This window comes from Clostridia bacterium, from assembly GCA_017410375.1.
In the GTDB taxonomy this organism is placed as follows: Bacteria; Bacillota; Clostridia; order RGIG6154; family RGIG6154; genus RGIG6154.
Genome location: JAFQQW010000051.1, coordinates 115344 through 171752 on the forward strand (window position 1 = coordinate 115344; position 56409 = coordinate 171752).

Here is a 56409-nt window from a genome sequence, read left to right on the forward strand (position 1 = left end):
AGCACATCGCCTTTTTTAAGCTCAACTGTTCCGCTTGCTGCATCCCACATCCAGGAAGGTGCACCCATCCATTCTTCTTTTGTATCAACTGAATATTTATCAAACTTGAAAGCAACACCATTAATATTGGCTGCCGCACCACGATTTTGGTTAGCACCAGACTTGTAAACTGTTCTTAAACCGAACGCTGTATATGTTTCTGTAGCGGGTGCTATAAAACTTCCGGCCATATAATGTCCTGTAGCTAAGTTTCCTGTAAAAGTAAGATTTGCCACTGTTCCGTTTGTAGAACCCATCGCATTTGCAGAGAAGAACAATGTTCCTTCAGGGAAAATGCCGGATTCAACTGATACGCCTTCACTGTAATCCTCTCCTGCATACGCACTAAGAGAAATATCATAGCCCTTATTGCTTACAGCTACAAAGTCATAGCCTGTCGGTTCTCCACCTGACAATCTGTCATATCCACCAACCAGTTCAGCTTCCTGTTCAGCTGTAAGGGTAACAAAATCTGCTTCGGTAAAAGTAACAGCCTCTGTTTCATCTCCTGATATTTTGCCCTCGTCAAGTTTCTTAACTGTACCTGAAACAATAGCTTCTACAAAATTTGCGGGTTTTGCTTCCAAAACTACTCTTGTATAAACACCGTTTTGTGTTACGCCACCGCGCAACGCTTCAACTTCAAGATCTTTAAATTCAAACTCCGTGATTTCACCATAATGCATAATCTTTGATGCTTCATTGGATAAAGCGGGATCATACTCAGTGTTTTTAATTTTGAATTTTCCGCTAATAACCAGACCGTCATAGGCTGAACCGTTAGTTTCTACTCTTGATTGAAGTTTTGTAACATCAAGTCCAAGCGTATTAGCGCTTGCAGCTGAAATAACAAGACTTAGACAACTGTTTCCGACACCTGTACCTTCACAAATGATATCAACCGAAGTGCCGTCAGTAGGTAATGTCAATGATGCATTTGGTTTTGTGACTGTTGCCGCAAATCCAGGCATAACTGTAAACAGCACACAAACTCCTATGAATACGGCTACAATTCTTTTACTAAATTTCATAAACATTTTCACTCCTTATAAAATATTTACATCCGATGGCTAAGCGGATGCTCAACCTATGTTTTCAACTGAAACCAAGTTAAAATTTACAGCTAAAAACATAGGAATGACCCTAAAAATAAATTGTACAGTTAGGTTCTTATTTGTTTTTACTTTCAAGAACATCTACAAATTCAACTAAGTTGTCAACCATCTCACTGCATACCTTTTCTCCGATTTCGCAGCTGGCACGTTCAGGAAATCCCATAACACCCACTTTGATTTCATCACGCTGTCCCACTTTTTCTACCACGAACGGGCTTTCGATGTTTTTTTCTCTTTTTTCAAACCAGTCCTGGTCGGTACGCATCATTTTAGATGTATATTCATCATCCATGTAAATTTCATTCCTAACCAGTTCAGGCTTCCAATACATCATAAGAGATGTTTCAATCAAGCCCGCATGAAAATCGTGTTCAGGCTCCATAGCAAACCCTCCAAGCCAGGTCGGCGATAAATTCCAACATTCAACCAATGCCAATGTTATTTTCTCTGCAAGTTTTTCATCTCTTCTCAAAAGCATCTCCAATGTACTTTTGAGAGCATTCTTGTTGTCCGTTCCTGCGTGGCCCAAAAGAACAATTATGTTTTTAAAACCCATTCTCACAAATTCAGAACATATTTCAGAAATCATCAATCCAAATGTGTTAGGGCTGACATTTACAGTTCCAAGCAATGTTCCGCCTGAAAAGCAGTACGGCAAAGCAGGTGCAACAACTGCATTTAACCTGTCCCCAGCACAGCGTGTAAGCTGAACAGAATTGTGAATATCTGTGCTTAACGGCAGATGATATCCGTGCTGTTCAACAACTCCGACAGGTATAATAACCGTGTTTGTCTTTTGCATTGCAAGTTCCATATCACGAACTGTCATTTCTTCCATATAAAACGCCATAAATTCACTTTCCTCTTTTTTCTTCGATATGTATAGAGAACATCTTCTATTAATCAGGATATACTAATGTGATTTTAAATTTATTACGCTTGTCATCTGATGTCCTGTATGATGATGCCGGCATTTCAGCAGTAGGCTCAATATACAAAGTGAAGTTTGTCGGATCATTCGGTCGTGATTCATTACCGAAAACAGATGTTTCAACAGTAATTGTCTTATTTGTTTCAATGTTTGTAAACTCAACAATTGCTTTTACATTTTGTAAAACATTATCACTGATTTCAAATTTGCCTCTAAACTGGTCAAGTGGAACAGCAAAACGCAACTTATTGTTTCCTGAACCCGCACCTGCATATTTAATTTCAAAAGGCTCAAATTCAGGTAATGCACTTGAAACACTCGGCAGATTTGCTTTATTAGGATCATAAATTGGCTTCAACTTACTTTCAAAGCCGTCTGCTTTGGACTTTTGAGCAGACATAAGTGTTCCGCCACCTAATTTCTCTTTTATTCCATCAGTCTTTTCAACCGAAATAGTGTATTCAAACTTTGCATCCACGTCATTTACAGGAATAATAAACTCATAAGGATATTCCTTATTTACAATCGTTTCAGTCTTTCCGTTCACTGTGTATTTGAGTGTTGCACTATTTGCTCTGTACTCTGATTTTGCTGTTCCGGGTTCTTTTCCGTCGGCATCAGTTACATAGATAAACGCATAATATTTATCAGGTGTGAGCTGCAATACATATCCTCTGCCACGATTGTGTTCGGAAACAGTTCCTCCTAAATCAGAACCATTCACAAAATTGCCTTTTTCAGCATAATTCGGAACTTTGATTGTCGGAATATCGAGTGCTACTGTTGTAATTCCTTTTGCAGGAATTGTAATGGTAAACTTACCGTTAACAACCTCAGTTGTTGATTTGTTTCCTTTAGCATCATAAACTGTTGCAGCTCCTGAATAAGATGCACCGCCTTCAACTTTTTCACCTAATGTGATGGTAGAGGTTACATCTCCTTTATCGGTGTTCATAAACGCAACTGCAAGCTTTCCCTCTTTTCTTGCAGGCAAGTAGTTGAGCAATACAGTGTCAGCTTCCACGATACCTCTGTCGTTCCATATCCACATATCTTCTAAATCATAAACCTTACCGGGTTCATAGCCATAGGCATTCTGACCAAAATATGCATAGCTTTCATGTCTTACGCTCGGAAAATTAATTGCCTGATCTGAACGAGCCCACGCATCTGTGATTAAGAAATCTTCAACAAAACCTAAGAATGTCGGAATGTGGTGATAATAAAGCTGTGTTGTATCAGGTCCAACATAAGGATAATCAGGTTTCATCTGATGAACGCTGTATGTCCACACATAGTAACCGGGATAGTTTGCATATCTGCCGATGATAGCATTTTTAGCTAAATCATAGAAATATTCTTCACCTGTGTACTCAGAAAGTCTTACCATATCAGCTGCCCACGCAGACATTACCTGACATCCCGAGTCTGCAATTTCGTGACCTGTACCCGACTCAATACCTATACCTACACGAGTCGGCAACCATCCGGGAACTGTTTCTTCTTCAGGAAGAAGCTCTGTTTCTTTGCCGCGAAGTGTCCATTGTTCTTCACCATGCCAGTAGTGGCTGGCAGCAGTTGCAACCGCACCCGAGTGTTCTAATACTTCTTCACGCTTGATTACAATATCTTTATCAGATTTTCCGTCCTGAAAACCCATTGTAAAGGTTGTCGCCGCAAGCATTCTGCCTGTTTTCTCAGCAGCGTCAAGATATTTTTGTTCTCCTGTAATTTCATAAAGGCCAAGCAAAGTTGAAAGGTTGGGATAAAAATCAATATTTGTAAATTTCACCCAGTCTCTTTCACTTGTCATATATTCTTCGTTTCCCAAAGTAGCTTCAATGTACGCATCACCATATTTTTTAGCTTCATCAAGATATTTTTGTTCTCCTGTTACCTGATAAAGTGTTATAGCGTTAAGTGTTGTATGGAATGGACCGATATTTGCACCACCTGCAACACCCATTTCTTCAGCAAGTCCTAACATAAACGGTGACTGACCTTGTGTAAGATTGTATGCACCTACATATGTACTTGATGGGAAGGATCGGTTATATCCACCTGTTGCAATCGGCAAGTTGGGCGTATACATTGTGTTCATATCCATTGAACGCTTAAAATGATAGTAATTTCTGCCAATCAGATTAGCGAGTGTCGGAATTGCTCGTTTTTCTAAAATATCTTCGTTACCTGTAAGTAAAAATCTCTGTGTTGCAGCTAATGGTGTAGAAAGTGTTGAAACACCTTTCGCTTCTTCGTTCCAATGTGCTTTGTGGATATCATCCCATCCGCCGTACCAATCATCCATCATAAGATCGGTTGCATTATAAATTGCATCATTAAGCGAAGCATAGTAATTGTTTCTTCCGTCATGGTAATTATAATAGTTTGTGACAATACTCTTGTAAGATTCGAACCAATCTTTCAATTCATTTACAGGTCTGTAGGTAAATGAATATGTGTCACCGGGATTGAATTTTGCATTTTCATATCCCATAATCGGTGCTGCAATTACACCAAGCAAACCTTGCGACGCACCTCTTAAGCCACCCATGAATGTTGAATTTGAATCATAAGTCCAATCAGGAATCAATGAACCTTCAACCGCAACACCTCTTGTCAAAGGTTTGTTAAATCCTGTTTTATCCGAAGCGATAGTTACAGTTGATATAGGTGTAAACATATATTTAGCAATAACCATTTTAGCACTATCAGGAGCACGTCTTTCAATTGAAATAAACGGCATTGTAACAGCGTCCATATCGCTGTCAATTACTTCTCCGCCATTTGACATAACAAAAGAATAGTTACCTTTCTGTGAGAAAGTTGCATTAAGTGTTACCTTCGGCGCATCAGCCAAACTGTCAAACTCCCATGTTTCAACTACAGATGCACCGTTTACATCGTCATAGTAAACCTTAACACTATCTCCCACCTTTTCAGCTTTAGACGGGATTAACCAAGTATTTTCTCCCATTTTATAAAGCTGATTGGTCTGAAATTCAAACTCCTTATCATTGTTGTTAAACTTAACCTGCGCCATATAATGACCCGTTAAAGAGCCAGGTGTTGATGCTTCATCACTTTTAAGCTGTAACAAACCGAATTGCTCGGTTTTCGCTTTTGCAACAAGCCAGTTACCGTTATCATTAAGCAGGATTTCGTTCTGGATAAACTGCTTTCCGTTACCATCATTTACTGTATAGAAATTAACTTTCACTTTATCAGAAGAAATTGAAACAGTTTCAGTTGCAGCAAGTTCCTCCGTTGCCCATCTGGGGAAAGTAACAACCTCAGCAGTTGCCGAAGGATCAACTTTTGTCGCAAGACCGAGTAAAGTTTCGTGGCTGTTTGAGGGAACATTCACCAAATCAGATGTAATATAGATACCCGCAAGACGAGCAAAGAAGCCTGATGTATCAAGAACTTCTACAACATTTTCACCCTTGTTTAAATGAACTATACCGCCATCTTCCCAACGATAGCCTGTTTTTCCGTGCTGACCATATCTTCTTGCTGTTTCTTTTCCATTCACATGAACATCAAAGGAACGAGTACCCTGCTGATTTGTTTCAAAGTCGCGGGCACGAACCCAGATTTTGTAGTCGCCCTCTTTTGCTACCTGAAATTTACATACTGCAGGCTTTGTGTTTCTTGCATCTGCATCCTCAATTGTAACCTCTGCACCGCCCGTATATTCAGGCTGTGTGCCGATTAAAGTTCCTGAACCGTCCGATAATTTGGTTTCAGGTTTCCATGTGCCATAAGTGTTATATGAATTGTCCATGATATAGTAAGCAGTTGCAGGAATAACAGCTTTGATTGTTACAACCTGGTTGTCGTTATCCCATTCTACATCTGCACCATATGCTTCTGAAATAAAACGAAGCGGAACAAGTGTTCTGTCATTGATTAAAACTGCAGACTGATCAATTTTAGTCGGTTTGCCGTCAACTACTGCAATATCAGAACCGATAGTTACAGAAACCTTTTTACCATTTCTGTCACCTGTTGCAGTTTCAGAATCGTTGTTCCAACTTACATCACAGCCTAATGCCTCAAAAATCGCACGCATCGGCACCATTGTTCTGTCATTAATAAGCATTGGTGGAACATCAAATGTCATCCATTCACCATTAAATTTAACTGCGATTTCAGTGTCCGGTCTGTCTGCTAATCTGTTTGTTTCTTCAATTGTAATCTTTGATGCGTCATAAGCATATTCTGTTTCTAATTTAACGAGTTCTTCTGCTGTGTTACCGGGAAAGAAATCCAAATCGTTTGTGATTACGATTAAATCAAAACGACCGAATTTTCCGTTATCTTTAATAGACAAAAGGTTTTCGCCGCTTGTTACATATTTAGGCAACATCTGTTCCCAAGTCCAACCTTCTTCACAGTGTGCTCCACCTTTACCAATATTCTGACCGTCAAAGATTACACCAAAAATTCTTTCTCCCGGGCTTGATGTTGCAAAATCTCTGGAATGAACAAATATTTTGTATGTACCGTCTTTCGGTGTTTTGAAAACAAAATTTGCAGATGCTGTACCCTCGCCTGAATCCACCATAACCTGTTTACGATATGAGTTAAAAGGTTCGCCCTGCTGTAACATCCAACCGCCCTTATCTTCAAACATTTCGGGTGTAATAACAAAATAATCACAACCGTTTTTGAAGTTCATATTAGTTGCTGCAGATTTAGGCAACAAAGCATTCGGCAATGCACCTTCTACTGGCGGTTTTTCCTCTGTTTCAACCACTTTGTTGATATCATAAGCATATTTAATTTCCATTTCAACCATTTCGTTTTGAATATTGCTTGGAAAGAATTTTTTATCATCTGTGATTACAACAAGGTCGAAACGAGCCGATTTCTGCTTGTCTGCAAAGGAAATGATGTGTCCACCTTTTGTAAGCGCTTTTGCATCCATCTTTTCCCATGCCCAGCCTTCTAACTTATGCTGTCCGGCTGTTCCGATTTTTTCGCCATCCAAAAGTACATCAAAATTTCTGGAACCGGGATTGTTTTCAGCGAAATCTCTGGAGTGAACAAATACCGTATATTCCCCATCTTTAGGAATTGCAATATTTAAACTTGCATCCTTTAAGACTTTGTCTGCATCTGAGTCCTGCATTGACTTAGCACGATGGCTCTGGTAAGCCCCTCCATTCTGAAGAAACCAACCGCCAAGACTTTCATTCTTGAACATTTCAGGAGTAATTACAATATATGTATTATCCGCATTGAATTTCATATTACTGCCACTCTGTGCAGGAAGCAAAGCATCTGCGGCAAAAGATGTTGCAGGAATCATTCCCACAAACATCGCAAGTAATACAAGTGTAGCTACTATCTTTTTCATCTACTTATCCTCCTTTTATATAAACAATCCCTATTTAAAACTCTGTTGACCAATCCTCATTCCAAGGATATGTCATTCTTATAACTTCACCATTTCTCTTTGCAGATTCTTCTGCATAAATTCCCGGCAAAGTCATTGCAAGTCCTTCTTTAAGAGTAACAGGCATTTTTTCGCCATTAATCAATGCTTTGAAAAAATGTTCTATCATGGCATAGTCTATACCGCCATGACCTGGCAAGTTCTTTGCATATTCATGATTCTCATATTCAAACGGCAAATATTTTCCGTCCATTTCTTTTGTGACATTTTCAAGTTCTCTGGTAGAATTATAACGAATAATTCCCTTTCCGTCAGGGCTTAATATATCCTCTTTTTCCATATAACCTTCAGTGCCAAAAACTCTGTATTTATGATGACCCATTTTTGCAGTGCATCTACCGTTTCTCATCAGGCGTATAATAACACCAGATTCTGTTTTGAACTGTGCACATTGCATGTCATCGATATCCATGCCATCTTCATACTCGTCAGCGTGCATCCCTGTACCAAAACAACTTACATATTTAAGCTCTTCTTCCACAATTGTAAGCAATGGTCCTAAAGAATGTGTGCAATATCTGATTGGGCTTAAATGGTTTCGCCAGTCGGCATTTTTGTATTCAAAAACAGCCTTAGGAAGAGGCCAGTGTATGTATTGACATTCCATACAATACGGCTTTCCAAGTAACCCCTTTTCATAAAACTCTTTAAGTTTCACGACAAATCTCTGGAAATTTACATTTGAACCTACCATAATATTCGCCTTAGATTCTTTTGCAACCTTCCAGATGTAATCCGCTTCTTGCAAGCTTGCAACAATTGGAATATCGGATAAAACATTGATGTTCTTTTTCAAAGCTTTGCAACAGAATTCAGTGTGTACCTCTGCTCCCGTTTCTACTATAACTGCATCAAGCTCTTCATTTTCAAGCATTTCATCATAACTATTATAAAAGTGAGTATCAGAGAACATATCTGCAAACGGAGCTGCGTGTCCTTGTTGCTGTTCATACCAAGTATTATCAAACAAGTCGCATGCTGCAACAAATTCAGATATTTCCATAAGTGCAGCCGATTTAGCTAAATTTCTTCCTCTGCCACCAAAGCCGACCACGCCAAAACGAACCCTTTTCATATAATGTATTTCCTTTCTGCAATAAATTTTTAAGTAACAAATGTTTGTTGTAAACAAATTCAAATCGCACTTGAACATCTCTTACTTCTCAAATTATAGCAGAACTCCCAATAATTGAACATAGAAAATACCCATATTTTGATGTAAATAACCCACACTAATATTGCTTTTTTATAAAAATTATGTATAATTAAAATTGGGTGATGAATATGAAAGATATATGCAATTTTATTAATTTCGAAAAATCGGATGACAAAATTAGTTATTATCATTTTGTGTATCAAAACGGCACAGGCAGACTCAAACAACCTTTTTACAATCCGTTTTACAGAGTTAATCTTGTAACAAAGGGTACCGGAATTTTAAAGCAGGCAAATATGGAAATGCAATTGAAAAAGGGCGACTTGTTTTTTACATTTCCTTACATTTCTTATACTTTAAATGAAAGTGAAGACCTTTCATTTTTATATATTTCATTCGATGGATGTATAGCGGAAAACCTGCTTCGAGATCTGAATATAGACATACATTCAGCGATATATTGCGGATACGAACATTTAATCGCTTTCTGGATGGAATCAATCAGAAGATTTACAACCTCCAATGCACAAAACTTAACCGATTGCGTTTTTAAATATACACTCAGTTACTTAAGCAAAAATTCTGAGGAAGAAACAAAAAAAGAAATAAAAATCAAGAATATTATAAATTATATTGAAGCAAATTACGCAACCCCTTCCCTTTCTTTGCAATCGGTTGCAGATATGTTTTTTTATAGTGATAAATACTTTTCAGCCGTATTCAAAAAGGAAGTCGGAGTTAATTTTACAGAGTATTTGAACGAAATGCGTATAAATCACGCAATAAAAGATATTAAATCAGGAATTACATCTGTTTATGAATTAGCATCAAGCTGCGGATTTGCTGACCAATTCTATTTCTCTAATGTATTCAAAAAATTCACAGGCGTATCACCGACAGAATATATAAAAAAGAGTCAAAAATAAATTTCAGGGAGATTTTTAAATGTCAAATGCAAAAAACATACCGGCAGACATTCTTGTAAATCAAAAGCAAGAAAAATATTCGGAAGGCATAAGAAAATTTCAAGGATGCCCCACTATTGCTGTAACAAAAGGCGGTCGTCTGTTTGCAGGTTGGTACAGTGGTGGGATTTGTGAGCCTCATATTGAAAACTACAACTTAATTGTATACAGCGACGATAAAGGAAAAACATGGTCAGAGCCTATTGTGATAATACCGAGTAATGAAGAGAAAATGTTTCAGGCACTTGATATTCAGTTGTGGATTTCTCCTGACGGAAATCTTCATGTGTTCTGGGTACAGAATGATGTTACGAAAGCTAACGAAAAGTATTGTACAGATGAATATAAAGGAAAACGAGGTTTTACAACAGATGACGGACATCTTTGTGTAGGTGGTTACTATTTTGATGATAAAGTTCATGCTTGTTGGAACATGGTATGTGAAAACCCTGACGATAATGAAATCAAATTTTCAAAGCCAAGATGTATAGGAACAGGTTTTTTAAGATGCAAACCTTTAATTACCCGAAACAAAGAATGGGTATTATTTAACTATGATCAAACTAACGAAAATTATGGTTATTCGGTATCTTTAGATAACGGCAAAACCTTTGAAAGAAGATATGGTGCGAAAAAAATTGAAACACCTTTTGATGAAACTATGGCGTATCAAAAGGATGACGGCGAAATTAGAATGTTTGCAAGAAGTACTGTAGGCGAAATCGCAGAAAGCAGCACATATGATTTAATCAACTGGACAAAAGCTAAAAAAACCGGAATAATTAGTCCTAATACAAGATTTTACATTCAAAAATTGAAATCAGGGCGAATCTTGCTTGTAAACAATGACCACAGCAAAATAAGAACCAACATGAGTATTTATTTATCCGAAGACGACGGAAAAACATTTAAATACAAATATATGCTGGATGATGTGGGTGAAACAAGCTATCCCGATGTCGATGTTTTATACGACGAAATTTTTCTTGTTTATGACAGAGGCAGATGCAAAGAAAAAGAAATTTTGTTTACTAAATTTACAGAAAACGACATAATAAATAATAATCCTATTTCTGTATCAATCATCAGCAAGCCATAATCAATAATTTCAAATACAAAAATTCTGCACAAAAGAAGGAGAATGTATATCATGACAAAAAGAGGACTAACCTTATTGTTGGCATTGCTTATGTTTATACCTTTAGTAGGAACACCGGTTTTTGCTGAAGAAGACGGAATTATAGTTACGCCAACTACTGACAATTGTATTGAATTTTCAGGTTGGACCGGTTCATCAAGTTTGAAGAGATATGACGGAAAAACCAGTTCACCTATTGGTGGAGGTACAGCAAAATTTGAAGTCCCTTCAACACTCAACGGATGGACAACACTTTATTACTGGATCCCTAAATATGCAAGCGGGTATACTGAGAACATTAATTGCACAATAGGTCTTGAAATTATCACAGCAAATGGTCAGATTCGTAAATTTGCCAAAAAAATAGTAAGTGGCAATGGCGGTGAATGGCTTGAAATTGCAACTGCTTATTTTTCATCTGTCGAAACCGAATACATAAACGTAACAGGTAATACTTCGGGTCAAAACAGACTTACAGATGTTAAGTTTGTAAATGGTGCAAAGGCCGCATATCACATTCTACCTGATCTTTTTTCAGAAACAGGCAGTTGGTCCTGCTCCTCATATCCTAAAAACGGTGCCTATCAGGACAAAGTTATGGTTTCTACCTATGCAAATGAACACCCTGCAATAATAATTGGCGAAAATCTTATTCCCGGAAATTACTATGTCTATGTTCATTCCGTCGACTGTGATTATTCCACCGGCGACAGAGCGTTTTATCTTGAAATAAACGGACAAGCAGTTTATAAGCTTAACGAAACAGCATCAAAATCAAGATATTTCGGTACCCACCTTGTTGGCACTGACATTGAAAACAGTCAACCAAATTCTGCCGAAGCTATCCCATATTTTGATTGGGAACAAATGACAGCACCTTCAAAAACAATAACTGTAGGCGAAGATGGGAAACTTGAACTTAAAGTTCATGCTCTGTCAGGATTTGCAAGATTTGACACAATTGTTATAACGCAGGACGAAAATTTTGACAAAACCCTTACGGGTGAAATGGGAATTTATTGTGCAGAACCTTTCCCCGCAATTACCCCATACAGTGACCGTATTCAATTCCCTAAAAAATATATGGGAAACTTAACTTCCGTAGATTTATGTGCAACTCTTTCAAACAGCCATACAACGATATCTTTCAGAAAAGGTATAACTGAAAGTGGCGAAACTGTTGTTCAAAGAAAAGTTGTAACAGATGATGTCGTTACCATTCCTTATGAAAACGGATTCGGTGTGATGTCACTTTTTGCAACAAAAGCAACAGGCTACAATTATAGCGGATACTACGGTCAATTTCAAACCGAATATCCCTCCGAACAATCGGGAATTTTGCGTATAAACGATCAGAATGTATTCCGTTCAGGTATACCAGAATGGATTATTCCTGAAACTCTTGAACAGATAAACGAAAACACCGTTAAAATGACAGCTGACGGAACATACGCTTCGCTTGTTATGGTGTGGACCCTTGAAGAAAATGATTTAGAGCCTAAAGTTACGGTTACTGCGACCGCAAAACAAGACGGTGAACTTTCGTTTGGTTTCTTCAACGAGGTTCAGGAAATTGCAAGAGACAAAGTGGGCTATGTTCTTAACCCTTACAGATGGCAAGAAAGCAGATTACCTGACCCCGGAGTTACAATAACAGAAACTAACTCAACCACCGACCACACTCAAATGACCTATAAAATGAATGAAAAAGGTCAGGAAATTTCACTCGGTGTTGCGGTTGACAGATCATCAATAGATTTAACAGTTCCTGTTGAAGGCTCAGAGTATGAAACAGGTAGATGGCCGCACGATACAGCTGAATACACCTTTACAAAAGAGTGGAACGAAGATAAGCTCCCTGACGGAACATATAAAAGCACTTACCTTGATTATAAAGAAGAAAATGCAGACTTTGTAATGAACACCACAGGTGAAAACGGCGGAGTTCTTCCTGCAATTTTTGCTCCTAAAATGGCAAGTATTGACTCTTCTTTCAAAACGGGAGATACATACACTTTCTCTTACAGACCCTTGTCAATCGTATCAACATTAGGTGAAAACAGAGGATGGTACGATATGTACAAACACGTAGCACAGGACTTAAGAGGTGTTTACGACTACCGTGACAATTACTATTCATCTATGACAGATGCCGCGTTCAACATTCTGAATTTCTTAAAGGACGATGAGGCAAGCGGTTGGGACTCTAATATGATTGGTCACTATAATATCGAAGACTCAAACTGGGTAACAAACTCTAATGGTCTTTCGTATCTTCAGAATTACCTTCTTACCGAAGACTATGACCTTTTAATGAGAAGAACTCTCCCGTCAATGGGTTCAATGCTCACAAGAAGCAATTCACATATTCATAGCAGATTTTCAATAAGAAGTGAGTCAGAAGGACCTATCAACAAAGAACTTGAGTACACTCCTATCGGCATGGGTAACGCTGCATTTGAGGGTGCATATCTTATGAGCAGAGGCCAGATGCCTGTTTACAGAAATATCGCAAAGAGCAGATTCATGAATACCAATGTTGAATCTGCAGGAATGAATCTTAAAAACACCACCGACTACTATTGGTACGAGCGTGCGAACGGCTCTGAAACCTTCCCTCTTGCAATTGCCAATGCAGACGAATATCTAATCAAGCGTTCATTTCTTTCAAGTGATAAAACTCCCGACCTTGAAAGTTTCATTAACATAAGCTACACTCCACAGTTTCAGGCACAGCTTGATGCGTATGAAATTACAGGTGATACAAAATATCTTGAAGGTGCAGTTGAAGGTGCAAGAAGATTTTTGCCTTCACTCAGAATCACCGATATTCCCGAAAGCAAAGATGTTTTATGGATTGAAAACACAGAGCAATTAGTGGCTGAAGACAAGCAAAGACGCAGCAGTGCCTGGTCTATAGCAGACAGAAGATACCGCAGAGGTGCTCTTATGGAAGCAACCGGAAGCACAATATCCGAAAACGGTTCTGTCTACAACGAATACATCATCAAAGGTTATGATGAAAACTACATGAATGTCCGTGATATGACACAACCATATCCTGCATGGGTAACTTCAAGAACCGGTCTTGGTGTTGAGCAATTTTCGACCTGTTTAGAAGGTGCAAACATTACAATGTCAACTTGGGCAGGCGATGTTTTAAGACTTGGTTATCTTTCTGGCGATGAGCTTATGATGGACCTTGCGCGTTCCTCGTTGGTAGGTAGATTTGCAAATTATCCAGGATATTACATCAGAAACTACACAACCATTTACGGTCTTGAAAATTATCCTACAGAGGCATTCGACAGCACATACCTTTATTTTCACCACGCACCTGTATTACTCTCAGCAATTCACGACTATCTTTTTTCAAATGCTTATGTAAAATCCGACGGAAAGGTAAACTTTCCCAATACGAGAATTCAGGGCTATGCATGGTTTAACAACAGAATGTATGGTCATGAGCCCGGCGTAATTTATGATGAAAAGGAAATGTGGCCCTGGCTTAAAGAAGGCACAATTGAAGTTTCATCAAAGCAGATTGACTGGATTGCAGGAAGAAACGAAGGCAGAGCGGCATTTGTTCTGACCAATGCAGGTGATAACACAGAAAATATAACAGTTGCATTTAACGCAGACCTCGGTATAAAAAACGGAGCAGTTGCAACCATTTACGACAAAACCGGCAACGCGGCAACTACTGTCGTAAAAGATAACAAGCTCACTGTTGCAATTCCTGAAAAGGGAATTGTGACAGTTGCAGTATCCGGTTCCGGCATCCACATGCCCGAATACGCCAAAATAGTATTCAACGAAACAGCGCAGAACGAATTGGGCACCTCTGCTCTCGGTCTTATGTACGAAGGAAGAGATTATGAACAAAGTTACTCCATACAGCCAAACAATAGCTATACATTCACTTATGACATCGATAAAGGCTACGATGTTAAAGCGTATGCACTTGCACTTGCACCCGACAACTATATGGGTTACATCTTTGTGGGCGGACGTTCAGCAGAACAATATGAATTCATAAACGAACAAGGCGAAAAGGCAGTCGGTGGCGGCGACGGGAACAAAGGCATTATAAAAACCACTCTCAAATGGCGTTTTGAGGGAGAAAGTGATATTAAAACAGAAATTGACGAAAACTTTCCCTACGAATTTTTCATTCCGGTTACTGACAGAAACAAAAAAATCGTATTTAATGTTGAAACCGAATACCAAGACGGTATTAAAACGCTTGACAAAGAATACACCATCGCTCCACAGGAAATTACAGTTTATGAACCCCAAAAATATACGTTTGAGCCGATATCTATGTCTATTGTAAGCAATCTCGGTGGTGTAAGTTCGCCACTTACAACCGGAAAAAGCAAATATTGTATTCAAAATCAAAGCATCAGCTTTTTCCCGTTCAATGCTACTGCACAAAATGCACTTAAAGACTGTTACTTAAGCGGTTACCTGAAAGTAAAAGACTTAACCAGCACTACCGATGTTATAGAAAAAGGATATGTACTTTTTGACAATGTTCCCATCGTAAACAGTGTAATAAACACCTCTGCGAGCAACAGACTTGATTTTTCCGTAAACGACATCATCTACACAGACATACCGGAAAACACCCATGAATACAAAAACGGCACATATATAGGGGCACTTCAGGGAACAGTTGTGGGTCTATCAGAACACACAGATGCCTATGAATGGGGAAATCTCTACATAACAAACGCAGATTCTAAAAAAGGCTTGCAGTTTACCAGAAACGGAAACACCTATACCCTTTCAAATGATGGTGCTTGCTGTCTGTTTGTTGCGGTCGCTACATACAGTGACCAAAACCAAATGCTTGATGCACGGATCGAACAGGTAATCGTGAGTATTAACAACAGTAAATCATACACCATTTCCAACAACCAGAAACTCTTTGTATGGGAATGCGATGTAAACAAAGGTACTTCACTATGCCCCGTTTTTTCAAGCAAATCCGCACAATAAATAGCTCCTGCCAAACCAAATCGCCACCTGTTAATTTTCGGGTGGCGTTTTTCTATGCTCAAAATTCTATCATTTAAAAGCAATTTTCCAAATGATACATCCTATGGATTCATCAGAAAAAATAACAAACCGATAGCTGATTTAGTATCAACTATCGGTTCTTTTTGTTACTCATGTATTCAGTTTATAAACATCCTCAATGGCTTTTTGAGAACGGATGGCATCCTCTGCCGGAATGGGAACGTCGCATTCACCCAAGACCGCTTTGCCGAAGGCTTCTATTTCTTTGGTGTACATATTTCCGAAAGTAACCTCTAACGGAACGGGTACAACCATGCTTCGGTTCTGGTCGGCATCATAACCGCCTGCATCCGAAACGGCAAGAACTTCAACACGTCCCTCTTCCACTTGCAATAATGTGCCCTTGGCAACCACTGAGCCTTTTGCACCGTAAAAAGAAAGACTTCTCACCATGAAAAAATATCGCGACGAGCTTCCGCTATATAATTTAGAACAAATTAAAAGCATTTCCAATATTGCGCAGCTTCTTGTCAAGCACATTCTGCTGGAAAACATGCTTACTCCCGAATATGATGAAAACATAAGCGAAGCTGTCTGTTATATCCACGAAAATCTAAAGACGCCTCTTACAATTCAGGACATTGCCCAAAGTGCCAACATTTCCAAAAGTGCACTATACCGCAATTTTCACATTTCTTTTGGTTGTACCGTAATTGAACATGTGACCAAAAAGCACATTGAAAAAGCCATAGAGCTGATGCGCGAAGAAAAACTGACTATTGAAGAGCTTGCTCTGCGGATAGGCTTTTCAAGTAGTTCCTATTTCAGTAAAATGTTCAAAAAAGTAACAGGGGTTTCTCCGTTGAAATATTATAGGGTACATTTTACATGGTTGCTCCATAAATTTAGCGATTTTCTTAAAAATTTGACGATTACCCCATAAGTTTCACGATTACTCAAAAATTTCACGATTACCCCATAAGTTTGACGATTACCCTATAAATTTCACGATTTGAATATAAAAAAATAACCGCTACCCGGAATTTTACGCTCGGATAGCGGTGTTTTTATGTTTGAAATTATAATGAGAAACCTGGAAATGGCTTAAATAAAAGCAAAAATAAAAGGACAACAATTCTATCAAAGTTGTTGTCCTTATGTGGGGCGATTATAGGGAGTCGAACCCTAGGCCTCCAGAGCCACAATCTGGCGCTCTAACCAACTGAGCTACAACCGCCATATATAAAGCCTTTTTTTAAAAAAAGGCTTTTTTGTAAAAATGGCGCGCCTGAAGAGATTCGAACTCCTGGCCCACTGCTTAGAAGGCAGTTGCTCTATCCAGCTGAGCTACAGGCGCGCATTTATGGAGCGGGTGATGGGAATCGAACCCACACGACCAGCTTGGAAGGCTGGGGTTCTACCACTGAACTACACCCGCATTCTTGCGACGTGAATTATTATACCAAATTCACGTCGTTTTGTCAAGTCTTTTTTTGCATTTTTTGAAAATAAAATATGATTTTTAGTCCAGTGCTTCGAGGATATACGGATTTTCTGCAAGTTCCTCTGCAATGGTCGTAATTTCACCATGTCCGGGGTAAACCGTAAGCTCTCCGGGCAAGGTTGCAATCTTGTCCCGGAGGGTTTTTGTCATAGCCGACAAACTACCACCCGGCAGATCTACACGTCCGATGCTTCTGCGGAACAGAGTATCCCCTGCAAACAGCGCATCCTCGCAGATAAAGCAACAGCTTCCCTTGGTGTGACCGGGTGTATGTATAACGGTGAAGGTTAAGTCACCGAAATTAAGCTTTGCACCGTCTTCAAAGTAGGCATCCGCCTCAAATTCGTCGTCTGTACCGAAATCAAAAATACCCTGTTGCTCTTCTTCTTTGAGCATTTTACGGTCATCGTAATGAATATAAACCGGCAAGGGCTCATATCTTTCCTTCAAGGCTACAACCGCACCCGTATGGTCAAAATGACCGTGGGTCAGCAAAATTGCTTTCGGTTCCAGATCGTTTTCCGCGATAAAATCTGCAATGGTTTCGCTGTCATCGCCGGGATCGACAATCACACACTCTCCCGCTTCGTCATACACAATGTAACAGTTTTCCTCCAGGACGCCTGTTACAATTATACTAAAATCCATCTCTTTTCTCCTTAATTTTTTAAAGGGGTTTTATTTATTAATACTTTCCTTATTCAAGAATCGGCTGTGTGCCGTTTTTCACCACATCCGCTGTAATCAGACACCTTCTGATTTCCGGATGTGACGGCAGGTTAAACATCGTATCCTGCAACACATTTTCCATGATGGCTCTTAAGCCTCTGGCACCGGTTTTGCGCTCAATGGCAAGATCAGCTACGGCTTCTAATGCCTCCTGCTCAAAAACCAGTTCACAGTTGTCATAAGCAAAAAGCTTTTCATACTGCTTAACCAATGCGTTTTTAGGCAATGTTAAAATCTGTACAAGTGCCTCACGGTCGAGCTTTGAAAGAGAAGCCATAACCGGAAGTCGTCCTACAAACTCAGGAATCAAGCCAAACTTTAATAAATCCTGCGGTTCAACCGCCTTGAAAAAGTCCTGACTGCGGTCTACACTTTTTCCAAGGTCTGCGCCAAAGCCCAAAACCTTGTTACCAAGACGTTTTTCTACGATTTTTTCTAAGCCGTCAAAGGCGCCGCCGCAAATGAACAGAATGTTTGACGTATCAATCTGAATAAATTCCTGATGCGGATGTTTTCTGCCGCCCTGAGGCGGAACAGAAGCCACTGTGCCCTCTAAGATTTTCAACAAAGCCTGCTGTACACCTTCACCGCTGACATCACGGGTAATAGACGGATTATCCGATTTTCTGGAAATTTTATCAATTTCATCAATATAGATAATGCCCTGCTCAGCCCGCTCAATATCAAAATCAGCCGCCTGAATGAGCTTTAACAGGATGTTTTCCACATCCTCGCCCACATAGCCTGCCTCGGTAAGGCTTGTTGCGTCAGCAATCGCAAAGGGTACATCCAAAATTTTCGCTAAGGTTGCCGCAAGAAGTGTTTTACCCGAACCCGTGGGACCGAAAAACAAAATATTACTTTTCTGAAGCTCCACTTCGTCATTTTCGTCCAGGCTATTTAAGCGTTTATAATGATTGTATACCGCAACAGCAAGTGCCTTTTTAGCAGATTGCTGCCCGATGACATACTGATCTAACTGCTCACAAATCTCTGCGGGTGTCGGGATTCGTTCATCCGAAGTTTCGGGCATGAATTCCTCCACAGCCTCGTCATCATAAATCATGTTGACACAAAGCTGAACACATTCGTCACAAATGTACAGGCCGGGCCCACCGGAAACCATCTTCGCAACCTGCTTCTGTGTTTTACCGCAGAAAGAGCAACGAATTAAGTTTCTCTCGTCTGTAGCCATGTTTTGCCCTCCTTAAAATACTAATGAATCATCTTCGTTCGAGAACCTTGTCAATCAAACCGTATTCCATCGCTTCTTTTGCGGACATAAAATTGTCACGTTCGGTATCTCTCTGGATAACCTCCAGGGGCTGACCGGTCACTTCGCTTAAAATACCGTTTAAGTTGTCACGGATTCTGATAATGCGGTCTGCATGGATTTTGATATCGGTTGCCTGACCCTGGGTACCGCCTAAGGGCTGATGAATCATGATTTCGCTGTTCGGAAGTGCAAAGCGCTTGCCCTTTGCACCTGCAGAAAGCAAAAACGCACCCATAGATGCCGCCATACCCACACAGATGGTCGATACATCGCACTTGATATAGTTCATGGTATCATAAATCGCCATACCTGCTGTAATGGAACCGCCGGGGCTGTTGATATAAAGGCTGATGTCTTTTTCTGCATCCACACCTTCCAGGAACAAAAGCTGTGCCACAACAAGGCTTGCGGTAACGTCATTAACTTCTTCACCTAAGAATATAATTCTGTCGTTTAAAAGTCTGGAATAAATGTCATACGAACGTTCGCCACGGCTGGTCTGTTCTACAACCATGGGTACTAAACTCATTAACGGATCTTTCATACCTAAAATCCCCTCTCTTCGATGTTTTTCGATAAATTTGTTATGATACAGCGAGGAAGGTAAACTTTAAAAATTTACCTTCCGCACTTCTTATTTGATTATTCAGCGTCTTTCTTAGCTGTGGTTTTCTTTGCAGTAGTAGTCTTTTTTGCTGCAGGTTTCTTTTCTGCTTCGCCTTCTGCTTTTTTGGTTGTGGTGGTCTTCTTAGCTGTGGTAGACTTGGTCGCAGTGGTTTTCTTTGCAGTTGTCTTCTTTTCTTCGCCTTCAGCAGCTGCCTTCTTGGTTGTGGTGGTCTTCTTTGCTGCGGGTTTCTTTTCTGCTTCACCTTCTGCTTTTTTGGTTGTAGTGGTCTTCTTAGCTGTGGTGGTCTTTTTTGCAGTTGTTTTCTTTGCAGCAGTCTTTTTTTCGGTTGCTTCTGCAACTTCGGTTACCTTCGCATTTTCAACCAGGAATTCAACAGTCTTGCGGGTTACGCATTCCTGCTTGAACGCATCCATCTGACCTGCCATGATTTCTTTAATCTTTTCAACTTCCATGCCGTAGCCTTTAGCCATCTTTTCGAGTTCAGCATCAACGTCTGCATCGGTTGCTTCAATTTTTTCAGCCTTTGCAATTGCATCGAGTGCCAAAGAACCCTTAACGGAAGCTTCAGCCTGGGTCTTATAATGTTCTTTCATGCTGTCTAAGGTCATGCCGGTGTACTGGGTGTACATTTCAAGGCTCATGCCCTGCTGACGGAGCTGCATATCAAATTCCTGCAGCATGTTGCCTGCACGTTCGTCAACCATTGCGGGCGGAACGTCCACGGTCATACCTTCAACAACTGCTTCTACCGCTTTGTTTTCAAGGTCAGCCTTTGCCTGTGCGTCTTTTCTTTCCTGTGCCTTTGCTTTGATGTCTGCCTTAAGTTCTGCCAAAGTATCAAATTCGCTTACATCTTTTGCGAATTCGTCATCCAGAGCAGGAATTTCCTTCTTCTGGAGTTTGTTGAGTTTTACATGGAATACGGCAGCCTTACCCTTAAGGTCTTCTGCATGGTATTCTTCGGGGAATGTAACGTCGATATCTTTTTCTTCGCCAAGTTTCATACCCACAACGCCTTCTTCAAAGCCGGGGATGAAAGAGCCGGAACCGAGTTCTAAATCATGACCTTCTGCCTTGCCACCGTCAAATGCAACGCCATCAACGGTACCGAGGTAGTCAATGTTTGCAGTATCGCCCATTTCAGCAGCTCTGTCTTCTACGGTAATCATTCTTGCATTTCTTTCCTGCATTCTGGTCAGTTCTGCATCCACTTCAGCGTCTGTCACTTCAGAAACAACTTTTTCAAGCTTTAAGCCTTTGTATTCGCCCAAGGTTACATCGGGTGTTACGTCAACCTTAACGGTCAGAACCAGATCTTTACCGTCACCAATTTCTTTGATGTCGATTTCAGGACGGGAAACAGGATCAAGTTCCAGTTCCTTAACAGCATCGGGATATGCGGTCTGCAACAGTTCGTTTACAGCATCTTCGTAGAAGATTTCGGGGCCGTAAAGCTTTTCGATGAACTTTCTGGGAGCCTTACCCTTACGGAAACCGGGAATCATAATCTGCTTGCGGTTCTTTATGTAAGACTTCTGCATACCTTCTTCAAATAATTCAGGAGATACGGTGATTTCAAAATCTACGGTATATCCTTCTTTTTTAATCAATTTTGCACTCATTTGTTTTTCCTCCTAAACATTTCTTAAAAGTAAAATCTATGTGTAAAGAACAATTTCTTCATTAAAACTGTTCCGTTTGTCTTTACAGACAACAAACTGCATAATAGTATATCATATTTTTCATCAGAATGCAAGAGCTACAGGGCAAAATTCCACCTGATCGCACGAAACCAACCTGAATCGGATGCCATCACTTTCCGCATCCACCGGAATTTTGTGCCCTCGGTTGTGGATGTGCCCATACACACAGGTGTGTACGTCATATTTTTTCAAAAGCGCGTGCATTTCTGTAATTGGCTCACCGTTTTTGTAAAAGGGCGGATAGTGCAGCATGGCAACCATTTTGCTTCCGTTTAGCTTTTTGCCCTCTATCAAAGAGTTTTCCATACGCATAAGCTCTCTTGCCTTCAACCGCTCTTCGGTTTCCTTTTCAAAACCCTTTGTAGCACACACCGCAACATTTTCAGCTAAAAATGCGCTGTTATACACAAAGCGTATGGTTTTGAACGCATGGGCATCTAAAAACTGATTCATTTTGGTAACCGTTTCCCACCAATAATCATGATTGCCCTTTGAGATGTATTTTATACCGGGTAATTGCTCGATAAAGCGAAAATCTTTTTCCGCCTGCTCTAAGTATGTGCCCCAGGACACATCACCGGGAATCAAAACCGTGTCGGTGTCGTTTACCGTTTTTTGCCACATATCTTTTATCCGTTCGGTATAATTTTCCCAGTTTGTGCCAAACACATCCATGGGTTTATCCACCTGTTCGGACAAGTGAAGGTCGGACAATGCAAAAATCGCCAAGCGCTTTCTCCTTTTTTACAAAATTACATTCTGAGGAATTCTCTGACCACTTCCTGCAAATCCTCTTTTTCGCAGGTTACGTCAAACAGCACGGGAGCTGTCTTTAAGCCTGCAAGAGATTCGGGAACCGTCAGTCCCGTACGTTTGCTCAAATCTTCCAGGACTTCAAACTCATCTCTGCCGAATACAGTGCCGTCACTGCCATCCAGCGCGTCCATAACGCTGCTGCTGAACTTAAACGGGCTTGCGGTAGAGGCAATTACTGTCTTTGTAGTATCGCCGGACTCCTTCTTATAGGCATCATACACAGCCTTTGCAACAGCGGTGTGGGTGTCCATAATGTATCCGTCCTGCTCAAACACACGTTTGATGGTTTCTTTAGTTTGAGTATCGTCTGCACAGCCTGCTTCAAAACGGTCTTTCAAGAATGCCTTGATGGATTCGGACACTTCATATGTACCTGTTTCGTTCAGCTGTTGCATATACCCTTTAACCTCCGCATCATTTTCGCCCGAAGCATGATGTAAAAGACGCTCTAAGTTGCTGGAAATCAAAATATCCATAGAGGGCGAAATGGTTAAATGGAAGTCGCGGTTTTTATTGTAAACACCGGTTTTCAGGAAATCAGTGAGTACGTTGTTTTCGTTGGATGCACAGATAAACTTGTTTACCGGCAAGCCCATGAGAGATGCATAATATGCCGCAAGAATGTTACCGAAATTACCGGTAGGCACAACAATGTTAATCTTGTCGCCCATGGTGATTTCTCCACCCTTGCACATTTCTGCATACGCAGACCAGTAATACACAATCTGCGGTACCAGTCTGCCCCAGTTGATGGAGTTTGCAGAGGACAGCATAAAGCTGTGCGCATTTGCCTGTGCAGCAAAATTGTCATTGGTAAAAATCTTCTTCACACCGGTCTGGGCATCGTCAAAGTTACCGTTTACTGCGGTAATATTTACGTTATTTCCCTTCTGGGTAACCATCTGGAGCTTCTGCACCTTAGATACACCTTCTGAGGGGTAAAACACATTGATTCTTGTGCCTGCAACATCCGCAAAACCTTCCAAAGCCGCTTTGCCGGTATCCCCGGAGGTTGCAACCAAAATGACAACTTCTTTTTTAACACCGGTCTTCTTCAGTGCGGTTACCAGAAGATGCGGCAGAATCTGCAATGCCATATCTTTAAACGCACAGGTCGGACCGTGCCAAAGCTCTAAAATATACTCCTCGTTGTTTAATTTATAAACGGGTGCAATGGTGTTGGTACCAAACTTTTCTTTGGTGTATGCCTTTGTTACACAGTCAAGTACTTCTTTTTCGGTATAATCTGTTAAAAATTTACCTAAAATGTGTACGGCGCGCTGTGCATAGCTCATTTCGGGAAGCGCTTTGATTTCTTCTTCCGAAAGCGTAGGGATGCTGTCGGGTACAAACAAACCGCCGTCCGGGGCAAGACCTTTGATAATCGCCTCGCAGGAAGACAGCTGAACCGAACAATCCCTTGTGCTGTGGTAGTACATACGCGTTCTCCTTTCGCATATCTGTTTTATCTTATATATTATATACTAAATTCAGAAAAAATCAAGTCATTTTCATAAACTTTTTGCGTTTTTTCGTTATTTTTTGCTTTTTTAGCTCTTATTTGTCATATTCTACCCTTTCGAGTGTCAACCCTTCGGGCGGAAGCATGGTTCCGGCATCTTGCCTCTCTCCCGTTTCAAAGGCTTTTAAAATCGTTGCTGCATCGATTTTTCCGAGTCCTGCGTCTAAAAGCGTACCTGCCAGAATCCGAACCATGTGATACAAAAAGCCGTTTCCGGTAAATTCCATGCGTATCTCCTCTGCCTGCTCGATTATCTCAATAGATTCTATGGTACGGACGGTAGATTTTTTACTCTTTTTCAACGAGGAGAATGCTAAGAAATCGTGCGTACCCAAAAGAAGTTCGGCGGCCTTCCGCATTTTGTCCGCATCGGGACGGATATCCTCTGCATAATAGACATATTTGCGCTTAAAAACCGAAGGCTTTTGTAAGGCGATGGTGTAGCTGTAGGTTTTACGCACAGCAGACAATCTGCTGTGAAAGCGCTCGTCTGCCCGCTCACAGCAAAGTACACGCACATCCTGCGGTAAATACCGATTGCAGTAAGCGAGAATTTCTTCGGGTTCGATATTCTTTTTCGTTTTAAAATTAAAAACCTGCCCTTTTGCATGCACCCCTGCATCAGTTCTGCCCGAGGCGTGAATTTCGGCAGGCTCTTCCAAAAGCTCTGCTAAAATATGCTCAAATTTCCCCTGCACGGTGTTATGGGTGGTATGCTGTTTCTGCCAGCCGTTATAACGGGTACCGTCATACTCCACCGTCATTTTGTAATTATTCATATCATCTCTCCCAAATTAAAAAAAACGCCCTCCAAGGGCGTTTTCAGCTTTGTTATATTTTTATCCTCTTTTGCGATTGGAACCGCGCTTGGATTCGAAATTACGCTTAAGTGCCAGCATTTTATCATCGCTGTCCTGCTTAAAGCGACTCATTTTCTCTTCAAAAGACAAATCCTGATCCTGCGCCCTGGTAAACATTTCCACATCCGCCGGACGGGAAGATGCATTTTTCTTTTCTTCCTCCAAAACCTTTTTTACGGATAAACTGATTTTGCCGTTGGTGATACCGACTACCTTTACCTTCACTTCATCCCCGACCTTTACATGGTCGTTAATGTCCTTTACATAGTTTAAGGCTATTTCGGAGATATGAATCAATCCGACCTTTCCGCCCTCTAACTGTACAAAGGCACCAAAATTCGTGATTCCGGTAATTTTCCCGGTAACATTACTGCCAACTTCCAACTGCATGCTTGCAATTTCCTCCTTAAAGGTTTTTATTTAGAAACGTCCACGAAAACGACTTCGTTGGGTTTAACCATACCCATATCCCGTGCGTCCTGTTCCACGCGTTCCATCTCATCCTGGGTTTTCATCTGGTTTTCGATATGTAAGCGTTCAGATTCCTGTGCCGCAATCTGATTGTTCAGTGCTTCCCCTTCTGCTTTTAAGCCTGCAATGGCAGACTGCTGTCCCCACACCACGCTGAGAACCCATATGATTGCACCGCAAAGTAAAACTGTCATAAAACGGCTTCGCATGAAACCGACTTTTTCCTTTGTCTTTGCCGCCACAACAATTCCTCCTTTGCTCATTTTTGCAGATATTTCCTAAAAAACACCATTCCTTTATTTATTTTAAACCAAAAAAAGCGTATTGTCAACCTATTTTTTCGTATTTTTCGTATTTTTTTTGCAGTTTTTTTACAAACGGGACGAATCAGATGCCGATTCAGCATCCGAAACGGAAAAAACAGAATCCGGAACACAAAAAAAATGCCCGAAAGCAACCGTTTCAGCAGCACGGTACCGCACGCAACAATAACGGAGCTGACACTTAAAAAATACACCAGCGCACCAACCGCCATTGCAATCATCTCAAAAAGACGCATCTGCCCATGATTGGAAAAAAGCAGCATTCCGAACGCAAGAAGCGCTGACAGTATCCAAAAAAGCATATCCAGCATAAAAGTGAGCCAAACACCCGGCTGAAAGGTGCGCCTTATAATTTTAAACAAATCGTACAAAAAAGCACAGGTAACACCCGAAAGTGCACTTAAAAAAAGCACCCGCACCTCTGACGCAAGCTCTAAATCCATACCGGTCACCGAAACAGTCTGGAAAACAGACCGCCCTTTTCCGCACTCGTTTCTTCGCTGTACAGCAGTCCCGTTATATCGCCCTCAATGGCAAGCTCCCCGTCATCCACCGAAAGCTTATTCATCCGAAGCTCTGTACCGGTTACTTCTAAAAAGCCGAGCACGGTTTCCAGTACAATTTTCTCTTCACAGAATTCCTCCACACCCAGCACGCCCGAAACAAAAAGCCTCTCTCGCTCTTCCAGCTGTATATTCTGTTGCATTCCTTTTTTGTCATCCATAGCCGTACCTCCTTTGGTACAGCATATGAGATTTAAGGGTTAATTATTCGTCAAACTGACGGTATAAAAGGGGCGCGTTTTCTTTGGTTACATGCTCCTTGTCCGCCTCGAGCACCTCCACCTTCAGCTCGCGCTCACCCATACGAATGGAAATAATATCCCCTTGTTTTACATCATAAGAAGCCTTGACAATCTTGCCGTTTACCGAAATACGCTCCTTGTCGCAAGCTTCATTGGCAACCGTTCTTCTTTTAATCAGACGGGATACCTTTAAAAATTTATCTATACGCATATCACATTCTCCTCAGCGAATCTGTAATCTTTCAATAAAAAGGCAAAAGGCTGTGACAAAAAGTCACAGCCGTTTTTGGTGCAAAAATTATTTGATTGCAACTTTCAAGCCCTGGCCTGCTTTGAAAACAGGAGCCTTAGACGCCGGGATTTCGATCTTAGCCTTAGTTCTGGGGTTGATACCGGTTCTTGCAGCTCTTTCTTTAACTTCGAAAGTACCGAAACCTACCAACTGAACCTTGTCGCCTTCAGCCAAAGCATCCTTAACGGCATCCATAACAGCGTTGATTGCTTTTTCAGCGTCTTTCTTGGACAATTCCGCCTTCTTAGCAACTGCATCGATGAGTTCTGTCTTATTCATTCTACATTACACCTCCTACTTTTTTCAAATTGGGATATAAAAGCTATGCTTAAACAAGCATTTCTTTCCGTTTGTTTGTTAGGTAAACCCCTAAACCCTTTTGCCAAATGATGTAAAATCAAATGACTACAATACACATTATAACCAATTTTTTCTCATTTTTCAAGTGTTTTTGCAAAATTTTCTAAAAAATTATTTAAAATCAGCTCGGGAGAGCGGTTTGAAAGCCCGCAAATTCCGCTTACGGCGTACAAAATCGCCCCGATTTGTGCATCGGTCGCATCTTGTGTTTTCTCGATATTCTGCAGATTTTCTTCAATTTTCTCCAAATATCTCGATATATTCTCTTCTTCTTTTCCCCATTTTCGCATTTTTTGCGAAAATTTCATGCTTCTTTGCAGAGCGGGCAAATATTTTGAGATATTTTCTAAAATTTCGGTCTCAGAAGCGAGATTTTTTTCTTTTTTCTTGATTTCGTCCCAACTTTCTGCTTCCGAGCCGGGACTAAAAATTGCAGGATGACGGCGCACCATTTTATGTGCCAGCGCATCACACACATCCGAAAAAGTATACTCCCCTGCCTCTTCGCCGATTTCGGCATGCAGAAGAATCTGCATCAGCAAATCACCCATTTCGTCTGCCATTTTTGCACCGTCGCCCAAATCTAATGCCTCTAACACCTCATAGGCTTCTTCAACGAGACAATTTTTAAGACTGGCATGGGTTTGTACACTGTCCCAGGGGCATCTTTTGCGGAGCGTCCTGATAATCGCCTGCAATTCTTCAAACGTATATTTTTTATCCTGCATTTTAAATAAACCGTCCAATCAGCTTTAAGATGTATTTTGAGCCAGGCATTGCTTCCACGTCCTGCTTTTTCAGTGCACGAAGGGCTACCAGAAGCACAAGATAGGTCACACCGCCTGCGCCAATAGCCACCAGCAGGGACAAATTGCTTCCCAGGAACGGAACAAGCACAAGATTTACATAATATGCCACAACGCCCATCAGCGCAACCGCACAAAGGGTTTTAAGGATAAAGCCCCATCCGTAGTTGGGATGTAAAAGCTTCTGTACAGAAAGCAGGTTTAACACCATAACGGTCAGATAACAAAGCACAGTACCGTAAGGTGCACCATTGATATTGATGCTTGGATTGCCGACCAGAATAAAGTTTACAATGATTTTAACCACGCCACCCAACAGCATATGGATAACAGGTGTCCACACCTTTCCGTTGGACTGTAAAATGGCATTGGAAACCATAACCACCGAAACAAACGCCACACCGTATGCCAGAACGGTTAACATGTCTGCACCGCCCACATCTTTGATGACTAAGTTCAGAATCGGACCTGCCAGCACGGACATACCGATGGCACAGGGCAATGCAAAAAGCAGAGCGATACGGATTGCGGTTTCGGTTGTAGCTTTTGCTTCTGCAAATTTTTTAGCAGTAAGCGCAGTTGAAATTGCAGGCACGACGCTGACACTTAAGGACGCCACCAATGCAGGAGGCAGATTGAACATGGTCATCGCATCGTTATAATACCCCCACATGGTACTGCGTTCTTTTTCAATATATCCCAGACCTTTAAGCAGATTTACAATCATGGTCAGGTCAATAAAGCTTGCAAGGGTGAATACCGCAGAGCCGATGGTAATGGGAACTGCAAGCTTTAACAGCTTTACAAGAATGGTTTTGGAGGGCGAAACAACGCTTCCCTCGGCACTTTCTTTTTCCTTGAGTACTTTTTTGGTGGCGCGGAACTGGAAAAACAGATATACTGCGCCCAAAAGTGCACCGCAGGATACACCTAAAATTGCACCGGCAGCCGCCATGGACTGGGATACGGTGCTTTCGGGATTTGTCTTGTCCAGCAAAACAAATGCAAGGGCAAGACCGATAATCAGCTTACCGCAGGATTCAATCAGCTCAGAGGTTGCGGTTGGAATCATGTTACTCATACCCTGGAACATACCTCTGTACACACTCATGCATGCCACAAAGAACAGACAGGGTGCAAGCGCCATAATGGGTCTCCAGGCTTCCGAAATACCAATACTATTTGCAAAAAGCTTTGCACCAAAGAACAAAATCAAACTGCCGACAATGCCGATCACCAGCAGCAGCTTTTGGGCAATTTTCTGAATTTGCAAAGCTTCTTTAAAATTATTTTTTGCAATGCTTTCCGAAACCATTTTGGAAATGGCAACCGGTAGGCCTGCCGTTGCAATAATAAACAATACATTATAAATGGTATACGATGAGGTATAAATACCGTAGCCTTCACCCGAAAGCACAAAACGGCGGATGGGAATTTTAAACAATGCACCCAGAAGCTTTACCAGCAAGTTGGTAACGGCAAGTATCAGTGCACCTTTTAAAAAGGGTTGTTTTTTTAATTCTGACAAAACAGTTCCTCCTTTAATTTAATCCTTTGATTTCAGATTCTAATATAATATTATAGCAAACTTTTACCGAAAATGCAAATATTTCTTTAAAAACATGTACAAACCTCAGAATTGACAAAAACACGTATTTATGATATGATTAAAAAAAAGCCGAAAGAGGTTGTAAGAATATGGAAGAAATTTGTGCTGTTTGTATATACGGAAAGCCTATGATGGACGGCGAATATGTGCTTTGCCAGAAAAACGGACCCATGCGGGCATCCGCCTCCTGCAAAAAGCAAAAGACTGATTTAACCAAGGTAAATCTGCGTCGCAAAAGAACCATTGCAAAATTTTCTGAAAACGAATGAAAAAACCGCCAAAGGGCGGTTTTTTTATTCGTCATTTGCCTGCATAATTTCACGCTTTTTCCGGCGCAATGCTTCTTTTTTTCTTTGCTTTTTCTGATGGGTAACAGTCCCCCACACAAAAACCACAAGCACAATCAAAAGCAACCAGGTGTTGATGCCGGAAAACAGATGATATATATAGCTGAAAGGCGAAAATCCGATTTTCTTTTCAGACACAATCGGACAGCTTGCAATCCTGTTACCGTTATAGTAATAAGAAACCTCACCCAAGGGCTTGTTTTTTTCAACCGTTGCCTGTAATTTTTCCGGCACATTTACCTTGCTTGTCAGCAATTCTTCATCGTAATCGGAAGGCAGAAGTGCAGCAATATCCTTTTCTGCCACTAAAACCGCCTGGGTCGCAATCGCACCTTTTACAGGCACCTGTTTTATAAAAGCACCTTTTTTTACAAGCACCACCGAGCGGAAGCTGTTAAAGCCATGCTCGAACAGGTTAATCATGTCCTTATATACCTGCGTGGAATCGTCGGGGGTATTGATTACAAAGCCATATATCTGTTTATCGCCCTGCTCTGCCACCGCAATCAGCGATGCACCTTTTCCGCTGAAGGAAACGAGTGCGCCGGTTGCCAGGGAATATGTATAGGATGAATAGGTATAATTGCTCAAAAGATGATTACGGGAGCTGAAGGTGTCCGTTCCGTCTGCAACAGGCAAATCAAACAGCACCGAGCCGATAACTTCCCGATAAAGAGGAAGGCTCATGGCATGCTTTAAAAGCCTGTACAAATCCGATACGGTTGTACCTGCACTTTTATCCTCCCGTCCGTCGGGAGAAGTAAATTTCGTTTTTGTCATGCCAAGGCTCTCAGCTTTTTTATTCATTTCCGCCACAAAGGCTTTTTCAGAACCGCTGTGTGCAACCGCCAGCGTTACGGCAGACGCGTCCGAGTATAAAAGCAGCATGTTCTGCAAATGCTGTGTTACACTGTATACTCTGCCGGGTTCAGACCCCGAAAGATTTCCGAAAGAATTATAAAACACATTGGTTTCTTCCGTGAAAGGCACAGACTGGGCAGGATTCAGTTTTTCAATGGCAAGAACCGCGGTCATGATTTTGGCAAAATCATTGACACCAACATCTGTTTTACAGTTTTCTTCCAGCATAACCGCATCGGTAGAACCGTCCACCAGCATGTAGGTGGGTGCCGTAATGGCATCAATGTTTTTTTGTGAAGCCTCAACCGGCACGGTTTGCAGCAGACATACCATGAGTAAAACAACCGCTATTATTTTACGCACCCAATCCTCTCCTTTCTCTTTTTATCAGTATACCAAAAAAAATACAAAAGTGCAACAGAAATTTTTTAATTTTTCTGTTGCAATTCCGAAACATTTGTTATATAATTGAAATATAAATGAAAATGTTTAATTTGCGGGAGGAAAAGCATGAAAATCTTAATTGTTGATGACGAAAAATTACTGGTAAAAGGTTTGAAATTCAACTTTGAACAGGACGGGTATACCGTTCTGACCGCTTTTGACGGTGAAGAAGCGGTACGCCTTGGCAGAGATAAAACCTTAGATATTATTGTGCTGGACCTGATGCTCCCGAAAATGGACGGCCTGACCGTTTGTCAGAAAATCCGCGAAACCTCCAATGTGCCGATTATCATGCTCACCGCCAAAAGTGATGACATGGACAAAATCATGGGACTGGAATACGGTGCGGATGACTATATGACAAAGCCTTTTAACATTTTAGAGCTTAAAGCCCGCGTAAAGGCTGTACTGCGCCGTAAAGGCAAGCCGGCTTCTCAGGAAAGCGCAAAAACTGCAGATGACAACAAGGGTGTTGTGTTGAACAAATTCTCCCGCAGTCTGAAAGTGGACGGACACGAAATAGAGCTTACCGTAAAAGAATATGCGATTATGGAACTGTTTATCGCAAACCCCGGCAGAGTGTATTCCAGAGACGATTTGTTAGACATTATATGGGGCTACGATTACCCCGGTGATGTGCGTACGGTGGATGTGCATATGCGCCGTCTGCGTGAAAAGGTAGAACCCAATCCCGCATCACCCAAATATATCCTGACCAAATGGGGGGTAGGTTATTATTTTAAAGAAGCGTAAACCAAAGGTTCAGAAGAATGTTGCTTCTGCGAAAGAAAACAAAAAACAAAATACTGCAAAAAATAAAAAGCCGCGTACCACCCGTACGCGGCTGATTGTAACATATCTGGCAATTGTTGTCATGACCCTTTTGTTTATCTCCACTTATATTCTGGCGGCAATCAACGAGCATCTTTATAACCAGAGAAAAATGGAGCTTTTGGCAAATGCGAACGTTGTGGCAAATGTTATCAGCGAGTCGGTAAAGACAGATGCAAATGATATCGCCTGGACTGTTTCCCGTCTGAAGGTGGACGACACCACCCGTATCATTGTAACCGACCATCTGGCACGGGTAATTTACGATACCGGTGACTACGGCGACATCCGCGGGAAAATCCTGATGAAAGAAGAAATCATGTGTGCCTTAAACGGTCAGGACACGGTAAACGTTGACCAGGACAAGGAAATCGGTGCTGTGGTTGAGGGTGCGGTTACCGTAATTTCAGATACGGAAACGGTCGGCACTGTTTACATTTCCGAAACTGCACAGGACACCGAGGATTTTGTGGCAGACATCCGCTGGATTTTAATTGCCATTTCTATTGTGGTTTGCCTGCTGGTCGGTGTTTTGAGCTGGGTGATGGCAGACATCATCATCAGCCCCATTGAAAAGCTGACCAAATTCATGTCTGACTTTGACTTAAGTAAAATGGACGAACGTTTTCCCGTGACCGGAAAGGACGAAATTGCGGAACTCGGCAAAGCCTTTAACAGCATGGCAGACCGTGTGGAGGACATGGAAGAAAAACGCCGTATTTTCGTTTCCAACGCATCTCACGAGCTGAAAACACCGCTTAGCTCCATCAAATTGCTTTCCGAATCGATTTTATCCATGCAGACCGGTGAGGATACCTATATTACAGAATTTATGACCGACATCAACGGCGAAGTAGACCGTCTGGCACGTATTGTAGACCGTCTGCTGACTTTGACAAAATTAGACGCAGGTACTGAGCCGTTAGAGCTGAAAATGGCATCGGTAAACACGCTTTTAGAGCGCATTGTGCGTGCTTTAAAGCCCCAGGCGGACTTAAAAAACATTGCCATTGCAGTGGTTGAGGACAGTGAAGTGTTTGCGGAAATGGATTTGTCCAAAATGTGGCAGGTGGTTTATAACCTGACCGATAATGCCATCAAATACACCCCTGCTGGCGGTGTGGTAAAGGTGCTGTTGCACAATCAGGGAGATTTTTGCCGTATCAACGTAATTGATAATGGTATCGGTATTCCAAAAAAAGACGCCGAACACATTTTTGACCGCTTCTACCGCGTAGACAAAGCCCGTTCCCGGGAAAGCGGCGGTACAGGTCTTGGTTTGTCTATTGTAAAGGATATGGTCGAGCTGCATCAGGGTAAAATCATGCTGGATTCGGTAGAGGGCGAAGGCTCTGATTTCAGCATTGTATTTCCCAAAAAGCAGCACCGTGAAACTGAGGAGGGATAAAATGAATAAAACCTTAAAACGTATAACTGCTATTGTTCAGGTTCTGCTCTGTCTGGTTGGCATAACTGCCTGCACACCTAAAGAACCCACACAAAAGGTTAATCTGTATTATCTGGACGAAGCAGGCACAATTTTAGAAGCCGAAACCCGTGAAATTCCCAAGACTGCGCATCTGACCGACACTGTCGGAATTGTCATGGCAGAGTTGTTAAAAGGGCCTGAGTCGGAATTTCTGCATTCCCCTTTCCCGGAGGGTGTGTCTGTAAACAGCCTGAACATCAACAATCGTATGGTGACTCTGGATTTTAACAGTAAGTTTGTGTTTAAAAAAGAAAGCGAAGCGCTGTTTGCGCGCACATCGCTGGTTCGAACCCTTTGTGATCTGAGCGGCATTGACCGGGTAAAGGTTACGGTTGCAGGAAAGCCCTTAACCTCTGTAGACGGCACCAAAATCGGCATCCTGCAAAAAAGTGATATTATAGATGATTCCGAGCTGGTGGTTGCGGATTACAAAGCTGTTGTGCTGTATTTTGCATCGGCAGACGGGCAGCATCTTGTTCCCGAATACAGAACGGTTATTGTTAATGCAAAAGAAAGTCTTGAAAATGTTCTGGTTAATGAACTGATTAAAGGCCCCGAAAATGACCATTTAAGCAAAACCATTCCGCAAGAAACAAAAGTGCTGAGCATTGAAACCAAGGAAGGCATTTGCTTTGTAAACTTAAGCAAGGAATTCAAAACCGCACATCCGGGCGGATCAATGGAAGAAACCATGACCATTTATTCTATTGTAAACACGCTCACGGGACTGCCAAACGTACAGAAGGTACAGTTTTTAATTGAGGGACAGAAAGAAGAAGAATACATTCATTTTGTATTCAACGAACCGTTCCTGCCCGACAAAGCTTTAATTAAGCAATAACAAAAACCGCATTGCAAAACGCAATGCGGTTTTTCTTTTAATATAAATATTGATTCAAATCCGTCAGCACCGATTCATCCTCGATCTCCGAATCGGTCAGCAAAATGATGCCGTCGCTGTAGTAAACATTTTTGCCAAAGGCTTCGGCTAAAGCACGTACCGGAACATAGGTGCGTGCCATTTTGTTTTCAGGCGGTGCATCCAGCGGTAAAACTTCGCCGTCTATCGCGTACTGCGGAATGTCGGTTGCAAACAAAAGGGTTTTGCCTTTAAGCTCAATTTTAATTTCATCTGTACCGCCCAGAATACCGGGGGTGCCCACATAAGAAACGGTTGCGCCTATAGACTCTGCGATAAAGCGAAGCGGTATTAAGGTGCGGTCTTTATCGTTGATATAAGGAACCGCGCTTTTGTTGTCCGGGTCAATGAATCGCTTGGAAAGGTTTGCATACGCAACATTTTCCGAAAGCTTTAAAACCAGACCCTGACTTGCAGAATATGCGCCTGCCGGGACAATTCGCGCGCTGTCGGCACGAAGATATCCGGCACCGTTTCGCTTTAAGGAAACGGTAACCTTATCCCCTTTTTTCAGGTTGTAAACACCTAAATTTTCCATACCCGGCTCGGTGTTTAGTAAATCCAAAGTAAATTCTTTTATCTGTTCGCCGTTTATGTATACAGCGCCCTTGGCTTCTTTATTGCTGTTGTCATAGCTCATGCGGTACAATTCAAGCAGATACTTTGCATTTTCGGTTGCCACCAGGTTCCACTTGACTTCCGAATCCTGTGCATTTGCGTATGCCGACTGTGCTGTAAACCCTTTTATGCTGGATTTTAACCAGTTGCCACTCATTTCAATATCGGAGCTTCCGCTGTTAATATCGTAAAGTGCCACTTCTCCCGGAATCTTTGTTGTCCGACAAGGGTCAATGGGCACCTTGCGGTTAAATTCGTCGGTCCCGTCAAAGCACACAAACGAAACATCATCCAAGTATACATCCCCCTTACCCTCAGCAGAAAGACTGATATACGCACGGTTATCGGTAATCTCTACCTGCTCCATATTGATGATTGCAAAGTCCTCGCCCGTGGCTGTGCTGAAAGAAAACGCCTCGTCATTGACCTTTGCGGTAAGCTTTGTGAAATCCTCGCACTGCACATAAAATGAGAGCTGATACGTACCGTTTGCGATATAATTCAGATCCTGTGCTACCGTACCGCTTTTCTCAATTTTCAAAGCACCTGTACCTGTTCGGATATGTGCATCTTCTGTTTCTACAGAAATGTTATTGCTGTTTTTCGGTTCTAACCAGGATGCCGGCGTATCTAAACGCATTTTAGAAATGTCTGTGGTGTAGTTGACGCGGTTGTTATCATCAAAAGAGGGGTTTACAATGATATTTTCCCCTTTTAAAGGCATGGTGTAAAAGCGGAAATAATCCCAGACCGATTCACCGGGTAGCTTTTTGTCATCAATCTCGCCGCTGAGTTCTGTATTGGCAAGAGCTGTCAGCCACAGATTCGGTCTGCCGTACATTTCCGCATCCCTGGATTCACCGATTTTTTCACCGTTTAAATACCACACAATGCGGTCAGGCAGGTATTCACAGCCTGCTACAAAATAGTCTTTTGCGGCATCGGTAAGGTTTCGGAACAGATATCCACCGTCCGCAGTCTGCACCCATTTCCGCGGACCTGCCAGATGTCCGCCCAGCCAGTAATGCAAATTGGGTGCAATATTTGTGGTATTGTTGGAGTCTACTTCATAGATATCAATTTCAATAGACGAGTTAAAAGCAGGTGATGTAATGCCGTCTCCGTTTACGCCTGCTGTCCAGAATGAGGAATGCAAGCCTCCCGTTCCCCCGAACAGCTTAGAGCGCACCTCATAATAGCCGTAGCCTAAGCCGAAGTTTGTAATCACCCCGCCCCCGCGATAGTCGCCATGGGATTTTTCAAAGCCGATATGTAAATTGCCGTCCGAAACGGTAACCATGGCAGGGTCGTTATAGCCTCCACGGGTTTTTACCCCTTCATTACGGTAGTGCCAGTTTTCAAGATTCAGCTCTTTGCCGTCAAATTCATCCGCAAATGTAAGACTATAGCCTTCTCTTGGCGGTTCTGCAAAAGCTGTAATGCCAAAACAAAGCACAAACAGCATGCAGAAAAGGAAACATTTTTTCATAGGTACACCCCACTTCTTTTGTTTGGCATCAGTATACCAAAATGCATGTTAAAAGTCAAGGGCTACATTTCTGCCTCCAAACGGGAAAAGAGTTTAGTACGGTCACCGTTTCCGTCCCGGTTATACCGCTTTAAATCCTTAAGTGTGCTTTCTTTGTTGATATAATTCATCCCCTCTTCACAGCCAAGGGTTACCTTATAGCCCATGCTTTCGACCACCTTTCGGCTTTCATTATTTACAGAGCCGAAGGGATACGCAAAAGCATCTGCTGGTCTTTTAAGTTTTTGCTTCATGGTTTCCTGCATTTTTATCAAATCGTCATGCAGGATGTTCTGATAATACGCAACATCCTCGCCTTTATTACGTAAAATGCCATGCCGTGCATTCCAGTCGTGCATGCCGTAAGAATGGCTCTGGATATCCACCAGTCCCGAATCCTGCATTTCCTTAAGCTGTGTCCAGGTGGCATGGGAATAATTGTTGTTCAGCACCTCCCCCTCTTTGGAATAGGCATCTGCAAAGCACCCCACCACAGACAGCACCGCTTTCATGTTATATTTTTTCAAAAGCGGAAACAGATAGGTGTAGTTATTATAATAGCCGTCATCAAAGGTAAGCATGATGGGCTTTTGGGGAAGCGGTACATCCTGTTCCTTGTAGGCAATCAAATCCTGCACCGTAACCGTTTGATACCCTCTGTCTTTCAGATATTCCAAATCCTTTTCCAGCTCACTTGGCAATATGACGTATTTTCCCACCCGATTCGGGTTATCCAGCACCGAATGATACATTAAAACGGGCAGACGTATATCTGTTTTGGCAGGCAGTTTTGCCGTTTCCTCGGTTTGCATGCTCAGGGCTACAAGCCCCAATGACAGCAAGCACAAACAGCCGATAAAAAACACATATTTTTTCGTTTTGGGCATTAAATACCCTGCGATTCTCTTTTTCATGATTTTCTCCTTTTAATCCTGCTGCGTGCGGATATAGTCCATGGTATTAAAATCGGTTTCACCCGTTTCGGGCAGACCTGCAAGACGTTGTACCGCCTTTACGGCACGGACTGTACTTTGGTCGTATGCCGACTGGGGAAATACATCGGGAACAGATTCTTCCGAATAGGACAGCTGACGGATACCGTCATGCAGATGGTAAATGGGATTGCCGGTGGTTTGCCCTGTGCGTTGCAGTTCTTCATCCCGCATGCCCTCTTTTAACACATAGCCCGGATACTGCAAAGCTTTTGGTGAAACGGAAGATTGAAAATCCAGATCCTGCTCGACGATCAGACGATAGGTGTTTTCATCCACCACGCCTGTGACGGGTAAATCGTTTGCCCGTTGAAATGTCATAACCGCCATGCGGGTTTTCTGTCCGAAATTTCCGGTGACCACCAAGGTCGGAATGAGCGGATATCTGCTTTTTAAGCGGTTTAACTGCTCCTGAAGTTCCTCTACTGAGCCACCCGTATCCCCCAGCTTTAAAGGAAGCCGTACCGATTCTAAAAAGGTGGTTTCGATTTCTTTGCGCTCATCCTGCAGGATGCCTGCATACACTCTGTAAAGGGTATCCCAGGTATTTGCATCCACCGCTCCGGTTTGCGGTAAATCAAACTGCTTCTGGAACTGCAGAACACTGTTTTCGGTACTCGGACCAAAAACACCGTCCACAGCAACCGGTGGCACAGTCGGATAAAAAGCGGCAGCCCAGCTTAGCCAGTATTGCAAAATCCGCACCGAATCGCCTGTATCTCCCTGTCCGAATCCGCCGGAGGAAGCACCGTTTGCAAACACTTCTGCAGTCATATCTGCAGGATATTTGGGATAGGTGTTCAGCAAAATGCCCTCGGAGGTCAGCTCGGTTAAATCCTTGATGCCCACATACAAAAACTCTAATTTGTACCAGGTCTGCTTGCCCACCACCCCGTCGGCGGTCAGCCCGAAAATGCTCTGGAATTTACGCACCGCCTCTTCGGTTTCTTCATCAAACACGCCGTCTACGGGATAGACTTTGGGAATGGCGGGGTAATTGTCCGAAATGCGGTTTAACAACACCTGAATCTGATATACCGCTTCGTTGCTGTCTCCTAAACGCAAGGGTGTGCCGGGATAGGCTTCGGTCAGCATCCCCACCGGTGCATCGTACACAATTTCAATATCATCACCGTAATAATACTTTAAAATGTCCAAAACACCGTAATTCTGATTTGCCAGATCCACCGTTCCCCATTGGGATAACCCTTCGCAGGTTACGGTGGTGCCGTTGCAGAATCGGGTAGAAAGTGGCTCTAAGCGCCCTACCACACGCACATAATTGTTAAACACCTCATCCACAAGGTTGGAAATGTTTTCAAAAATATTTCTGCCCTCCACATAGCTCTGGTCAATGGAGGTGGAATTGGTGATGTCAAAATTATAGCCCTGCGACCGGTAAAACCGAAGATAAATGCGGTTTAAGGCAAAGGAGATGATGGCATAAATGTTAGCAAGCAGCGATGCTTCCGGCCAGGTGGGATAAATTTCACTGGAGGCTACATTTTTGATGTAGTCCGGAAAGGTGACCGTCACATTCTGTGCAGAAGCCTCCGGTCTGCCTAAGTGCACAACAATGGTTTCGGGAACTGTAATTTTATCAGGCATAGCTTACAAAACTCCTTTCTATAAATTTTGTTGCGTAAAGTCGTAGGTAATGGTACCGCCGCCGCCGTTTTCGGGAACGGGAAGCATCTGTACCTTCTGCAGAGTGGTTTCACCGGAAAACACCTGCACGTTTTTCAGCTCAATGGTAAAATATCCTTCTTTTTCAAGAGTCATATCAAGCAAAGTAAAGGGATTTACCGCGCCGGGTGATTCACTTAAAATTTTATCGGGTGCATCCACGTCGATACTTTGGGTAAAACCATTTTCATCGGTAACAAGGCGCCTGCCGTCCGAAAGGGTGATGACGGTATCCGCAACGCCAAAGCTTTCCCGACTGACATAGGTTTGTACAATCAGATAACCTTTTTCCATAAATTAACCTCCAATACAGAAAAAATCATTGACATACGCTGTTTTTTCTTATAAAATATAAGTAACTACTTTAACACTATGCGTTGCCTCATCTGATTAGAACAGACGGTTATCGCAAAAAAGAAAGGATGATATACATGTTAAAAGGGATTCCGAAGATTTTACCTCCCGACTTACTTAAAATTTTAATGGAAATGGGTCACGGCGACGAGATTGTTATCTCGGACGGCAACTTCCCTGCCGCTTCCATGGCAAAACGTCTGGTACGTTTGGACGGTCATGATGCTATGCCTGTTTTAGAGGCTATTTTAAAGCTGATGCCTTTAGATACCTATGCACAGCCTGCATACATCATGGCAAAAACCCCCGGTGACACGGTAGAAACGCCCATCTGGGATGCATATCAGGCAGAAATTTCCAAACATTCGGATGCAAAACTCGAGCAGATTGAGCGCTTTGCATTTTATGATCGGGCAAAAGAGGCTTATGCGGTGGTTTACACCGGTGAATCTGCCCTTTATGCCAACATCATTCTTAAAAAAGGAGTTATTGCCGAATGATTTGCTTGCATACTGCAAAACGAGGTGGCGGCAAAACGGCTTTTTGTCTGAATCAATTGAAAGCGGCTTTGGATGCACATCAAAAGGCCGCTTTTGTTGTTCCTGAACAGCTGTCTTTGTACATGGAGGGAAAAGTCATTTCCGCAATCGGTGCTGTGGGCGGTCATGTGGAGGTGTTCAGCTTTAACAGACTGTTCCGCAAACTCTATCGGCTCTCTCACCGGGCAAAGCGCGTATATTTAGACAAAACCGGTAAAAACATGCTGATTAACCGCATTTTAGAGACGGGCGGCGATGATTTTACTGTTTTCCGCACCAACACAAATTTAAGTGAAGGGTTGGTCTCCGCCCTGTCAGAATTTAAACGTCATTTTGCATCGGGTGCGCAATTAAGAAAAGCGGCAGAGCAATTCGACACACCTGTATCCCGCAAAAAGTTTTCGGAGCTTGCCGACATTTTAGAGCGGTTTGATGCTTCCCTTTCGGATGCAAGTGCAGACAGCAATGATGACTTAACTTTGCTTCCCGAGCTTATTTTAAACAGTAATTATACAGATGGTTTTACATTTTATGTGGACGGGTTTGACGGCTTTACACCGCAGGAGCTTGCGGTGCTTTTGGCGTTGGGTAAAAAGTGTGATGTACACATCATGCTTTCCTTGGAAGAAAACCGCAAATACATTTTCCGTCCCACCATTGAAACTGCAGACAAAATCCGTCGGGCGTGCAGGACAGAAAACATTGCGCTTACGCAGGATGCGTTGCCTGATTTTAAGGAAAAGCTACCTGAAGATTTACTGTATTTAAAACAAAACTACGGGGTTTTCGGAAACGGTGCTTTTTCGGGAAGCCCTGAGAATATAAAATTGTTTTCGGCTGAAAATCCGTATGCTGAGGCCGATGTGGTGGCACGTCGGATTTTAACTTATGTCAAGCAGGGCTATCGGATGAAGGATATTTTTGTGCTTGTGCCTGATTTGGAAAGCATGCGTCCCATTATGGAAAAAAGTTTTAGTCAGCACCACATTCCGATGTTTGCGGACAGCAACAAGACCATTTTAGGGCACAGTCTGACACGCCTGCTGTTAAGCCTTTGCGATATTTTCATTCATTCCTTTTCCATTCAGTCGGTATTCTCGTTTTTAAAAAACGACCTGGTACCGATTCCTGAAAACGAAGTGGATGCTTTGGAATATTATGTTTTAGAAACCGGCTTAACCGGAAACGCATGGCAAACTGAATGGACAACCGCACCCGATAAAAGCTATAACCTTTCAGCACTCAACCGTACAAGAGAAGCGTTTTTAGGCATGGTTATGCCGTTTCGCGAAAAAACGAAGGGCAAAACCACCTGCACGGTTTTTGCAAAGGCACTTTTGGATTTTTTAAGGGCACTAAAAGTTGATGAAACCATAAACAGAAGCTTAAGCGAGCTTCCGAAAGACCTGATGCAACAGGAAATCGGTGTGTTTAATCAGACCCTTGCGGTCATCCGACAGTTAGAGCTTACCTTAGGCGATACGGCATTTGGCATCGAAAAGCTCCGTGCCAACTTAAAGGCGGGCTTTAACGGTTGCAGCATCGGCATTATTCCGCCCACCATTGACCATGTGACCGTAACCACCGCCGAGCGCAACAACTATAACGAAGCTAAAATTCTATTTATTATGGGTGCAACCGAAGGGGCATTTCCGCAAAATGTTTCAGGCAGTGGTATGATTACCGACAGCGAGCGCGAAACGTTAGAGCAGATGGGCATTATTCTTTCTGCCAGCAACCGTAAAAAGGCACTTTGCTCGCCCTTTGCGGTGTATATGGCACTCACCGCCCCGTCCGATAAGCTGATTTTGTCCCATTCCGTTTCGGATGTTTCGGGCGAAAGCAAGCCGGAGGCTTCGGTACTGCATGACCTTAAAAAAATGTTCCCCGATTTAAAGACCGAATCGGAATTTTTGCCCGAAAGCCAAAAGCTGATTACCACGCCCGAAGCAACACTTGCCCATCTTCTGCTGTGTCAGAAGGAGGATGCGGTGTTGCAGTCGGCATACGGCTGGTATCTGCAGGATGATAAATGGAAAGGCAAAATCAACCGCTATTTTGCGGCAAAAAAATATGCCACCACCTGGCGCCTTTCGGAGCAATGTGCGCTCTCGCTGTGGGGCAAAACCTTAACAGTTTCTATCTCAAAACTGGAAAAATTCGCATCCTGTCCCCTTTCGTTCTTTTTAACCTACGGTTTAAAGCTGAAAGAAAGAAAAGTGCATGCGTTTACCCCACCCGAGGCAGGCACACTTATGCATGCGGTTATGGAAGAGTTTGTAAAGGATGCCATTTTAAACAAAACAGATTTTAAGACACTTACCTTTGAGGACACCAAAAAGAAAACCCTTGAAATCTGTGAAAGTGTGATGCAACAGCAATTGTCCCTTTTCCCGAGTGTACAGAACCGGTACGCCTTTTTGCTGTCCCGTATTTCCCAGAGTACGGTAAATGCCATGTGGTCGGTGGTGCATCATATCAAGTCGGGGGTGTTTACACCCTATGCCACAGAGTTTGCCTTTGAGGGCGAAACCTCACCCGTTATAGAAACAGACAACGGCAACACCCTGATTTTAACCGGAAAAATTGACCGTATTGACAAATCGCAAAACGGCTATCGCATTATTGACTACAAATCGGGCGAAAAGGATTTGGATTTATCCGCAGTTGTATCGGGCAGAAGCTTACAGCTTCCCGTGTACAGCTACGCACTAAAAAACAAGCTCGGCGACCCGAAGGGAATGTTTTACTTAACGGTGGATGCACCGCTGATTGAACGCGATGCCTCGTTTTCGGCAGACGAGCCGGATGAAAAGCTTTTAAAGGAATTCCGCTTAGAGGGCTATCTTGTGGGTGATGAAACAGATGTACTTGCCATGGACGAACGCATTGCAGGGGCATCTACAGTCATTCCTGCGCGCCAGAACAAGGACGGAAGTATCAAGAGTCCGCGCATTTTAAGCCCCGAGGAATACGATATCATCGAGCAGGCGGCAATCCGGAATGTAAAAACCTTTGGCGACCGCATTATGAAAGGCGATTATCCCGTGCTTCCCTACGCGGAAGAGCGTTTTTCCGCCTGCACCTATTGTCTGTTCCGTTCGGTTTGTCGGTTTGACCCCTATTACTGTCAACCCCGTACCGAAGAAAAGAGAGACGATGCAACTATTTTAGGAAGGGAGGAACAAGCTGATGGCGAAAGTAAACTGGACTGAGGATCAGCTTTGTGCAATCCGTCATAAAGAGGGCAACATGCTGGTTGCAGCAGCGGCAGGCTCGGGCAAAACGGCAGTTCTGGTTGAGCGCGTAATTCGTCTTTTAGACGAAACAGACATTGACAAAATGCTTGTTGTAACCTTTACCAATGCGGCAGCGGCAAACATGAAGCAGGGCATTCACAAGGCGCTGACCCAAAAGTTAGAGGAAACCGATGATGCGTCTGCCAAAGAGCATTATGCCCGTCAGCTTTCTCTGCTTCCCGGGGCAAACATTACCACCATGCACGCCTTTTGCTCCAAATTTGTGCGGGAGCATTTTGATGCGTTAAAGCTTCCGCCTTCCATTGCGTTAGGAGACGTAACCGCCCTTAAGCTGATGCTGAGTGAATCCGCTGATGAAGCGATTGCGCAAAACTTTGAAGAAAATGACCCGGATTTTCTGGCATTTGCCAAAGAGACGGTTACCAAAACCAACGACGGCATTTTGTCTGAGATGGTTTTAAAGCTGTATGACTTTTTAATGGCACAGCCCGACCCGAAGGGCTTTTTGCGGGACACTTTAGAAACCTACGAAACAAAAAATGCAGAAAAACTGTTAAAAAATCCTGCTCTGGCGGCAAAAATGCGTATTCTTTGCGACAAGCTGGTGCGTGTAGCAAAGCAAAACATAAGCATTATGCAGGAAGAATATGCCGAATTTATTTATGCGCATGTGTATTTTGAGCAGGATCTGGATTTTGCCCAAAAAATATATGCCTGCGAAGGAAATCTTGCCACTATAGAGAATTTACTGGACACCGAAAAGCTTCCCTCGGCAAGGCTTGCCAAAAAGGATGTACCCACCGAAATCTCGGACATTTTTAAAGAGATGCACGGTGTGTTCAAGGCGACTTTGAAAAAGATTGCAGACACGGCGCACGACTATAACTTACAATCCCTTACGGAATTTTTAGCGCTACAGACACCGCAAATCCGTGCTCTTTGTAATCTGACAGAAAAAACCATTGCTATTTACACAAAGAAAAAACGCGACCTGGATTTGCTGGATTTTGACGATTTAGAGCATCTGACCATTGAATTGCTTTATGAAGACGGCAACCTTTCACCGCTTGCCTATTCTGCGGCAAAAGGTTTTTCCTATCTGATTGTGGACGAGTATCAGGACACAAACTTAGTACAGGAGACCATTTTAAACGCCCTGTCCTGCGACAGAGACAAGCTGTTTATGGTAGGTGACATCAAGCAAAGCATTTACGGCTTCCGTAACACCGCCCCCGATTTGTTTATGCATAAAAGTGAGCGGTACAGTGCAAGCGACGGCGGTTTGGCTGTGCATTTAAATGCCAATTTCCGCAGTCGCAAATGCGTGCTTCGGTTTGCAAACTTTTTGTTTGCCCAGCTGATGAGCTTAAACTGCGGCGGCAGTATGTACGGCGATCAGGAATCCTTAAAGCACAAAGGAAGCTTTCCGGAAACGGATGAAGCTACCGAGTTTTACATTTTAAAAGACCCGCTGTTTTCCAAAAATCTTATAGACGGCGAAGCGCTGTTTTGTGCGCAAAAAATCCATGAAATGGTAAAGAGCGGTTTCCTTGTTTCGGAAAAGGACGGCAGTATGCGCCCCGTCGAATACAGGGATTTTGCCATTTTATCCCGCAGTATGCGCGGTGTGGCACAAACCTTTTACGACACCTTAACCGCCTGCGGTATCCCCGTGTATTGCGACGCTTTGGGCGAAAGCTTTTTAGAGAGCATGGAAATTCAAAGCCTTTTGGCTTTCCTTCGTGCCTTTGATAATCCTCTGCAGGACATTTTCCTGCTGTCGGCGTTTTTAAGCCCGGTATTCGGCACGCCCGACTACGATCTGGTGGTACGCATCCGCCAAACAGCACCGAAAAAAAGCCTTTACCATTGTATGCAACACTACCCTGCCACCGAGCCGGGTGCTGAACGGGTACAGGAATTTTTAGCATTTTTACACAAATACAGAAAGCTTGCGCTACGGTTATCGGTTGCGGATTTACTTTCCGCCTTTTTAACCGAGACCAATTACCGTGCATACATTCTGTCTCTGCACGGCGGTGCGGAGCGTCTTTCCAATGTACGCTACTTAGAAACGCTTGCCTCGGGCAATTTCCCGGGGGCAGAGACAGGTGGTCTGTATGCGTTTATCAGCTATCTGGAAAAGCATGACACATATAAAAGCGACTTCTCAGGTCCGAAAATTCTGCCTGAAAACGCAAATATGGTTCAGCTGACCACCATTCACAAGAGTAAGGGTTTAGAGTACCCCATTGTATTTTTGGTGGCTACGGGAAAAGAATTTGTACGAAGCAGCGCAGAGCGGATTCATGCCCACAGCCATATCGGCTTTGGTATGCATTATCGGAATGCGCAAAAAAATATGCAGATGCACTCGCCCGTGGTGAAGCTGATTACCGAAGCAAAGGAAATGGAAGAAAAATCCGAAGAGCTTCGGGTGCTTTATGTTGCCTTAACCCGTGCAAAAGAGAAAACCATTGTGCTGGGCAGTATAAAAGACGGCAACAGCCGTCCCAAGAAATATGCAAGCTACGCTGAAAGCATACCCGAATCGCAGGTCGCTTTAGATGAGGATGTGATTTTCTCGGGCAGAAGCTTTTTAGAGTGGATGCTGTATGCTACCGAACGGTATCAGACCTCCGAAAAATACCCCTTAGAGCGTATTTTTGTAAACAAAATTGAAATGACTGTTGCAGAGTCTGTTGCGACTTCCGACTTAGAGCCGTTACCGCCTACAGACGAAATCAACAAAGCCTTTTCCTACACATATCCGTATATGGCACATGCAAACGTATACTCTAAAGTCAGCGTAACCGAATTGAAACGGATGCTGGAGCAGACCGAAAGTGATACGTATTATCCGTACAAAGGGGATGCACAAAAGGTATCCTTTGAAACAGATGATACCGCCAAAAACCGCGGTACACTCACCCACTTTGTTTTAGAAAGACTGGACTTTTCTAATCCCGATGTAGAAAAAACCGTAGAAACGTTATTGCAAAACGGTGAAATTACGGAAGAGGAAGCCTTTCTTGTGGATAAAGAGGTGTTACGACGTTTTATAAGCACACCGCTCTGTAAGCAAATCCAACAGGCAGATTTTGTGGAAAAGGAGCTGTCCTTTACCATTTTTGTGGACAGCGCGATGCTAAATCCCGAGGCAAGCGGATGCCCCGTACAGCTTCAGGGTACCATGGACCTGATTTTTGAGGCAGAGAATGTGCTTTACATTGTGGATTTCAAGACGGACAAAATTACCGATTCGAACCGTCAGCAAAAGATTGACTCCTACCGGAAGCAGATTAATTTCTACAAGATGGGGGCAGTAAAGCTATATCCCAAACGGCAGGTAAAAGGAATCTTAGTCTTCTTAAATGAGGAAAACGGCATTTATGAAGTATAAAAAAAGCGTTGTGCATCTGCACAACGCTTTTCCTTTAACCATTATTTCGCATACAGTTCATATATTCTTAACGCAAATGCAACCGCCTGCTCTTTGGTTGCCGTTTCCTGCGGTGCGAAACGATTTTCACCGACACCCTGTGTAATTGCCAGCTTATTCATATAATAAACAGACTCTTTTGCATAACCCGAAATTTCTGCGTCGTCTGCAAAGCTTTGGGTGCCCGTAATATCCAAGGGATACAAGCTGTCGTTTTCAATCGTATAATTCTCATCACCTGCAGATTTAATTACTCGACAAAGCATAGTTGCCAGCTGTTCGCGTGTAATCTCGGCGAAAGGATCAAATTCCGTTCCGGACACGCCGGAAACAATAGAAGCGTTAAAGGCTTTCGTAATATAATCATAATACCGGAAATTTCTCACATCTTCAAACGGATTACCGCCTCTAACCTGATATTCTCTGTTCGTGATTTTTTCCAGCAAAGTAATTGCGATGCCTGCAAATTCTTCTCTTGTAATATTCCAGGACAAATCATCATAAAGCATTTCCTGTGGCATTAAGCCGATTTCTTTTGCTTTTTTTACGTTCTCTTTTGCCCAATCCGATGTATTATTTACATTTTCAACTTTTTCGCTATACTTTTGAAGCAACGTTTCCATAGCTTCACTTTTTGTGTATGTTTGCTTTGTCGCATCATCAGAATATCCAATACTGCATATCGGCAAATCAACAAACCAATAGACATCGTAAAAACTTTCATCAAAAGTTTTGGCATCAGAACAGATAAACACGCCGTTATCATATTTGATTACTGTATAAACCTGCTGTCCTTCTGCAACTGGGTTAGAAATAACAAGGCAATCCTCCGCACCGCCGTGTTGCGCGGGAGCAAAGCACCCTAAATAATCATACAATACTGCATCCGGAAGGTGCGGAAAATGAATAACTGAATTCATCCATGGTGTTCCGACTTTCACTTTTCCATCCACGATAGAAAAAGCATCCTCTATCCAATAGGTATACCCTACGTATGCAACTTTATCAGGATTCATACTACCAAACGGAATTGGATTGGCCTCTATATCATAGTATGTAACGGATTGACTATACGAAAACAACTCCGGCACATCGTCTCGGTTTAAATCCGCCATAATCAATCCACTTGTAGTTTGTAATGGATTTTCATAGTTTGTGTCCGCATTTTTTGCAAAGTCCATGTAAATTTGTTCGTAATCAATTGTATTATCCGCAAATGCCGTAAATGTGCACATATTTAATATACATGCAATAATAATTATTACCGCACAGATTCTTATATTTTTCATTTTCCTTACCTCTTCTAATTATTTTGTAAACAGAACCGCACCTTCATACACATAAGTATCTTTACCGTCCACTTCTTTCTGCCTATATTTATTGCAAAAATCTTCAATTGTTAATGTACGTATCTTTTGTCCATCTGACTCCGTAAAGTAAACTACTCCATCAATAACAGCATACACTAGCAACGTATGTCCGTACTTCTGTCCCCCTGTCTCGCTTTTCGATCCTTTCTGAAATCCTAGTGCTAAAAGAGTAAGTGTTCCTGAGTCATTTGACTTGTCCATGTATTCTATTATTTCGCTTAAAGAATATTCATTGACTGAAAAAGCCGTAACACTATACCCTCCGCTTGTTTCCTGCATAGCACTATATTTATCAAATGTATCTTTACCATGCGCACCATCATACGTTTTGATCACACCAATAGCCTGAAGCTGTCTTCCGACACAAGCACCACATTTCCCATTAAAATTATTAACCTTTGCCAATTTCATTGCTTCGCCGTACATATCTTCCATAAATTCTTTCAATTCTGCTTCCGTCCATGTTTTACCGATAAGTTCCGGTACATTCGTATCTTTTTCACTTGCATTATACACAATCTGACAAACGTCGGCACGGGTTGCGTGGAAGTCATAGTATGCAGAATATGTAAAAGTTCTTCCGGCAACTTTGGTATTGTCAAAGAGTTCTTTTTCAATCATAACCCTTACATAGCCATCCGGCCATCCGCCTAAGTTCTTTGCTTCACTTTCCCACCCCTTTAAAATGGAAACAATTTTTGCCATTTGCTGATAGGTAACCGTTTCATCGGGCGCAAAATGTGTTGCGCTCACACCATTAACCAATCCTTTAGAAGAGCAAATCTGGATATACGGCTTTGCCCAATGATTTTTAGAATCATCAAAATCTTGTCCGTTACCGTTTTTGCTTAAACCAAATGCTTCACAAATAATTTTTACAAATTCGCCTCGTGTAACCGCATTTTCCGGTCTGAAAGTACCATCCTCGTATCCGCTAAGCACACCAGACTCAGACAACGCTTTGATTGCGGTGTAATTCTTATGTGTTTTCGGCACATCAGGATATACGCCTGCCTCCTTATAAACAGAAAAGTCTTTTTGGAACGCTGTGTACGATTCCCCTTCGGTATCTGTCACTTGTACGGTTAAAGTGTATGTACCAACGCCCAGATTTTCTTTATTTATCGTACTCTGCGCTTCCGAAACGTCAAAACGCTCACTGTCTACATTTTTGTCTGTATATTTTGCATACACATCACTTGTATCAGCTACATCAGTGATTGTAACTACTGCAGTCTGAATAGGATACGCCGACCCTACAACACCGGAAATTTCGATTTTTTCACCTAAGGGAATTCTGTCTGCCAGCATAATTTTCTCTACGACAGAGAAGCCGGACGCTACTTTTTTCTCTTGCTTTATCTTTCCGCTTTCTTCTTCAAAAACCTTTCCGTTATCATCCAGGAGCTGAGCGTAATATGTATATTCTTCCGAATCACCGAGTTCAAATTCTACCGACCCGCTTAGCTTACTGCTATATGCACGGTCTACAAATTCGCCGTTCGCGTCATACAAATCAATCTGAAATGTTGTGAAAGCATCATTAGAAAGTGTGTATTTAATGACCAACGTACCATTGTTGACAGAAGCTTTCACTGACTGTATTTCTGCCGGTTCTTCTTTCGGTTCATCTTTCTCGATTTCATAAACTAAGGTTTCTGTAGCGCTGTCTATTACATTGTCCTCTGCATCAAACAGCTGAATACTTACAGAATATTTTCCTTCTTCACGATTCTGCAGGCTTAGCAAAACAGCATCAGAAATTTTCGTGTATTTGTCATTATGAATGGTGTTCCCATCCGCAGACTTTACACGGATTCTAACATAGGAGTATGCACCATCATCCAATTCATAACGCATTTCAATAGACTCTTCATCGAACATCGAAATTTTTGTATTTTTAAAAGAGGCTGGCTCTTCTTCCGGCTCCGGTTCTTCGGGTATTTCAGGTTCTTCGGGTATTTCAGGTTCTTCGGGTATTTCAGGTTCTTCGGGTTCTTCGGGCAATTCTTCTACCGAAAATGTAATTGTATCACCTATGCCGATTTTTTCTTTTCTCTCATCCGCATACGTTCCAAGCCATAATTTATAACTGTGTCCCGGTGTTAAATCATCCGCATCAACCGTGTATGAAGCTTGATTTATATCTTTGCGTTCAAAAACAAGGTCGTTTGTTGTCGTATCGCGTAACGTAATGCTATACCATGTATCCAGATTTTCCCATTTGAATGTAATATCGGTATTTGCAGGCAAAACCGCTTCGTTTTCCGGAGTGGTAATGGATGCTTCCTCTAACTCTGCCGCATTGACAAGCACAGTCACAGAATTTCCTTTTCCTACTGCATCGCTCAGATTCTTGCTTGTGTATGTACCAATCCAGATTGTGTATTTTTCTTCATAATCCAACGTATACGCCGGTATGTTATATGTGCGCGACGATATAATTTCGTTTTGCGTGATATATTCACCGGTTTTTGCATTCTTTATCGTGATGCGATGCACCAGATCTGCATTGAAATCATTGATTCGGACAGCAATTGTTTTTGTTGAATCTACCCAATCTCCATCATCTATATTCGCGAAGCTTGCTTCTTCAATGCATTCTTTTTTAGGTTTGGTGCAGAAAATAATACTGCTACCCGGACCGATTGCTTCACCGTTTTCAAAGGTGCCTACCCACACTTTATATTTTTCTTCAAATCCAAATGTGCCGGCTTTAATTGTATATGATGTCCCACTCACTGGTTTGTTGCGAATAACATCTTTATTTTCGCCAACATTAACAATAGTGATTTTGCACGTCTGTCCCGATGCAGGTTTAGACCACTTTATAACGATATCGTCGTTATATGGGTCAAGCCATTGTCCGTCAGACGGGCTTGTAATTCTTACTTCGCCTGCTGCATATATGCCGGTGGTTAATCCAATCAGCATACACACAACCAAAAGTAGTGCCGTGATTTTTTTCATTTTTCGTTACCTCCTTTAAATTAAAATTATTGTAACACATAAAATGACTTGTGTCAATAGCGTTACGATATTTTCACAAGGTTTAACAAATGTGGCTAATAATCTATAATATATAGAGAGGTGATAAGGATGAAGCTGGAGTACAAAAGTCTATACGAAAAATTTGGACTTAACGTGGTGTATTACAGAAAAAGAAAAAAACTGACCCAATTACAGTTAGCAGAACTGGTAGATATTGACCGGAGTCACATAAGTGCTATAGAGCTTGGAAATGTTGGTGTTTCATTTGATGTAGTGTTTAAACTATGTGATGTTTTGGAAATAAAACCCAAAGAGTTGTTTGATTTTCGGGACTAAAAAAGCGTTGTGCATCTGCACAACGCTTTTTTTAAGTTTGTTACTTATCGACGTTCGCGGTAGCTGACCAGCTCATAGGTTTGCCTGCCATTGTAGGTTTTCTCGCGCACAATGGCAATACCGTTGTTTTGGTATTCGCAGTTTGCGCTTGCTTCATCTTTGGAATAGCTGTACCATGCAGGCAATGCTTTGGCGTTTTCGTTTGCCGGGTCATAGAATTTATCAAACCACGCCTCGTATGTGCCGTCAGCCCGTTTGAACAAATCGGTTACAATGCAAAAATAGGCATGCGAAACATCACCGCCGTTGGTGGTCCAGTAGGTACCGTTTTCGTACCAGATGGGTCCATCCATCTCTCCGGGCAGGGTTTGTCCGAAATACTCGTCTAAAATAGCATTCATGGTTTCTTCCCGGATACCAATATCGTAATTGTACTCGGTAAACACAATGCCTTCGCCATTTTTATGAATCGGGCTGTGTAACAGCGCGAACTTGTACATCGCAATTCCCCGATTTGCATCGTCTGACGCATACTCATAAATAAAGGTTTCAGCAAATTTGCTGACAAATGCATTCAGTTCTGCTTTTTCTGCATCGGTCATGGTGTCTAAGCTTTTGTCCTTGGGTACCGGTGCAGGTTCTTCCTTTTCTTCTGCTTCCGTCTCCTGCGGTGCAGGTGCTTCCGCTTCGGTCTGTTCTTCTTTGATTTCGGGAATCTCGTTTTCAGGTGTTACCTTTTTTGCAACACAGCCTACGAGCAGTAGACTTAAGAGCAACACAAGCACGCATAAAATCAGTTGTTTTTTCATTTTTGTACACTCCTCGTTTTTCTTTAAGTGTACCACAAAAAACAAGAAATGTAAAGAGAAAAGCGTTATTTCGCCTGTCTTCTTACGGGCAAAGCATCATAGTCCACCAAAATCACCTCGTCACCGATGGTACGAATGGCATTCCAGGGGATAATGATATCCTCCTCCTTGCCGAATACACCTAAAAACTTACTGCCACCCGGGATGATAATGGAATTTAATGAGCCGTTGTTCATATCGATATCCACATCCGAAATATAACCCATTCTCTGCCCCGTTTTGATGTTAATCACTTCTTTTTGTCTAAAATCCGCTGCTTTGTGCATTACTTATTCCTCCTAAATAAAAAAATACCTATACGCCATTTTATGCGTATAGGTATTTAATTTATGACTGATTCAATTAATCATCAACAGAGTTGTCGGTTGCTTTGTCATAGATTGCACAAACTTCAGCCGAAGGTGCTTTAGAAAGAAGTGTTACAATAACCGCAACAACCAGACATGCTACGAAACCGGGAAGGATTTCATAGATACCGGTGCTTGCTTTAAGGAACATAAGCCAAACAATATCCACAACTGCACCGGTAACGATACCTGCCACTGCACCGGAATAGGTGAAACGTTTCCAGAACAGAGACAGAATAACAATCGGTCCGAATGCCGCGCCGAACAAGCCCCAAGCATTTTCAACCATGCTCATGATTGTACCGCATTTTCCGCTCTTAACCATAAAGAATGCAATCACAGAAATAATAACTACAACCAGACGGCCCATCCAGAGCAGCTCCTTGTCGGATGCTTTGTCTTTCTTGATAATCGGTTTGTAAATGTCACTGGTAAAGGATGAGGATGCAACCAAAAGCTGTGAATCCGCTGTGGACATAGATGCCGCAATAATAGCAGAAAGCAATAAACCTGCGATAAAGGGCGGGAAAATATCGTTTACAAGCTCAATGAAAATCATTTCAGGATTGCCTGCGACAAATTCTGCCGAAAGAATCATTCTGCCAAAATACGCAATCAACGAAGCTGCACCCAACGTCAGAACAACCCAGATAATAGATACGGTTGCAGATTTTTTAATCATGCTGGGCTTTTCGATACCCATGAAGCGAACCAAGATATGCGGCATGCCAAAGTAGCCAAGCCCCCAAACCAGACCGGAAATAATCTCGGATGCAGGTGCGGCGAAGGGATTTTTTGTAAATGCCAGTTCCTTGCCATCTGCTGTTGTATAAACCAGATCAAGTACATTTACATCTAAGTTTTTGGTACATGCAATCACAATCGGAACTGCAAGCAATGCCACAAGCATCAGCATGCCCTGGAAAAAGTCAGTCCAGCAAACCGCTTTATAACCGCCAAGGAATGTATAAATCAAAATGATTACCGCGAAAATAATCAACGCAGTCGTCGGTTCAATATCAATAACACTTGTAAATACGTTAACACCGGCCTGGAACGCAGATGCAACATAAATGGTGAAGCTGATTAAGAACACAATTGCACATATAATTTTAAGTGCAGGGTTCTTTGTAGCAAATCGGTTGGACAAATATTGCGGTAAGGTGATTGCATCGTTTGCCGCCTTTGAGAATTTACGCAGGCGCTTTGCAATCAGAATCCAATTGAGTGCAGTACCCAATGCCAGACCCACACTAATCCACACCTGACCTAAGCCCAAAGCTAAAATACTTCCGGGCAAGCCCATCAAAAGCCAACCGGACATATCAGATGCCTGGGCACTCATTGCAGTTACCCACGGTCCCATCTTTCTTCCGCCTAAGAAATAATCTTTGTCATTTCCGCTTTTTGACTTGACAAAGAAGTATAAACCTATGCCAAGCATTGCCGCAAAATAAATTACAAACGCAAACAGTTTCATGTACTTTCTCCTCCATACTTTAACAAAATTCTTGTATAGTATACCACACACTTACAAAAAATGCAAGCAGAATTTTGTACAGACTATAATCTGTACGATTTCGCTTGCATTTGTTTAAATTTATTATTATAAGCTGATTTAGAGGCTGTACGAACTTAAAAAATAATTTCTGTACGATAAAAACTTTTTTACGCTTTTATTCCCGAAAGCAGAGACGGCATGGAATTTTGTGCGTATGCTTTTAAGGAGTATTCGCCATTATACAGGCACCAGTCATACAGTACCGCGCGCTCGCAAAAGGCATAAAAACGCACCAGCTCGCTGACCGACTTGTCTTTGGTCAGTTCTCCTCTTTCCTGCCCCTCTATCATGATTTTGCGGAGCAATTTATAGTACACGCGATTGTAGTCTAAGAGCTGTTTTCCGCCCTGGGCAGTCAATTGTGCCGCATACATGCGCTTTAAAAGATTCATGTCGATACGGTTTTCCACCATTTCAAACAGCTCGCGGTTTAAATACAGCAAAATCTCAAAACGATTTTGTGCCCAGTCAAGGGTTTCGGAAAGCATGGTATATTTTTCATCAAACAAATCCGCCAGAGACCCCAACAAATCCTCTTTGCTCTGAAAATAGTGATAAAAAGAGCCTTTGGAGGTTTTGGACTCGATAATAATTTCTTCTACCGTAGTATTTTCAAAGCCCTGCTCATAAAAAAGCTTCCAGGCCGCATCTATAATTTTCCCTTTGGTATTTTTTGTTTTCTTCATACTCTTCGCCCCTTGACAAATTTAATTTTTAGGTGTATCATAATATATTATAATACAAAGAAAGGCAGATGTAAAGAATGAATATTACAATTACGAAAACAACTGCACCGAAACAGAAACCGCAGGACGAGTCCAAGCTCGGCTTTGGTAAGGTATTTACCGACCATATGTTCATTATGAACTATTCGGGTGAAAAGGGCTGGCACGATGCAAGAATCGTTCCTTACGGCGATTTGACCCTGTCTCCTGCTTCCATGGTTTTCCATTACGGTCAGGAAATGTTTGAAGGCTTAAAGGCATACAAAGGAGCTGACGGCAAAGCAAGACTGTTCCGTCCCGAAATGAACGCAAAGAGAACCAACAACACCAACAAGCGTCTTTGCATTCCCGAACTTCCGGAAGAAATGTTTGTAGAGGCTGTTAAGGCTGTTGTAAAGGTTGACGAAGACTGGATTCCCTCCGCTCCCGGCACATCCCTTTATATCCGTCCGTTCATCATTGCAACCGACTCCTTCTTAGGGGTTGCGCCCTCTGACACCTACTTATTCATGATTATCCTCTCTCCCAGCGGTGCTTACTACGCAAGCGGTTTGGCTCCGGTCGGCATCTGGATTGAAGACGAATATGTTCGTGCAGTACGCGGTGGTATGGGCTTTGCTAAGGCAGGCGGTAACTACGCTGTATCTTTGGCGGCACAGGTTAAAGCACATGACGACGGTTATTCTCAGGTTTTGTGGCTGGACGGCGTAGAACGCAAATACATTGAAGAAGTTGGTGCAATGAACATCTTCTTTAAGATTAACGGCAAGATTGTAACACCTATGCTCAACGGCTCTATTCTCCCCGGCATCACCCGTGATTCTGTAATTCAGGTTTGCAAATCCTGGGGCTTAGAGGTTGAAGAAAGAAAGGTTTCTGTAGACGAGCTTAAAGAAGCTTATGAAAACGGAACCTTAGAAGAAGTATTCGGCACAGGTACTGCAGCAGTTATTTCACCCGTTGGCAAGCTTCGTTGGGTTGACGAGGTTATGGAAATCGGCAACGGTGAAATTGGCGAAGTAAGCCAGAAGCTGTATGACACCATCACCGGCATTCAGTGGGGTAAAATCGAAGATCCCTTCGGCTGGTCTGTATTGGTTGACTGATTATATGCAAATTAAAAGGGAATGTAAAAAAAGTCCGGATCGCAAAAACGCGAGTATAAAGGCGAACAAAGTTTGTGCAAACGCACGAGAAAGACACGAAATGAAGAAAACACGCAAAAATTTTGCGTGTTTTCTTTTGATAAATGCGTTTTTGCTATGAACAAACTTCGCCTCTCGACGTACCTTTGTACGCCTTCGGGTAACCCCAAACCGCGATGCAACGCGGTTTGGGCTCAGTTTGTCCATTCCAAACATTT

At 42.3% G+C, this 56409-nt stretch carries 44 protein-coding genes and 3 tRNA genes (1 of these 47 cut by a window edge); 13 read left to right on the forward strand and 34 right to left on the reverse strand.

Translation table 11 applies throughout. The annotated features are described in order from the left end of the window. From IJE10_07550 to IJE10_07565, 4 genes are all read right to left on the reverse strand, one after another. Positions 1-968, reverse strand: the 5' portion of a protein-coding gene (locus tag IJE10_07550) for a hypothetical protein (GenBank protein ID MBQ2967954.1). It extends 1225 nt beyond the left edge of the window; only the first 968 of its 2193 coding nucleotides appear in the window; its start codon is at positions 966-968; its stop codon lies beyond the left edge, outside the window. Positions 969-1209: 241 nt separating this feature from the next. Further along, positions 1210-2004 (reverse strand): creatininase family protein, encoded by a 795-nt coding sequence (locus IJE10_07555; protein ID MBQ2967955.1) that lies wholly within the window; start codon positions 2002-2004, stop codon positions 1210-1212. 49 nt (positions 2005-2053) lie between these two features. Next, positions 2054-7450: a hypothetical protein gene (locus IJE10_07560; GenBank protein MBQ2967956.1), complete on the reverse strand. Its 5397-nt coding sequence runs from the start codon at positions 7448-7450 to the stop codon at positions 2054-2056. 34 nt (positions 7451-7484) lie between these two features. Continuing rightward, a complete protein-coding gene (locus IJE10_07565) occupies positions 7485-8624 on the reverse strand; it encodes a Gfo/Idh/MocA family oxidoreductase (protein MBQ2967957.1) in 1140 nt (379 codons plus the stop codon). Between the two features lie 209 nt (positions 8625-8833). Here IJE10_07565 and IJE10_07570 point away from each other — a divergent pair, with 209 nt between their 5' ends. Genes IJE10_07570 through IJE10_07580 form a run of 3 tightly spaced genes read left to right on the forward strand, consistent with a single transcriptional unit; the run spans position 8834 to position 15812 of the window. Further along, positions 8834-9631, forward strand: a complete 798-nt coding sequence (locus IJE10_07570; GenBank protein MBQ2967958.1) for a helix-turn-helix transcriptional regulator — start codon at positions 8834-8836, stop codon at positions 9629-9631. Positions 9632-9650: 19 nt separating this feature from the next. Next, a complete protein-coding gene (locus IJE10_07575; protein ID MBQ2967959.1) occupies positions 9651-10769 on the forward strand; it encodes an exo-alpha-sialidase in 1119 nt (372 codons plus the stop codon). A 51-nt stretch (positions 10770-10820) separates the two neighbouring features. After that, entirely contained in the window at positions 10821-15812 is a 4992-nt protein-coding gene (locus IJE10_07580) for a hypothetical protein (GenBank protein ID MBQ2967960.1), read from the forward strand. A gap of 171 nt (positions 15813-15983) precedes the next feature. Here the strand turns inward: IJE10_07580 and IJE10_07585 are convergent, their stop codons facing one another. After that, positions 15984-16286: a hypothetical protein gene (locus IJE10_07585; GenBank protein MBQ2967961.1), complete on the reverse strand. Its 303-nt coding sequence runs from the start codon at positions 16284-16286 to the stop codon at positions 15984-15986. Between IJE10_07585 and IJE10_07590 the strand changes: the two genes are divergently transcribed. After that, positions 16285-16776, forward strand: coding sequence for a helix-turn-helix transcriptional regulator (locus tag IJE10_07590; protein MBQ2967962.1), 492 nt, complete (start codon positions 16285-16287; stop codon positions 16774-16776). The two genes, IJE10_07585 and IJE10_07590, sit on opposite strands and share 2 nt — an antisense overlap. A gap of 217 nt (positions 16777-16993) precedes the next feature. Here the strand turns inward: IJE10_07590 and IJE10_07595 are convergent. The 18 genes from IJE10_07595 to IJE10_07680 all read right to left on the reverse strand — a co-directional run bounded on the left by IJE10_07595 (position 16994) and on the right by IJE10_07680 (position 29456). Beyond that, a tRNA-His gene (locus IJE10_07595) sits at positions 16994-17070 on the reverse strand. 43 nt (positions 17071-17113) lie between these two features. Next, positions 17114-17190 (reverse strand) — tRNA-Arg (locus IJE10_07600). A gap of 7 nt (positions 17191-17197) precedes the next feature. Next, a tRNA-Gly gene (locus IJE10_07605) sits at positions 17198-17271 on the reverse strand. Positions 17272-17355: 84 nt separating this feature from the next. Next, on the reverse strand, positions 17356-17985 hold the full coding sequence (locus IJE10_07610) for an MBL fold metallo-hydrolase (protein ID MBQ2967963.1): 630 nt from the start codon (positions 17983-17985) through the stop codon (positions 17356-17358). A gap of 49 nt (positions 17986-18034) precedes the next feature. Next, positions 18035-19261 carry an ATP-dependent Clp protease ATP-binding subunit ClpX gene (clpX, locus tag IJE10_07615; GenBank protein ID MBQ2967964.1) on the reverse strand — a complete coding sequence of 409 codons (1227 nt, stop codon included), beginning with the start codon at positions 19259-19261 and terminating at the stop codon, positions 18035-18037. 28 nt (positions 19262-19289) lie between these two features. Then, positions 19290-19871, reverse strand: a complete 582-nt coding sequence (gene clpP, locus IJE10_07620; GenBank protein MBQ2967965.1) for an ATP-dependent Clp endopeptidase proteolytic subunit ClpP — start codon at positions 19869-19871, stop codon at positions 19290-19292. A gap of 113 nt (positions 19872-19984) precedes the next feature. Continuing rightward, positions 19985-21592, reverse strand: coding sequence for a trigger factor (locus IJE10_07625; protein MBQ2967966.1), 1608 nt, complete (start codon positions 21590-21592; stop codon positions 19985-19987). Between the two features lie 123 nt (positions 21593-21715). Continuing rightward, the gene (locus IJE10_07630) at positions 21716-22402 is read right to left on the reverse strand and encodes a metallophosphoesterase (protein MBQ2967967.1); all 687 of its coding nucleotides are present in this window, start codon (positions 22400-22402) and stop codon (positions 21716-21718) included. A gap of 23 nt (positions 22403-22425) precedes the next feature. Then, on the reverse strand, positions 22426-23928 hold the full coding sequence (locus IJE10_07635) for a threonine synthase (GenBank protein MBQ2967968.1): 1503 nt from the start codon (positions 23926-23928) through the stop codon (positions 22426-22428). Positions 23929-24046: 118 nt separating this feature from the next. Further along, the gene (truA, locus tag IJE10_07640; GenBank protein ID MBQ2967969.1) at positions 24047-24790 is read right to left on the reverse strand and encodes a tRNA pseudouridine(38-40) synthase TruA; all 744 of its coding nucleotides are present in this window, start codon (positions 24788-24790) and stop codon (positions 24047-24049) included. 60 nt (positions 24791-24850) lie between these two features. After that, a complete protein-coding gene (locus tag IJE10_07645; protein MBQ2967970.1) occupies positions 24851-25261 on the reverse strand; it encodes a S1 RNA-binding domain-containing protein in 411 nt (136 codons plus the stop codon). Positions 25262-25287: 26 nt separating this feature from the next. Next, a complete protein-coding gene (locus tag IJE10_07650; GenBank protein ID MBQ2967971.1) occupies positions 25288-25584 on the reverse strand; it encodes a septum formation initiator family protein in 297 nt (98 codons plus the stop codon). A gap of 17 nt (positions 25585-25601) precedes the next feature. Further along, a complete protein-coding gene (locus IJE10_07655; protein ID MBQ2967972.1) occupies positions 25602-26108 on the reverse strand; it encodes a spore cortex biosynthesis protein YabQ in 507 nt (168 codons plus the stop codon). 5 nt (positions 26109-26113) lie between these two features. Then, complete coding sequence (gene yabP / locus IJE10_07660) at positions 26114-26389, reverse strand: sporulation protein YabP (GenBank protein MBQ2967973.1); 276 nt, start codon at positions 26387-26389, stop codon at positions 26114-26116. 43 nt (positions 26390-26432) lie between these two features. Further along, the gene (locus IJE10_07665) at positions 26433-26681 is read right to left on the reverse strand and encodes an RNA-binding S4 domain-containing protein (protein ID MBQ2967974.1); all 249 of its coding nucleotides are present in this window, start codon (positions 26679-26681) and stop codon (positions 26433-26435) included. A gap of 87 nt (positions 26682-26768) precedes the next feature. After that, the gene (locus IJE10_07670; protein MBQ2967975.1) at positions 26769-27041 is read right to left on the reverse strand and encodes an HU family DNA-binding protein; all 273 of its coding nucleotides are present in this window, start codon (positions 27039-27041) and stop codon (positions 26769-26771) included. Between the two features lie 155 nt (positions 27042-27196). Then, positions 27197-27850: a MazG family protein gene (locus IJE10_07675; protein MBQ2967976.1), complete on the reverse strand. Its 654-nt coding sequence runs from the start codon at positions 27848-27850 to the stop codon at positions 27197-27199. Between the two features lies 1 nt (position 27851). Beyond that, positions 27852-29456 carry a polysaccharide biosynthesis protein gene (locus IJE10_07680; protein MBQ2967977.1) on the reverse strand — a complete coding sequence of 535 codons (1605 nt, stop codon included), beginning with the start codon at positions 29454-29456 and terminating at the stop codon, positions 27852-27854. 170 nt (positions 29457-29626) lie between these two features. Between IJE10_07680 and IJE10_07685 the strand changes: the two genes are divergently transcribed. Then, on the forward strand, positions 29627-29806 hold the full coding sequence (locus IJE10_07685) for a hypothetical protein (protein ID MBQ2967978.1): 180 nt from the start codon (positions 29627-29629) through the stop codon (positions 29804-29806). Positions 29807-29830: 24 nt separating this feature from the next. On the opposite strand, the gene IJE10_07690 is transcribed toward IJE10_07685, so the two are convergent. Next, positions 29831-31108, reverse strand: coding sequence for a D-alanyl-D-alanine carboxypeptidase (locus IJE10_07690; protein ID MBQ2967979.1), 1278 nt, complete (start codon positions 31106-31108; stop codon positions 29831-29833). 147 nt (positions 31109-31255) lie between these two features. Here IJE10_07690 and IJE10_07695 point away from each other — a divergent pair, with 147 nt between their 5' ends. From IJE10_07695 to IJE10_07705, 3 genes are all read left to right on the forward strand, one after another. Continuing rightward, positions 31256-31942 carry a response regulator transcription factor gene (locus IJE10_07695; GenBank protein MBQ2967980.1) on the forward strand — a complete coding sequence of 229 codons (687 nt, stop codon included), beginning with the start codon at positions 31256-31258 and terminating at the stop codon, positions 31940-31942. Positions 31943-32063: 121 nt separating this feature from the next. Continuing rightward, positions 32064-33428 carry a HAMP domain-containing histidine kinase gene (locus IJE10_07700; protein ID MBQ2967981.1) on the forward strand — a complete coding sequence of 455 codons (1365 nt, stop codon included), beginning with the start codon at positions 32064-32066 and terminating at the stop codon, positions 33426-33428. 1 nt (position 33429) lies between these two features. Beyond that, on the forward strand, positions 33430-34350 hold the full coding sequence (locus tag IJE10_07705) for a GerMN domain-containing protein (protein MBQ2967982.1): 921 nt from the start codon (positions 33430-33432) through the stop codon (positions 34348-34350). Between the two features lie 37 nt (positions 34351-34387). Here the strand turns inward: IJE10_07705 and IJE10_07710 are convergent, their stop codons facing one another. The 4 genes from IJE10_07710 to IJE10_07725 form a co-directional block, all read right to left on the reverse strand. Continuing rightward, positions 34388-36535 carry a family 16 glycosylhydrolase gene (locus tag IJE10_07710; GenBank protein MBQ2967983.1) on the reverse strand — a complete coding sequence of 716 codons (2148 nt, stop codon included), beginning with the start codon at positions 36533-36535 and terminating at the stop codon, positions 34388-34390. 62 nt (positions 36536-36597) lie between these two features. Continuing rightward, on the reverse strand, positions 36598-37488 hold the full coding sequence (locus IJE10_07715) for a polysaccharide deacetylase family protein (GenBank protein ID MBQ2967984.1): 891 nt from the start codon (positions 37486-37488) through the stop codon (positions 36598-36600). A 12-nt stretch (positions 37489-37500) separates the two neighbouring features. Next, positions 37501-39174 (reverse strand): peptidoglycan-binding protein, encoded by a 1674-nt coding sequence (locus IJE10_07720; protein ID MBQ2967985.1) that lies wholly within the window; start codon positions 39172-39174, stop codon positions 37501-37503. A gap of 18 nt (positions 39175-39192) precedes the next feature. Next, positions 39193-39546, reverse strand: a complete 354-nt coding sequence (locus IJE10_07725) for a hypothetical protein (GenBank protein MBQ2967986.1) — start codon at positions 39544-39546, stop codon at positions 39193-39195. Positions 39547-39683: 137 nt separating this feature from the next. Between IJE10_07725 and fucU the strand changes: the two genes are divergently transcribed. Genes fucU through IJE10_07740 form a run of 3 tightly spaced genes read left to right on the forward strand, consistent with a single transcriptional unit; the run spans position 39684 to position 46808 of the window. After that, positions 39684-40106, forward strand: coding sequence for an L-fucose mutarotase (gene fucU / locus IJE10_07730; protein ID MBQ2967987.1), 423 nt, complete (start codon positions 39684-39686; stop codon positions 40104-40106). Then, entirely contained in the window at positions 40103-43360 is a 3258-nt protein-coding gene (locus IJE10_07735; protein MBQ2967988.1) for an exodeoxyribonuclease V subunit gamma, read from the forward strand. The genes fucU and IJE10_07735 overlap by 4 nt, the downstream gene beginning before the upstream one ends. Next, positions 43338-46808 carry a UvrD-helicase domain-containing protein gene (locus tag IJE10_07740; protein ID MBQ2967989.1) on the forward strand — a complete coding sequence of 1157 codons (3471 nt, stop codon included), beginning with the start codon at positions 43338-43340 and terminating at the stop codon, positions 46806-46808. The genes IJE10_07735 and IJE10_07740 overlap by 23 nt, the downstream gene beginning before the upstream one ends. A gap of 41 nt (positions 46809-46849) precedes the next feature. Here the strand turns inward: IJE10_07740 and IJE10_07745 are convergent, their stop codons facing one another. Continuing rightward, positions 46850-48136 (reverse strand): S-layer homology domain-containing protein, encoded by a 1287-nt coding sequence (locus tag IJE10_07745; GenBank protein MBQ2967990.1) that lies wholly within the window; start codon positions 48134-48136, stop codon positions 46850-46852. Between the two features lie 18 nt (positions 48137-48154). Continuing rightward, positions 48155-51187 (reverse strand): S-layer homology domain-containing protein, encoded by a 3033-nt coding sequence (locus tag IJE10_07750; GenBank protein MBQ2967991.1) that lies wholly within the window; start codon positions 51185-51187, stop codon positions 48155-48157. A gap of 129 nt (positions 51188-51316) precedes the next feature. Between IJE10_07750 and IJE10_07755 the strand changes: the two genes are divergently transcribed. After that, positions 51317-51544, forward strand: a complete 228-nt coding sequence (locus tag IJE10_07755; protein MBQ2967992.1) for a helix-turn-helix transcriptional regulator — start codon at positions 51317-51319, stop codon at positions 51542-51544. A gap of 44 nt (positions 51545-51588) precedes the next feature. On the opposite strand, the gene IJE10_07760 is transcribed toward IJE10_07755, so the two are convergent. From IJE10_07760 to IJE10_07775, 4 genes are all read right to left on the reverse strand, one after another. After that, positions 51589-52353, reverse strand: coding sequence for a hypothetical protein (locus tag IJE10_07760; GenBank protein MBQ2967993.1), 765 nt, complete (start codon positions 52351-52353; stop codon positions 51589-51591). Between the two features lie 65 nt (positions 52354-52418). Then, the gene (locus IJE10_07765; protein MBQ2967994.1) at positions 52419-52679 is read right to left on the reverse strand and encodes a YlmC/YmxH family sporulation protein; all 261 of its coding nucleotides are present in this window, start codon (positions 52677-52679) and stop codon (positions 52419-52421) included. A 76-nt stretch (positions 52680-52755) separates the two neighbouring features. Continuing rightward, the gene (putP, locus tag IJE10_07770; GenBank protein MBQ2967995.1) at positions 52756-54240 is read right to left on the reverse strand and encodes a sodium/proline symporter PutP; all 1485 of its coding nucleotides are present in this window, start codon (positions 54238-54240) and stop codon (positions 52756-52758) included. A 188-nt stretch (positions 54241-54428) separates the two neighbouring features. Then, positions 54429-55007, reverse strand: coding sequence for a TetR/AcrR family transcriptional regulator (locus IJE10_07775; GenBank protein ID MBQ2967996.1), 579 nt, complete (start codon positions 55005-55007; stop codon positions 54429-54431). A 77-nt stretch (positions 55008-55084) separates the two neighbouring features. On the opposite strand from IJE10_07775, the gene IJE10_07780 reads away from it, so the two are divergent. Further along, positions 55085-56152 carry a branched-chain amino acid aminotransferase gene (locus IJE10_07780; protein ID MBQ2967997.1) on the forward strand — a complete coding sequence of 356 codons (1068 nt, stop codon included), beginning with the start codon at positions 55085-55087 and terminating at the stop codon, positions 56150-56152. Positions 56153-56409 lie beyond the last annotated feature (257 nt).

Bases quoted from the DNA above. Each gene is read 5' to 3' on its own strand.
- IJE10_07555 (MBQ2967955.1), bottom strand. From the start codon at position 2,004: ATGGCGTTTTATATGGAAGAAATGACAGTTCGTGATATGGAACTTGCA.
- IJE10_07560 (MBQ2967956.1), bottom strand. From the start codon at position 7,450: ATGAAAAAGATAGTAGCTACACTTGTATTACTTGCGATGTTTGTGGGA.
- IJE10_07565 (MBQ2967957.1), bottom strand. From the start codon at position 8,624: ATGAAAAGGGTTCGTTTTGGCGTGGTCGGCTTTGGTGGCAGAGGAAGA.
- IJE10_07570 (MBQ2967958.1), top strand. From the start codon at position 8,834: ATGAAAGATATATGCAATTTTATTAATTTCGAAAAATCGGATGACAAA.
- IJE10_07575 (MBQ2967959.1), top strand. From the start codon at position 9,651: ATGTCAAATGCAAAAAACATACCGGCAGACATTCTTGTAAATCAAAAG.
- IJE10_07580 (MBQ2967960.1), top strand. From the start codon at position 10,821: ATGACAAAAAGAGGACTAACCTTATTGTTGGCATTGCTTATGTTTATA.
- IJE10_07590 (MBQ2967962.1), top strand. From the start codon at position 16,285: ATGAAAAAATATCGCGACGAGCTTCCGCTATATAATTTAGAACAAATT.
- IJE10_07585 (MBQ2967961.1), bottom strand. From the start codon at position 16,286: ATGGTGAGAAGTCTTTCTTTTTACGGTGCAAAAGGCTCAGTGGTTGCC.
- IJE10_07610 (MBQ2967963.1), bottom strand. From the start codon at position 17,985: ATGGATTTTAGTATAATTGTAACAGGCGTCCTGGAGGAAAACTGTTAC.
- clpX (MBQ2967964.1), bottom strand. From the start codon at position 19,261: ATGGCTACAGACGAGAGAAACTTAATTCGTTGCTCTTTCTGCGGTAAA.
- clpP (MBQ2967965.1), bottom strand. From the start codon at position 19,871: ATGAGTTTAGTACCCATGGTTGTAGAACAGACCAGCCGTGGCGAACGT.
- IJE10_07625 (MBQ2967966.1), bottom strand. From the start codon at position 21,592: ATGAGTGCAAAATTGATTAAAAAAGAAGGATATACCGTAGATTTTGAA.
- IJE10_07635 (MBQ2967968.1), bottom strand. From the start codon at position 23,928: ATGTACTACCACAGCACAAGGGATTGTTCGGTTCAGCTGTCTTCCTGC.
- truA (MBQ2967969.1), bottom strand. From the start codon at position 24,790: ATGAATAATTACAAAATGACGGTGGAGTATGACGGTACCCGTTATAAC.
- IJE10_07645 (MBQ2967970.1), bottom strand. From the start codon at position 25,261: ATGCAGTTGGAAGTTGGCAGTAATGTTACCGGGAAAATTACCGGAATC.
- IJE10_07655 (MBQ2967972.1), bottom strand. From the start codon at position 26,108: ATGGATTTAGAGCTTGCGTCAGAGGTGCGGGTGCTTTTTTTAAGTGCA.
- yabP (MBQ2967973.1), bottom strand. From the start codon at position 26,389: ATGGATGACAAAAAAGGAATGCAACAGAATATACAGCTGGAAGAGCGA.
- IJE10_07665 (MBQ2967974.1), bottom strand. From the start codon at position 26,681: ATGCGTATAGATAAATTTTTAAAGGTATCCCGTCTGATTAAAAGAAGA.
- IJE10_07670 (MBQ2967975.1), bottom strand. From the start codon at position 27,041: ATGAATAAGACAGAACTCATCGATGCAGTTGCTAAGAAGGCGGAATTG.
- IJE10_07675 (MBQ2967976.1), bottom strand. From the start codon at position 27,850: ATGCAGGATAAAAAATATACGTTTGAAGAATTGCAGGCGATTATCAGG.
- IJE10_07685 (MBQ2967978.1), top strand. From the start codon at position 29,627: ATGGAAGAAATTTGTGCTGTTTGTATATACGGAAAGCCTATGATGGAC.
- IJE10_07695 (MBQ2967980.1), top strand. From the start codon at position 31,256: ATGAAAATCTTAATTGTTGATGACGAAAAATTACTGGTAAAAGGTTTG.
- IJE10_07700 (MBQ2967981.1), top strand. From the start codon at position 32,064: ATGACCCTTTTGTTTATCTCCACTTATATTCTGGCGGCAATCAACGAG.
- IJE10_07705 (MBQ2967982.1), top strand. From the start codon at position 33,430: ATGAATAAAACCTTAAAACGTATAACTGCTATTGTTCAGGTTCTGCTC.
- IJE10_07710 (MBQ2967983.1), bottom strand. From the start codon at position 36,535: ATGAAAAAATGTTTCCTTTTCTGCATGCTGTTTGTGCTTTGTTTTGGC.
- IJE10_07715 (MBQ2967984.1), bottom strand. From the start codon at position 37,488: ATGAAAAAGAGAATCGCAGGGTATTTAATGCCCAAAACGAAAAAATAT.
- IJE10_07720 (MBQ2967985.1), bottom strand. From the start codon at position 39,174: ATGCCTGATAAAATTACAGTTCCCGAAACCATTGTTGTGCACTTAGGC.
- IJE10_07725 (MBQ2967986.1), bottom strand. From the start codon at position 39,546: ATGGAAAAAGGTTATCTGATTGTACAAACCTATGTCAGTCGGGAAAGC.
- fucU (MBQ2967987.1), top strand. From the start codon at position 39,684: ATGTTAAAAGGGATTCCGAAGATTTTACCTCCCGACTTACTTAAAATT.
- IJE10_07735 (MBQ2967988.1), top strand. From the start codon at position 40,103: ATGATTTGCTTGCATACTGCAAAACGAGGTGGCGGCAAAACGGCTTTT.
- IJE10_07740 (MBQ2967989.1), top strand. From the start codon at position 43,338: ATGGCGAAAGTAAACTGGACTGAGGATCAGCTTTGTGCAATCCGTCAT.
- IJE10_07745 (MBQ2967990.1), bottom strand. From the start codon at position 48,136: ATGAAAAATATAAGAATCTGTGCGGTAATAATTATTATTGCATGTATA.
- IJE10_07750 (MBQ2967991.1), bottom strand. From the start codon at position 51,187: ATGAAAAAAATCACGGCACTACTTTTGGTTGTGTGTATGCTGATTGGA.
- IJE10_07755 (MBQ2967992.1), top strand. From the start codon at position 51,317: ATGAAGCTGGAGTACAAAAGTCTATACGAAAAATTTGGACTTAACGTG.
- IJE10_07760 (MBQ2967993.1), bottom strand. From the start codon at position 52,353: ATGAAAAAACAACTGATTTTATGCGTGCTTGTGTTGCTCTTAAGTCTA.
- IJE10_07765 (MBQ2967994.1), bottom strand. From the start codon at position 52,679: ATGCACAAAGCAGCGGATTTTAGACAAAAAGAAGTGATTAACATCAAA.
- putP (MBQ2967995.1), bottom strand. From the start codon at position 54,240: ATGAAACTGTTTGCGTTTGTAATTTATTTTGCGGCAATGCTTGGCATA.
- IJE10_07775 (MBQ2967996.1), bottom strand. From the start codon at position 55,007: ATGAAGAAAACAAAAAATACCAAAGGGAAAATTATAGATGCGGCCTGG.
- IJE10_07780 (MBQ2967997.1), top strand. From the start codon at position 55,085: ATGAATATTACAATTACGAAAACAACTGCACCGAAACAGAAACCGCAG.